44 protein-coding genes, 1 tRNA gene and 1 other RNA gene (2 of these 46 cut by a window edge) are annotated in these 57,671 nt (G+C 33.8%); 19 read left to right on the forward strand and 27 right to left on the reverse strand.

Translation table 11 applies throughout. The features are described from left to right. From asnB to uvrA, 5 genes are all read right to left on the reverse strand, one after another. Window positions 1-882 carry the 5' portion of an asparagine synthase B gene (asnB, locus tag RLT85_RS10840; RefSeq protein WP_311402064.1) on the reverse strand. The gene continues 783 nt to the left of window position 1, outside the view, so only the first 882 of its 1,665 coding nucleotides appear in the window; the start codon lies at window positions 880-882; its stop codon lies beyond the left edge, outside the window. Window positions 883-1,097: 215 nt separating this feature from the next. Further along, window positions 1,098-3,512 carry an alpha-ketoacid dehydrogenase subunit alpha/beta gene (locus RLT85_RS10845; protein WP_311402065.1) on the reverse strand — a complete coding sequence of 805 codons (2,415 nt, stop codon included), beginning with the start codon at window positions 3,510-3,512 and terminating at the stop codon, window positions 1,098-1,100. 167 nt (window positions 3,513-3,679) lie between these two features. Further along, window positions 3,680-6,496 (reverse strand): gluzincin family metallopeptidase, encoded by a 2,817-nt coding sequence (locus RLT85_RS10850; RefSeq protein ID WP_311402066.1) that lies wholly within the window; start codon window positions 6,494-6,496, stop codon window positions 3,680-3,682. A 94-nt stretch (window positions 6,497-6,590) separates the two neighbouring features. Next, a complete protein-coding gene (locus RLT85_RS10855) occupies window positions 6,591-7,280 on the reverse strand; it encodes an LOG family protein (RefSeq protein ID WP_311402145.1) in 690 nt (229 codons plus the stop codon). Between the two features lie 31 nt (window positions 7,281-7,311). Then, window positions 7,312-10,143, reverse strand: a complete 2,832-nt coding sequence (uvrA, locus tag RLT85_RS10860; protein WP_311402067.1) for an excinuclease ABC subunit UvrA — start codon at window positions 10,141-10,143, stop codon at window positions 7,312-7,314. A gap of 227 nt (window positions 10,144-10,370) precedes the next feature. Here uvrA and RLT85_RS10865 point away from each other — a divergent pair, with 227 nt between their 5' ends. Continuing rightward, complete coding sequence (locus tag RLT85_RS10865; protein ID WP_311402068.1) at window positions 10,371-10,904, forward strand: Riean_0653 family protein; 534 nt, start codon at window positions 10,371-10,373, stop codon at window positions 10,902-10,904. A gap of 134 nt (window positions 10,905-11,038) precedes the next feature. Here RLT85_RS10865 and RLT85_RS10870 read toward each other — a convergent pair whose 3' ends face one another. Then, on the reverse strand, window positions 11,039-11,644 hold the full coding sequence (locus RLT85_RS10870; protein WP_311402069.1) for an acyl carrier protein phosphodiesterase: 606 nt from the start codon (window positions 11,642-11,644) through the stop codon (window positions 11,039-11,041). Window positions 11,645-11,737: 93 nt separating this feature from the next. Here RLT85_RS10870 and glmM point away from each other — a divergent pair, with 93 nt between their 5' ends. Beyond that, the gene (gene glmM, locus RLT85_RS10875; RefSeq protein WP_311402070.1) at window positions 11,738-13,126 is read left to right on the forward strand and encodes a phosphoglucosamine mutase; all 1,389 of its coding nucleotides are present in this window, start codon (window positions 11,738-11,740) and stop codon (window positions 13,124-13,126) included. 81 nt (window positions 13,127-13,207) lie between these two features. Here the strand turns inward: glmM and RLT85_RS10880 are convergent, their stop codons facing one another. Then, window positions 13,208-14,089, reverse strand: a complete 882-nt coding sequence (locus RLT85_RS10880; RefSeq protein WP_311402071.1) for a lysophospholipid acyltransferase family protein — start codon at window positions 14,087-14,089, stop codon at window positions 13,208-13,210. Between the two features lie 57 nt (window positions 14,090-14,146). Further along, window positions 14,147-15,076 (reverse strand): lysophospholipid acyltransferase family protein, encoded by a 930-nt coding sequence (locus RLT85_RS10885; RefSeq protein ID WP_311402072.1) that lies wholly within the window; start codon window positions 15,074-15,076, stop codon window positions 14,147-14,149. Between the two features lie 5 nt (window positions 15,077-15,081). Between RLT85_RS10885 and RLT85_RS10890 the strand changes: the two genes are divergently transcribed. Further along, window positions 15,082-15,729 carry a rhomboid family intramembrane serine protease gene (locus RLT85_RS10890; protein ID WP_311402073.1) on the forward strand — a complete coding sequence of 216 codons (648 nt, stop codon included), beginning with the start codon at window positions 15,082-15,084 and terminating at the stop codon, window positions 15,727-15,729. Window positions 15,730-15,781: 52 nt separating this feature from the next. Next, entirely contained in the window at window positions 15,782-16,477 is a 696-nt protein-coding gene (locus RLT85_RS10895; RefSeq protein WP_311402074.1) for an SIMPL domain-containing protein, read from the forward strand. A gap of 68 nt (window positions 16,478-16,545) precedes the next feature. On the opposite strand, the gene RLT85_RS10900 is transcribed toward RLT85_RS10895, so the two are convergent. After that, window positions 16,546-17,664, reverse strand: a complete 1,119-nt coding sequence (locus tag RLT85_RS10900) for a redoxin domain-containing protein (RefSeq protein WP_311402075.1) — start codon at window positions 17,662-17,664, stop codon at window positions 16,546-16,548. A 144-nt stretch (window positions 17,665-17,808) separates the two neighbouring features. Here RLT85_RS10900 and RLT85_RS10905 point away from each other — a divergent pair, with 144 nt between their 5' ends. After that, window positions 17,809-20,175: a GAF domain-containing protein gene (locus tag RLT85_RS10905; protein WP_311402076.1), complete on the forward strand. Its 2,367-nt coding sequence runs from the start codon at window positions 17,809-17,811 to the stop codon at window positions 20,173-20,175. A gap of 38 nt (window positions 20,176-20,213) precedes the next feature. Here RLT85_RS10905 and RLT85_RS10910 read toward each other — a convergent pair whose 3' ends face one another. Continuing rightward, window positions 20,214-21,398, reverse strand: coding sequence for a Pycsar system effector family protein (locus tag RLT85_RS10910; RefSeq protein ID WP_311402077.1), 1,185 nt, complete (start codon window positions 21,396-21,398; stop codon window positions 20,214-20,216). 56 nt (window positions 21,399-21,454) lie between these two features. On the opposite strand from RLT85_RS10910, the gene RLT85_RS10915 reads away from it, so the two are divergent. Then, entirely contained in the window at window positions 21,455-25,186 is a 3,732-nt protein-coding gene (locus tag RLT85_RS10915; RefSeq protein ID WP_311402078.1) for a metallophosphoesterase, read from the forward strand. 92 nt (window positions 25,187-25,278) lie between these two features. Here RLT85_RS10915 and RLT85_RS10920 read toward each other — a convergent pair whose 3' ends face one another. The 4 genes from RLT85_RS10920 to dnaN all read right to left on the reverse strand — a co-directional run bounded on the left by RLT85_RS10920 (window position 25,279) and on the right by dnaN (window position 28,425). After that, window positions 25,279-26,235 (reverse strand): mechanosensitive ion channel family protein, encoded by a 957-nt coding sequence (locus RLT85_RS10920; RefSeq protein WP_311402079.1) that lies wholly within the window; start codon window positions 26,233-26,235, stop codon window positions 25,279-25,281. Next, complete coding sequence (locus RLT85_RS10925; protein WP_311402080.1) at window positions 26,236-26,727, reverse strand: Dps family protein; 492 nt, start codon at window positions 26,725-26,727, stop codon at window positions 26,236-26,238. 105 nt (window positions 26,728-26,832) lie between these two features. Beyond that, window positions 26,833-27,135: a phosphoribosylpyrophosphate synthetase gene (locus RLT85_RS10930; RefSeq protein ID WP_311402081.1), complete on the reverse strand. Its 303-nt coding sequence runs from the start codon at window positions 27,133-27,135 to the stop codon at window positions 26,833-26,835. A gap of 171 nt (window positions 27,136-27,306) precedes the next feature. Continuing rightward, complete coding sequence (dnaN, locus tag RLT85_RS10935; RefSeq protein WP_311402082.1) at window positions 27,307-28,425, reverse strand: DNA polymerase III subunit beta; 1,119 nt, start codon at window positions 28,423-28,425, stop codon at window positions 27,307-27,309. A 201-nt stretch (window positions 28,426-28,626) separates the two neighbouring features. Here dnaN and pyrR point away from each other — a divergent pair, with 201 nt between their 5' ends. From pyrR to RLT85_RS10975, 8 genes are all read left to right on the forward strand, one after another. Beyond that, the gene (gene pyrR, locus RLT85_RS10940; protein WP_311402083.1) at window positions 28,627-29,166 is read left to right on the forward strand and encodes a bifunctional pyr operon transcriptional regulator/uracil phosphoribosyltransferase PyrR; all 540 of its coding nucleotides are present in this window, start codon (window positions 28,627-28,629) and stop codon (window positions 29,164-29,166) included. A gap of 7 nt (window positions 29,167-29,173) precedes the next feature. After that, the gene (locus RLT85_RS10945; RefSeq protein WP_311402084.1) at window positions 29,174-30,100 is read left to right on the forward strand and encodes an aspartate carbamoyltransferase catalytic subunit; all 927 of its coding nucleotides are present in this window, start codon (window positions 29,174-29,176) and stop codon (window positions 30,098-30,100) included. A 2-nt stretch (window positions 30,101-30,102) separates the two neighbouring features. Further along, on the forward strand, window positions 30,103-30,441 hold the full coding sequence (locus RLT85_RS10950) for a ribonuclease Z (protein ID WP_311402085.1): 339 nt from the start codon (window positions 30,103-30,105) through the stop codon (window positions 30,439-30,441). Between the two features lie 19 nt (window positions 30,442-30,460). Next, a complete protein-coding gene (locus RLT85_RS10955; protein ID WP_311402146.1) occupies window positions 30,461-31,369 on the forward strand; it encodes a ribonuclease Z in 909 nt (302 codons plus the stop codon). A 222-nt stretch (window positions 31,370-31,591) separates the two neighbouring features. Next, window positions 31,592-32,236: a pyridoxamine 5'-phosphate oxidase gene (pdxH, locus tag RLT85_RS10960; RefSeq protein WP_311402086.1), complete on the forward strand. Its 645-nt coding sequence runs from the start codon at window positions 31,592-31,594 to the stop codon at window positions 32,234-32,236. Between the two features lie 11 nt (window positions 32,237-32,247). Next, on the forward strand, window positions 32,248-32,733 hold the full coding sequence (locus RLT85_RS10965; RefSeq protein ID WP_311402087.1) for a SixA phosphatase family protein: 486 nt from the start codon (window positions 32,248-32,250) through the stop codon (window positions 32,731-32,733). Beyond that, the gene (ppk1, locus tag RLT85_RS10970) at window positions 32,733-34,805 is read left to right on the forward strand and encodes a polyphosphate kinase 1 (RefSeq protein WP_311402088.1); all 2,073 of its coding nucleotides are present in this window, start codon (window positions 32,733-32,735) and stop codon (window positions 34,803-34,805) included. The genes RLT85_RS10965 and ppk1 overlap by 1 nt, the downstream gene beginning before the upstream one ends. A gap of 14 nt (window positions 34,806-34,819) precedes the next feature. After that, on the forward strand, window positions 34,820-35,725 hold the full coding sequence (locus RLT85_RS10975; protein ID WP_311402089.1) for a Ppx/GppA phosphatase family protein: 906 nt from the start codon (window positions 34,820-34,822) through the stop codon (window positions 35,723-35,725). Here the strand turns inward: RLT85_RS10975 and RLT85_RS10980 are convergent. Further along, on the reverse strand, window positions 35,722-36,303 hold the full coding sequence (locus tag RLT85_RS10980; RefSeq protein ID WP_311402090.1) for a MiaE family protein: 582 nt from the start codon (window positions 36,301-36,303) through the stop codon (window positions 35,722-35,724). The genes RLT85_RS10975 and RLT85_RS10980 overlap by 4 nt on opposite strands. Then, window positions 36,303-38,045 (reverse strand): DNA polymerase III subunit gamma/tau, encoded by a 1,743-nt coding sequence (locus RLT85_RS10985; RefSeq protein WP_311402091.1) that lies wholly within the window; start codon window positions 38,043-38,045, stop codon window positions 36,303-36,305. The genes RLT85_RS10980 and RLT85_RS10985 overlap by 1 nt, the downstream gene beginning before the upstream one ends. A 105-nt stretch (window positions 38,046-38,150) precedes the next feature. Between RLT85_RS10985 and rnpB the strand changes: the two genes are divergently transcribed. Next, window positions 38,151-38,466: RNase P RNA component class A (gene rnpB / locus RLT85_RS10990), an RNA gene on the forward strand. Between the two features lie 198 nt (window positions 38,467-38,664). Here rnpB and RLT85_RS10995 read toward each other — a convergent pair. Genes RLT85_RS10995 through RLT85_RS11005 form a run of 3 tightly spaced genes read right to left on the reverse strand, consistent with a single transcriptional unit; the run spans window position 38,665 to window position 40,653 of the window. Further along, a complete protein-coding gene (locus tag RLT85_RS10995; RefSeq protein WP_311402092.1) occupies window positions 38,665-39,204 on the reverse strand; it encodes an RsmD family RNA methyltransferase in 540 nt (179 codons plus the stop codon). Next, window positions 39,204-40,040, reverse strand: a complete 837-nt coding sequence (locus RLT85_RS11000) for a DUF3822 family protein (protein WP_311402093.1) — start codon at window positions 40,038-40,040, stop codon at window positions 39,204-39,206. The genes RLT85_RS10995 and RLT85_RS11000 overlap by 1 nt, the downstream gene beginning before the upstream one ends. Further along, window positions 40,000-40,653, reverse strand: coding sequence for a hypothetical protein (locus tag RLT85_RS11005; RefSeq protein ID WP_311402094.1), 654 nt, complete (start codon window positions 40,651-40,653; stop codon window positions 40,000-40,002). Before RLT85_RS11005 ends, RLT85_RS11000 begins: the two co-directional genes overlap by 41 nt. 112 nt (window positions 40,654-40,765) lie before the next feature. On the opposite strand from RLT85_RS11005, the gene RLT85_RS11010 reads away from it, so the two are divergent. Together RLT85_RS11010 and kdsB are read left to right on the forward strand one after the other, a co-directional pair. Further along, the gene (locus RLT85_RS11010; RefSeq protein WP_311402095.1) at window positions 40,766-42,205 is read left to right on the forward strand and encodes an ATP-dependent DNA helicase; all 1,440 of its coding nucleotides are present in this window, start codon (window positions 40,766-40,768) and stop codon (window positions 42,203-42,205) included. A gap of 323 nt (window positions 42,206-42,528) precedes the next feature. Further along, a complete protein-coding gene (gene kdsB, locus RLT85_RS11015) occupies window positions 42,529-43,254 on the forward strand; it encodes a 3-deoxy-manno-octulosonate cytidylyltransferase (RefSeq protein WP_311402148.1) in 726 nt (241 codons plus the stop codon). Window positions 43,255-43,259: 5 nt separating this feature from the next. On the opposite strand, the gene RLT85_RS11020 is transcribed toward kdsB, so the two are convergent. From RLT85_RS11020 to RLT85_RS11030, 3 genes are read right to left on the reverse strand one after another with little or no spacing between them, the layout of a single operon-like run. Beyond that, window positions 43,260-44,570, reverse strand: coding sequence for a cryptochrome/photolyase family protein (locus RLT85_RS11020; protein ID WP_311402096.1), 1,311 nt, complete (start codon window positions 44,568-44,570; stop codon window positions 43,260-43,262). Window positions 44,571-44,572: 2 nt separating this feature from the next. Beyond that, window positions 44,573-45,265, reverse strand: a complete 693-nt coding sequence (locus tag RLT85_RS11025; protein ID WP_311402097.1) for an SDR family NAD(P)-dependent oxidoreductase — start codon at window positions 45,263-45,265, stop codon at window positions 44,573-44,575. A gap of 10 nt (window positions 45,266-45,275) precedes the next feature. Continuing rightward, a complete protein-coding gene (locus RLT85_RS11030) occupies window positions 45,276-45,737 on the reverse strand; it encodes an SRPBCC family protein (RefSeq protein ID WP_311402098.1) in 462 nt (153 codons plus the stop codon). A 133-nt stretch (window positions 45,738-45,870) separates the two neighbouring features. Here RLT85_RS11030 and RLT85_RS11035 point away from each other — a divergent pair, with 133 nt between their 5' ends. Further along, a complete protein-coding gene (locus RLT85_RS11035) occupies window positions 45,871-46,428 on the forward strand; it encodes a hypothetical protein (RefSeq protein ID WP_311402099.1) in 558 nt (185 codons plus the stop codon). Window positions 46,429-46,720: 292 nt separating this feature from the next. Here RLT85_RS11035 and RLT85_RS11040 read toward each other — a convergent pair whose 3' ends face one another. Then, a complete protein-coding gene (locus RLT85_RS11040; protein WP_311402100.1) occupies window positions 46,721-47,722 on the reverse strand; it encodes a M28 family metallopeptidase in 1,002 nt (333 codons plus the stop codon). 155 nt (window positions 47,723-47,877) lie between these two features. Between RLT85_RS11040 and RLT85_RS11045 the strand changes: the two genes are divergently transcribed. After that, window positions 47,878-47,962: transfer RNA gene (locus RLT85_RS11045), tRNA-Ser, on the forward strand. A 157-nt stretch (window positions 47,963-48,119) separates the two neighbouring features. Here the strand turns inward: RLT85_RS11045 and RLT85_RS11050 are convergent. The 4 genes from RLT85_RS11050 to RLT85_RS11065 all read right to left on the reverse strand — a co-directional run. Further along, window positions 48,120-54,203, reverse strand: coding sequence for an NACHT domain-containing protein (locus RLT85_RS11050; protein WP_311402101.1), 6,084 nt, complete (start codon window positions 54,201-54,203; stop codon window positions 48,120-48,122). A 330-nt stretch (window positions 54,204-54,533) separates the two neighbouring features. Further along, window positions 54,534-55,532, reverse strand: a complete 999-nt coding sequence (locus tag RLT85_RS11055) for a hypothetical protein (protein WP_311402102.1) — start codon at window positions 55,530-55,532, stop codon at window positions 54,534-54,536. 196 nt (window positions 55,533-55,728) lie between these two features. Further along, window positions 55,729-57,126: an HNH endonuclease family protein gene (locus tag RLT85_RS11060; RefSeq protein ID WP_311402103.1), complete on the reverse strand. Its 1,398-nt coding sequence runs from the start codon at window positions 57,124-57,126 to the stop codon at window positions 55,729-55,731. Window positions 57,127-57,261: 135 nt separating this feature from the next. Next, window positions 57,262-57,671, reverse strand: the end of a protein-coding gene (locus tag RLT85_RS11065) for an NB-ARC domain-containing protein (RefSeq protein WP_311402104.1). It continues 2,191 nt past the right edge of the window; only the last 410 of its 2,601 coding nucleotides appear in the window; the start codon falls outside the window, past its right edge — the gene reads right to left on this strand; its stop codon occupies window positions 57,262-57,264.

Here is a 57,671-nt window from a genome sequence, read left to right on the forward strand (position 1 = left end):
TACTGTATCTAAGTGCTGAGCCACAACTTTTGCTGCTGCCAAATCTGGACTGCCTTCTAAACCTACAGCGAAAGAGTGCAAGCGCGGGTACCAAGCATTCTCTTTGTCGCCAGTTTCTATACGTTTGTTAGCATATTTTTTCGCTAACGCGGAAGTAATGGAAGAATCTAAACCTCCGGAAAGTAAAACTCCGTAAGGAACATCGCTCATCAATTGGCGTTTTACGGCGGCATCTAAAGCATCCCGAATTTCTTTGATAGAAGTTTCATTGTCTTTTACGGCGTCATAATCCATCCAATCTCTCGTGTACCAAGATTTGAGCCCTCCTTCTTCACTAGATAAATAATGCCCTGGAGGAAATAATTCTATTTTCGTGCAAATACGCTCTAATGCTTTTAATTCTGAAGCCACATAAAAAGTTCCGTTTCTGTCCCAACCCATATACAATGGAATAATTCCCATATGGTCTCGCGCAATAAAATAACTGTCTTTTTCTACATCATAAAGTGCAAAAGCGAATATTCCGTTAAGTTCATCTAAGAAATCGGGTCCTTTTTCTCGATATAAGGCCAGAATAATCTCACAATCAGATTGGGTTTGAAATTCATAATCTTGCTTTAGCTGCTTTCGCAACTCCAAATGATTATAAATCTCGCCATTGGCAGCAAGAACTAGGTTTTTATCTTTGCTATAGAAGGGTTGTTTTCCCGAGATCGGATCTACTATAGCTAAACGTTCGTGAGCCATAATAGCTTTAGTATTATTAAAAATACCACTCCAATCGGGTCCGCGATGGCGTATCTTTTTTGACATCTTTAACACTTGAGGTCTTAAACTCTCTACCGATTCTTTTAGCTCAAAGGCACATACAATTCCACACATAATCTTTCTATTTTTAATTAAACTTCAATTTTTGACATAAAAAAACCCGTCAAGTTAAAAAACCTGACGGGCTATATATTCGCGACAAGTTTTTGTTACGGGAACTGATTATTATTATTATTTAAGTTCATTGTTAACATAATGCTTGTCTTTTATTCTTTAATTTTTATAAATATACTATAAAAATATAAAACTTGAATGTTATTTTAATAAAATTATTTTAATGAAGGGAACTGATTAGGATCTACTTCGTTGAAAATCTCATATACCTTATCAAAAATATCTTCTGCAGAAGGTTTAGAGAAATAATCTCCATCGGTTCCATACGCAGGTCGGTGCGCTTTAGCCGTCAAGGTTTGAGGCTTGCTGTCTAAATGCTTGTAGGCGTTTTGATTTTCTACAATTTCTTGTAAAATATAAGCTGAAGCTCCTCCAGGAACATCCTCATCAATTACCAATAACCGGTTGGTTTTGGCCACACTTTTTACCATATCCTGATTAAGATCTAAAGGAAGTAAGGACTGCACATCTATAATTTCTGCATTAATTCCCACTTCTAATAAATCTTTTGCAGCTTGCTCAATAATTCTAAGTGTAGAACCGTAAGAAACCAAAGTGATATCTTCACCTTCTCTTATGGTTTCTACCACACCTAAAGGCGTTCTAAATTCTCCTAAATTATTAGGCATTTTCTCTTTGAGTCGATATCCATTAAGGCATTCTACAATAAGACCAGGTTCATCACTTTCTAATAAAGTATTGTAGAAACCAGCGGCAACGGTCATATTACGAGGTACCAAAATATGAATTCCTCTTAGTAAATGTACCAATCCTCCCATAGGAGAACCACTATGCCAAATCCCTTCTAAACGGTGACCTCTAGTTCTTACTATAAGCGGTGCTTTTTGCTTTCCTTTAGTTCTATAATGTAAGGTAGCCAAGTCATCACTCATAATTTGTAAAGCGTACAAAATATAATCTAGGTATTGAATTTCGGCAATAGGGCGTAGGCCTCTCATCGCCATTCCAATTCCTTGTCCTAAAATAGTAGCTTCGCGTATTCCAGTATCAGCAACTCTTAATTCGCCATACTTTTCTTGCATCCCTTCTAGACCTTGGTTTACATCCCCAATGTTTCCAGTATCTTCTCCAAAAATTAAGGTTTCTGGCTTATTGGCGAAGATTTTATCAAAGTTTTCGCGAAGTATCAATCTTGCATCTACTTCTTCCGCATCAGCGTCATAAGTAGGTGCTATCGCATCAATATTTAATGCAGAAAATTCACTTTCACTATGCAAGTGACTGCTATAATCGGGCTGCGTTATTTTGATATAATTATCAATCCAGTTAATCAATTCACTTTTCGCGGAAGTATTTTCTTCTCTTACATAACGTAAAGCTTTTCTTCCTGCTCTAAGAATTTGATGTTTTTCTGGATTATCGAGATTTTCTATTTCTTGTTTTAAAGGCTGAATGAAGTTAGCATTAGAAGTGCTTTGCGCTACACTATCTAACAAGCCTATCATTTCTTTTTGAGCGGCTTTAGGACCTTGTGTTACTTCGTTCCAAGCTGCTTTTTTACCTTCTCTAACTATTTTCTTAGCTTCTTTTTCTAAAGCTTTTAATTCTTCTTCGGTTGCTAGATCGCTTTCTAGCATCCATTTGCGCATTTGTACGTTACAGTCATATTCGCGCTCCCAACCCAAACGATCTTCACTTTTATAGCGTTCGTGAGATCCAGAAGTAGAATGTCCTTGAGGTTGAGTTAATTCGTAAACATGAATTAAAACAGGTACGTGTTCTTCTCTAGAAATCTTACTTGCTTTTTGGTAAGCTTCCATTAATTCTGGATAGTTCCAACCCTTTACTTTAATGATTTCATAGCCATCGCCATGTTCATCTCTTTGGAAACCTTTTAAGATCTCTGAGATATTTTCTTTGGTGGTTTGGTATTTAGCAGGTACAGAAATACCGTATTCATCATCCCAAACGCTAATTACCATAGGTACTTGCATCACTCCGGCAGCATTGATGGTTTCCCAAAAAAGGCCTTCACTTGTACTAGCGTTACCAATCGTACCCCAAGCGACTTCGTTTCCATTGTCAGAAAATTGGGGAGCAATATCTATACCTTCTACGTTTCTATATATTTTTGAAGCTTGAGCAAGTCCTAATAATCGAGGCATTTGTCCTGCGGTAGGAGAAATATCTGCACTCGAGTTTTTTTGTTCCGCAAGATTTTTCCAAGTTCCATCTTCTTGAAGACTGTGGGTTCCAAAGTGTCCACCCATTTGTCTTCCTGCAGCCATAGGTTCTTTTTCTAGGTTGGTGTTTCCGTAAAGTCCAGCAAAAAATTCTTCTACAGAGAAAAGATTTAAAGCCATCATAAAGGTTTGATCACGGTAGTACCCCGATCTAAAGTCACCATTTTTAAAAGCTTTGGCCATGGCTAATTGAGGGACTTCTTTGCCGTCGCCAAAAATTCCGAATTTAGCTTTTCCTGTTAATACTTCACGACGTCCTAATAGACTACATTCTCTACTAATTACCGCAGTTTTATAATCTTGAATCACCTCCTTTTTAAAATCTTCAAAGGAAAGGTCTGTTTTTTCTATAGTTTTCTCTTGCATGGAGTTCAATTTTAATAATTTGGAACCTTGCGAAGGTAAGAAAAATGATTGTAACTTTCAATGAAAAAAATGGGTGCTAGATTGATGAATATGCAGTAATTTTTATTTTAGATAAGATATGTTTAATAAAACCAATAAAATGTGAGTATTATTGCGAATAGTATAATTTAATACCATCTTCTTTTGAATAGCTTAATTAAAGTATTAAAATCTAGGGATACGATAAATCTTATTTTTTGATCATAATCTGGTTGTGCAACTTCCCAGCCCAGATTGGAATATACAGGAAAGAAAAGCTCGAAATAATCTTGCACTAAACTTACTCTAATTCCAGTATCGTATAAAAACTCTGCTTTACTACCTTTATTCTTTACAAAACCAACATCTCCATAAGCGTGAATCCAATTCCATAGCGTAAAGCTTCCGTTGAGCGAAGTAAGCCATTGGTTAGCAAAAGCAGGCTGCAATTGTGATTTAAAACCCCCTTCGGCTTCAATGTATTGCTGACTAAAAAGTCCTTGATCTTCACTTCTTCCGTAGTAATTATAATCAAAGAGATAATCTGTGGGGCGGTCTAGCGCAAAACTAAAATAATCTGAATCTTTGGCATCATTAAATAAGAATGCGCCTGCAAAAAAGCGAAGTTCAATTTGTCTATTGTTTAAAAATAATTTTCGCCATTTAGAAGTTACTGACACCTTACTAAATTTCTTGGCTACTTGATAGTCAAACGTTCCCGTAAAATAGTCGGCAAAATTGCGATCACTAAAATGATACCTTGCATTTAAAACGCTATAATCTGGCTCATCTATAGTATTTGACACATCACGATCTCTAAACACATTAATACTACGTATGCTAATGGATTGCTTTTCATTGCTGCGTAAATCTTTATTTCTAAAACCAATGCTAAGATAGGGGGAAACTTTGTGGTAGTATAAATCATTCGCATAAGAGAATCGCGTTCCACTTAGGCCAAACCGAACTCCGTATAATTCTTGATTTTGATATTGCTTGGAATACGATATGGAAGCCGAGCCCAAAACAGCACCACTTTTAAAACCGTATTTTGGCGCAATTTTATAATTAAGGTTTCGTGCTAAAACAGTTTTGTTATATAATTTTGGACCAATGGTAAAGCCATCGTAGAGGTTGTAATCAAACTCTGGGATAAGAAATAGTTGTTGGTAATAAGGGTCTTCAATATCTAAAAGCAGCCTAAGTTGTATGGGTTTATCTAACCAAGTGGTTACTTTTTTATAATTGTCTCTTTGATTAAATTCAGGAATAACAGCTTCATAATTTAAAGCCAAACGTTCTATATTTTTTGCAGAAATAGTCACTGTCTTTTCTTCTACAAATTGATCTACCCAAGTTTTGGAAACAATGTCTTTATCTTTAATTCCGTAAAGGGAAATAGGAATCTTTTTACCTGTTTTATTCTTAATGGTGACCCGCAAAGAATCCCCTTCTTTTTTTACCTTAGATATTTTAAAATCTATATGGATGTTGTTGCCTACATATTCCTCAAAAAACCAATCGGTGTCTTTGTTTGTTTTGTTAGAAATAATTTTCTTAAAATTAGCAGTAGTTGTTGGCTTTAAACGATTTTGTGCGTAAAAATCTTTAATTGATTTGTTAATGACTTCATCGTCTTGTAGGTAATCTTTTAAATAATTAAGCCCGACTCCAGCTTTGTAAGGGTTGGCAATATTTTTATTGAATTTAATGAGGTTATCATTTTCCTCATTTAATGGCTGATTTAAGTTTACGCGCGCCATATTGAGATACAACAAAGGATAGCGGTCATTAAATTCTAAATCTGCCGCGTGAAACCATCTTATTCCCACAATCTCACTAAAAGAGCCTAATAATTTGGTGTTTTTATAAAACTGCTCCACATAATCCATTAAAAGATACGTGATGATACCTTCATTGAGCCAACTTTCTTTTCTAGGATTGAGAATAAGCGTATTTTCTAAATAACTACGGGTGATGGTTTTTAGCAGCTTGATGTCGTATTGAAAACCATCTGGAAAAGGCCTTATAAAACTAGGCAGTTGATTTAGTCCATAAACTGGATTTGACAGATAATCCTCTTCAGAAATCATCAAATTATCGTGCGGAAATTCTCCTAAACGATGATCTAAATAATGCGTAATTCTATCTATAATAAGCGCCTTCATTTCTGGTCTTAATCCGTCGTCCTCTACATTGGTAATGATATTAAGCTTATCGGTCTCAATGGTTTTAAAATTAGTGGTATTTATAATGTGAAGCTTGGTATCTACCTGATTATTTTCGCTAAAGCGGAATTGATTCGTGTGGGCTAGAATGTTTTCTCCTACTTTAGTAAAATCTGAAACCACGAGATATCCTTTCGGAATTTCTAAATTGAGATCAATATCATATGGATGTACATACAGGTCGTTAAGATCTTTATTGCTATAAAACTGCCATTCGCCATCTTGAAAAACCGAAGGTAGTATCAACCAATATCTTAGTTTAAGTCCGTTTTTGGCAGAACCGTATCGAGTAAACTTGTCTTTAGGTACTTTTATGCGGTATCGAAGTTTAATACTAACCTCTTCCTTAGGAAACAAAGGCTTATTTAATTCAATTTTTATAATGTCTGGATGCTGATCTGGCCGAGACCAATTCAGAATATCCTGATTATGTTTTGTGATAGAAAAAACTTGTGTATTACCTCTTTCATCGCCTTTTGCATAATGAAAATTACGTTGAAATTCTTCTTCGAAACGTTGTGCTAATGGAGTTTGTTTATCTCTAAAACTATTGGCCCAATCTGTTAAATAGATCTCTTGTAAAATCTGCTTACTGGTATTTTTGTAGGTGATTTCTTGGCTAATCTGTATGATTCTATTTTCTATATCAACCTTGGCGTCTACGCGCATGGAAGATTGACCCGCGACAAGGAGACAAGAAATTACGAGTATAAAAAAGAGAGGAATGCGGTATTTCAACCTTTATTGAATTTAATAGATTTACAAATTAAAAAAAAATGCTACTTAAAAGTATACTTCTAAGTAGCATAAATTATACCTAATTTTAAAATTTTTAGAAATTGGGGCTTAAATTAAACTGTTCGTAGAATTTATCTAAAATATCAATCACTTCCTCTTCGGTATCTACCATCTGAACCAAGTCCATATCTTCTGCACTAATATTTTTAAAAGAATCTAATAACGTAGTTTGTACCCACTCAAATAAACCTCCCCAAAACTCGGTTCCTACTAAGATAATAGGAAACTTATCAATCTTATGCGTTTGGATTAAAGTAATTGCTTCAAATAACTCATCTAAAGTTCCAAAACCCCCTGGCATTACTACAAAACCTTGAGAATACTTTACAAACATTACTTTTCTAACAAAAAAGTAATCAAAGTCGAAGCTTTTATTTTTGTCAATATAAGGATTATCGTGTTGCTCAAAAGGCAGGTCTATGTTTAAACCTACTGAAACTCCGCCAGCATTATGAGCTCCTTTATTTCCGGCTTCCATAATTCCAGGACCACCTCCAGTAATCACTCCGTACCCGTGTTCTACAATCTTTTCAGCAATATTAGTAGCCAGTTTATAATATTTATGTTCTTTATCTGTTCTAGCAGAACCAAAAATGGAAACACAAGGTCCAATTTCGCTCATACGTTCGTAGCCTTGTACAAACTCTGCCATAATTTTAAATAGTGCCCAACTGTCGTTGGTTTTAATCTCATTCCAGCTTTTGTTTCGCTGTTCAGTTCTCATAGTACTCATAGTTCAAAAATTTACAAGACGGCTAATGTAGTTCTTTTCTTAAGAATTTTGCCGTATAACTTTTTTTATGCTTTATAATTTCTTCAGGAGTTCCTTGGGTTATTATTTTTCCTCCATTTTTTCCGCCTTCATAACCAATATCTATAATATGGTCTGCGAGTTTAATCACATCCATATTGTGTTCAATAATAAGAACTGTATTTCCTTTATTGGCAAGCTTATTTAACACTTCCATCAAGACGCGAATATCTTCAAAATGTAAACCTGTGGTAGGTTCATCTAAGATATAAAAAGTGTTCCCGGTATCGCGCTTAGATAATTCTGTAGCTAACTTTATACGCTGTGCTTCTCCGCCAGAAAGCGTTGTACTTTGCTGTCCCAGTGTAATATATCCCAAACCTACATCCTGAATGGTTTTTAGTTTGCGGTATATTTTAGGAATTTGATCAAAGAAACCTGTAGCCTCATCAATCGTCATTTCTAACACATCACTAATCGATTTTCCTTTATATCTAATCTCTAGAGTTTCTCTGTTAAAACGTTTTCCTTGACAAGTTTCACATTCTACATAAACATCTGGTAAGAAACTCATTTCAATTACGCGTAAACCACCGCCGCGGCAGGTCTCGCATCTTCCACCTTTTACATTAAAACTAAAACGACCGGGTTTATAACCTCTAATCATCGCCTCTGGGGTCTTGGCAAATAAAGATCTAATTTCTGTAAAAACGCCAGTATATGTGGCAGGATTAGAACGCGGAGTTCTACCAATTGGCGATTGATTGATGTCTATTACCTTATCAATATGATCTAAACCTTTAATGCTTTTGTAAGGTTCTGGGACTTTTACACCATTAAAATAGTGTGCGTTCATAATGGGGTAGAGGGTGCTATTAATTAAAGTAGATTTTCCACTTCCCGAAACACCAGTTACCACGATCATTTTTCCTAAAGGAAGCTTTACAGAAACGTTTTTTAAATTATTCCCTGTAGCTCCTTTTAATTCTATAAACTTTCCGTTTCCTTCTCTTCGTTTCTTCGGAACTTCAATTTCTTTGCTTCCGTTAAGGTAAGAAGCAGTAATAGTGTTGTGTTTTAAAATCTCTTTAGGCGTTCCTTCACTAATGATTTCTCCACCAAGTTTTCCAGCAAACGGGCCAATATCTATCACATAATCTGCGCGCTCAATCATATCTTTATCGTGCTCTACCACAATTACCGAATTTCCTACATCGCGCAAGGCTTCTAAAGAGTTGATGAGTTTTTCATTATCACGCTGGTGCAAACCAATACTGGGCTCATCTAAAATGTAAAGTACTCCCACTAACTGAGATCCAATTTGTGTTGCCAAGCGAATTCGTTGCGCTTCTCCGCCAGAAAGGGATTTAGAACCTCTATTTAAAGAAAGATACGTAAGACCTACATCTACCAAAAATTGCAATCTCGTCTTGATTTCTTTAACAATCTCTTCGGCGATTTTCCATTGATTTTTAGTTAAATGCTTCGGAAGTTCTTCAAACCATTCGGCTAATTCTAGAATGTCTTTTTGCGCTAATTCAGCAATATTATTTTCGTTTACTTTAAAGTAAAGCGATTCTTTTCTAAGACGTGTGCCTTCACATTGAGAGCAACTCACCTTATCCATATAGGCTTTAGCCCAACGCTTTAGAGAAGCAGAATCATTGTGATTAAATGTACTTTCTATAAACTTAGCAACGCCTTCAAAATCTATTTTGTACGATCTACCAACGCCTAACTGTTTTGAATTTACTTCAAATTTCTCTTTTCCTCCGTAAAGAATCATTTCTAAAGCTTCTTTAGGAATGTCTTTTATAGGATCTGAAAGTTTGAAATCAAAACGCTGCGCAATCAATTCTAACTGCTTAAAAGCCCAGTTCTTTTTTTGAGGTCCGTGCGGATCTAAACCACCCGCTTTAATAGACTTTTTATCGTCTGGAATAATCTTTTTGATATTCACCTCGTACAAAGACCCAATGCCGTTACACTTGGGGCAAGCGCCTTTTGGGGAGTTAAAAGAAAAATTATTGGGTTCTGGATTAGGGTAAGAAATTCCTGAAGTAGGACACATAAGCGTTCTACTAAAATACCTTCCTTCTTCTTTCCCGTGCTCTAAAACCATCAAGACATCGTCTCCTTGGCTCATAGCCGTGTTAATACTTTCCGCTAATCGCTTATCTGTATTTTCTCCTTCTTCTATTTTAATGCGATCAATCACCACCTCCACATCGTGGGTTTTGTAACGATCTAGTTTCATTCCTTTTTCAATATCCCTAATCTTCCCATCGGTTCTTACTTTTACAAAACCTTGTTTGGCTACTTGCTCAAATAATTCTCTATAATGTCCTTTTCTAGACCGAACTACGGGTGCTAAAATATTGATACGCTTTCCTTCAAACTCTTCTTTAATCAGCGATTTGATTTGCTCATCGCTATAGCTTACCATTTTCTCTCCTGTTTTATAACTATAAGCATCGCTGGCACGCGCGTATAACAAACGCAAGAAATCATAAATTTCTGTAATGGTTCCTACGGTACTCCGGGGACTTTTACTGGTTGTCTTTTGCTCAATAGCAATCACAGGAGAAAGTCCATCGATTTTATCTACATCGGGACGTTCTAAACCGCCTAAAAATTGACGCGCATAGGCAGAAAAAGTTTCGATATACCTGCGTTGACCTTCGGCATAAATGGTATCAAATGCTAAAGAAGATTTTCCTGAGCCAGAAAGACCTGTAATCACCACCAATTGATTTCTTGGGATGTTAACATCGATGTTTTTTAGGTTGTGGACTCTTGCGCCTAAAACCTCTATATATTCTTCGAATTTTGGCATAATTTTTTACAAGGCACAAATTTACTCAAACTATTGAAATTGAGAAAGCACAGTTCACAAAGCTTTAATAAAATTTAGTTGTTTTTCACTTAGATTTTAGATCGCTAGCGCTTTTAGATTATAGAATTTAGGTTTTAGAATTTGTTTCGGAAGTAATTTTTTTAGCTATTTGCAAACATTTTGACGCATCCTTTTGAATAAAATCTCATCTTTTAAAAAACATAACAATGAAAAAAAGCCTAATTTTTTTAGCTTCTATTATAATCTTGTTAGCGTGTGATACGGCATCAATTGATTTAGACGATGAAAACTATATGTTTGATGGAAGAGGCGGAGTTAAATGTGAAGTAAATGGGGATTTGTTAAAACCATCTGTGGTCACTAGTCCAGGTGCACGATCGGTTTGGTTTAGTTTGGCTGACTATAATGATTTAAATCGTATGTCTCTTTCGTTTAGAAACAGAGGTAAATCACCAGATTTCATATCTCAATTTATAACAATAGAAGTCACTGGTATTAGTACGGTTTCTTCAATGGTTGGTAATACTTATAATCTTAGTAATGAACCAAATCAAGGGGAATATAGTATTGATTCGGCTAGTTCTATCTACGAAACAAATAATCTTCATTTTGGAACCCTAGAAATTGTATATCATGACATTGATAATTTTATATTAGGAGGCACTTTTGAGTTTGATGCAGTAAATGAGAATGGAGAAATTGTAGAAATAAGAGAAGGGGAATTTGACTTAAAGTATTAAAAAACGATTTGCAAACACCATGCAGAACTAATTTACTGGTTCTAGGCTACTTAAGGAAATTCTTGCGGATTTTTATTCGGGTTTTATTTGCTAAATTATGTGCTTAACCTCGCAAATAATTATAAATAAAACTGTCATGATTTTTGATATAATTCATCAATCAGCGTTAATTCTTTCTTACTATACGCGATCAATTCCGTAAAGAAAAGGCTAAACTCGTGCTCTAATTCTTCGTAAAAAGTACGCAGTTCTACGATGGACTCATGTAGAGGAATATTATGTATAATGCGACGATTCATTTGGGTAAGAACCGTTTCAATTCCTTCTATAGACGCATAGCTCACCAACCAGTTTTGCGCTACCATATATGGGTAAAATCTTTGAACTGATTTGGGTAGAAGCTCAAAATGAATTTCTAGCAAATTATAAAAGTGATCTACATATTCGGCTAAAGGAATTTGGGAGTAAGATGTCCAATTTTTAGCGAGAAAATGATCATAGAAAACATCCATGATCACACCATTGTAATGACCATATTTTGCGAAAAGGCGATGCGCACTTTTATAAACAATCGCATGCGCATCTGTAAAAGAGTCTATTTTACGATGCAATAAAATCCCTTTTTGCATTTCTAAGGGAAGACTTTTATATTTTTTTCCTTTAATAGGATCGGCAGCAAAATTGCCTATTTGCACTAAATCTCGATCTTGAGAAAGGTAGATGTGGGCTAAAAAATTCATTTTTCTAAAGTAAGCTTAATAATAAGTTTGAGCAAGATTTTTTACAGCATCTATTTGCGCTTATATTTGTACTTTAATTAAACGAAGCAATTTATGACATTAATAAAATCAATTTCAGGAATTAGAGGAACCATTGGCGGAAACGTGGGCGATAATTTAACACCCGTAGACGCGGTAAAATTTGCTGCTGCTTATGGTTTTTGGATCAAACAGCAAACCAATAAGGAAGAATATAGAGTAGTGGTTGGTAGAGACGCTAGAATCTCTGGAGAAATGATTCAGCAACTTGTGATGAATACTTTGGTAGGATTAGGAATACACGTTATAGATGTAGGACTTTCTACCACGCCAACCGTAGAAATGGCCGTGCCTATGGAGCATGCAGACGGCGGAATTATTTTAACCGCAAGTCATAATCCAAAAGAATGGAACGCACTAAAACTCTTAGATCATAAAGGAGAATTTCTTAACGGAAAAGAAGGTGCAAAAATTCTTGAAATTGCTGAAGGGAATGATATCGCTTTCGCGGAAGTAGACGATTTGGGAAGAATTAGTGTGAATGATGCCTATATTGATTTGCATATTGAAGAGATTTTAGATTTAGATTTAGTGGATGCGGAAGCCATTAAAAAAGCGAAACTTAAAGTAGTAGTGGATGGCGTAAACTCTTCAGGAGGAATTGCGATTCCTAGAATTTTGGAAGAATTAGGTGTTGAGGTAGTGAAGCTTTATTGTGAACCTACGGGAGAATTTCCGCATAACCCAGAACCTTTAAAGGAGCATTTGGGAGATATTTGCGAATTAGTCGTAAAAGAAAATGCAGACTTAGGCGTAGTGGTAGATCCAGATGTAGACCGTTTGGCTTTTATCGATGAAAAAGGAAATATGTTTGGCGAGGAATATACCCTAGTAGCTGTCGCAGATTATGTTTTAGGAAAAAAGGGTGGAAATACAGTAAGTAACCTTTCTTCGTCTAGAGCCTTAAGAGATATAACCGAAAAGCATGGAGGTTCTTACCAAGCCAGTGCCGTAGGAGAAGTGAATGTGGTGCAATTAATGAAAGATACCGATGCTATTATTGGCGGAGAAGGAAATGGCGGAATCATTTTTCCAGAGTTGCATTACGGGCGTGATAGTTTGGTAGGAGTCGCTTTGTTTCTTACCTATTTAGCAGAGAGAGAAATAAAAGTTTCTGAATTAAGAGCTACTTACCCTGCCTATTTTATGAGTAAAAATAAACTACAATTAACTCCGGAATTAGATGTGGACAATATCTTAGAAAAGATGGCAGAGAAATATGCCAGCGAAGAGGTTTCTACGATTGACGGTGTTAAAATCGATTTTCCTGAAAATTGGGTTCACCTAAGAAAATCGAATACAGAACCGATCATAAGAATTTATACCGAAGCAAAATCACAAGAAGAAGCTACACAACTAGCCGATAAGATTATTGCAGAAATAAAAGAGATTGCAGGATTGTAAAATCTTGGATACCCTTAAATGCTAAGCCCATCTTTCCTTCCGGAAGATGGGCTTTTTTTATAGTTGAAACACTAGACTGTTTTAAAAATCCTTCCTATTAAACTTCCAACGTTTATGCGTCCAGAGGTAATATTCGGGTTGGTTTTTAATTTGTTTCTCTAGTTCTGTAAAAAAGATTTCGGTAATTTTAAAATCTTCATATTCTTTAGGATTTTCCGCTAAGGGAGAAAAAGTAGCTTCATAAAAGCCGCGTTTCACTTTCTCTACTTTTAAGTACATCACCGCAAAACCAAGTTTTTTAGCCATTGCTTCAGAACCTGTAAAAACCGGAGTTTCTACACCCATAAAGTTGCTCCAAACCTTTATTTTACTCTTTTTTGGGGACTGGTCTGAAATCATATAATAACTTCCTTTTTGACCGTCTCTTTTATTACGAAGCATAGTTGGGATTGCCTCTCTACTATTAATAAGGGTGGTTCCTAAATTGGCACGAATATCTTTAATTAATTTGTCAAAATATTCATTCTTTAGCTTCTTATAAATAGCATATCCTTTGTTATTTGTATCGTAATAATTAATGGCGGTTGCCCATTCGTAGCTGGCATAATGACCGCACATAACGATAACTCCAGGAGAACTTTTTTCCAATCGTCGAAATTCATCTACATTTTTATAGACAAATCTCTTTTTAAGTTGTTTTTCAGAAATGCTTAAGGTTTTAATCATCTCTAAAAAGATATCGCACATATGATGATAAAAAGCTTTTTCTATATTTTTTAGTTCTTTATTTGTCTTGTTAGGAAAGCATAATTTTAGATTGCTTTTTACTACATCTTTGCGGTAACCAATAAGATAATACGCTAGAAAATAAAGAATGTCTGAAAGCAAATAAAACAAGGGAAATGGCAAAATAGAAATAAGCCATAACAAAGGATAAAGAATATAATAGATAAACTTGCCCATGAAGTTGAATATGCGCAAATATAAAATTAAAATCCAATTCCACGTTTTTTGCTAAAATTATTTATCTAAACGATGTTTCCAGCGTTTATGCGTCCACAAGTAATAAGCTGGTTTTTTTACGATTTGATCTTCTAAAAGCTTGAAGTAAAGATCGGTAATTTGATAGCTTTCTACCTTTTGAGGTTCATCAGAAAGCGGTACAAACTCAGCTTCATAATAACCGCGTTTTACTTTTTCTACGTGTAAATACGTCATACTTAAATTAAGACGTTCTGCAATATATTCGGCGCCAACGAAAGCGGGAACTTCGTGGTTTAAGAATTTTACATAATGCTTTGCCCCTTTGCGTTTAGGAGATTGATCTGCAATCATAGCATAGCTTGCTAATATTCCTTCTTGTTGTTGTCTAAGCATTTTTTTAGGAACGCTTTTGCTCGCTAACATTTCTGTATCGTATTTAGATCGTATGCTTTTAATTAGATGATCAAAATACTTGTTTTTTATAGGTTTATAAACGCCATGGGCTTTAAAGGTAAGTCCGTAAAAATGCAATGCGTTTACCCATTCATAACTTGCGTAGTGCGCCATTAAAATGACGTAGCTTTTTTTTAGAGACTCTAACCTTTCCAGTTCTTCGGGATTTTTAATGACAAAGCGTTTTTTTAATTCGGTATCAGAAATACTTAAACTTTTAAAAGTTTCTAAAAATAAATCCGTAAAGTGTTTATAAAACTCTTTTTCAATAGTTTTAATCTCCATTTTGTCCTTCTTGGGAAAAGCTAAACTAAGATTTTGGGCAACTGCTTCTCTTCTATACCTTACGATATGATATATAAAAAATGTCAAAAAATCTGAAAAAGCGTATAGAAGTCGAAAAGGTAATATTGAAATTAACCAGAGGATTGGGTAAACCATCCCATATGCTAATCTTTGCATTAGAAATAGAATTTTTACAAAGATAACGTATCTTTGAATACTAACAAACATTACACATGGGAGATATAGAAATCATTACTTTGGTCATCATCGCTATTAACGCGATAGCTTCTTTTAAAGGCTTTAATGATGATGAATTTTTTGAAAAATATAAATTTAATATAGGTAGAATTCGGGCAGGAGAAAAGATTCGATTTTTGACTTCTGGATTTTTACATGTAGATATGTCTCATCTATTTGTAAATATGCTCACCTTATATTTCTTCGCTAATGTGGTTATTTTCAATATGGGCGCGGCTCAGTTTCTGCTTATTTATTTAGGAAGTTTACTTTTGGGTAATCTCTTCGCATATTTTTTTCATAAAGAGGAGCCATTTTATACGGCGGTAGGAGCCAGTGGTGCGGTAATGGGTGTCTTGTATTCGGCTATTTTATTACAACCAGATATGATGTTAGGTTTGTTCTTTATTATTCCTATTCCAGCGTATGTTTTTGGAATTGGATATTTACTTTATACGCTTTACGGAATGCGAAGTAAGCAAGACAATATAGGCCATGATGCGCATTTTGGTGGCGCTATGGGAGGTTATATTCTTACCTTAGCACTTTCTCCTTGGGTTTTTACCGAACATCTACTGATGGTTTTTTTATTACTGATTCCTATTTTACTCCTCCTTGTTTTGAAAAAAACCAACCGAATTTAAAATTTGGTATCTTTATTGGAATAGATTGGAATAGACTTTAAAAACAATACAGATGAAAAAACTAATTTTTAGTATTTTAATGCTGGTAGCTATCAGCAGCTTTGCACAATCAGAACCTTTTGGAGTGCAAGTGATGGGAGAAGGAAGCATTATGGCAACTCCAGATGAGGTAAATCTAAGTATACGAGTAGAGCACGAAGGTAATACTGCTCAAGAAGTGAAAAATGCTGTAGATAAAGATGTAAAAAGTGTTTTTCAATTTTTATCTAAAACGGGGGTTAAAGATAAATACGTTCGTACAGAATATTTAAACGTGAATAAAAACTACCAATACCAAACTAAAACCTATAATTATGTAGCCAACCAAGCAATTTCTATCAAGCTAAAAGATTTGGCTAAATATGAAGAAGTAATTTCTGGTTTATTGGCTACTGGTATTAATAGAATAGACGGAATCCAGTTTGGTTCTTCTAATATGGACGAGTTAAAGTCTCAAGCTAGAAAGAAAGCTATTCAAAATGCTAAAGCTAAAGCAGAAGAGTATATTGAAGAGTTAGGACATCAATTAGGAACGGTAAAATATATCGCTGAGGTAAGTTCTTCTCAGCCTTATCCTGTTGCTTATAAGAATGCAGCGATGTTGCAAAGCGAAAGCAGTGGAGATGAAAATTCCCCAAGTATTTCTCTTGGAGAAATGGAAGTAACGGCAAAAATACATGTTCGTTTTTCTATTATTGAAAAGAATTAATCAAAGAAGTTGAAAGCAAAAAAATCCCCGTGAAAACGGGGATTTTTTTGTGTTCAAGCTAGGGAGGATTAGTCTAATAACTCTGCGATTTTGTCTTCCAGTCGTTTACCTCTTAAGTTTTTAGCAATGATGTTACCATCTTCATCTAGAATAAAAGTTGCTGGGATAGATCTTACATTATAAAGCTTAGCAATAGGCTCATTCCAATATTCTAAATTAGAAACGTGTTGCCAAGCTAATTTATCATCTTCTATCGCCTTTAGCCATTTATCCTTTTGGGTTTTCTTATCTAAAGAAACTCCTATAATATTTAAACCTTTCTCGTGGTACTTATTGTAAAGCTTTACCACGTTAGGGTTCTCAATTCTACAAGGCTTACACCAAGAAGCCCAAAAATCTATAATGGTAATTTTACCTAAAGATTCTTCTAAGGACAATTCATTCCCTTCTGGTGTTTTTGCACTAAAGCTAGGTGCTTTACTTCCTATATTAATATCTTGATTAGCTGCCAAGTACTTCTCAATCTTTTTTCCTGAAGGAGAATTTTTGGCTTCTTCTGATAACGAATCAAATAAGGCTTTTTTATCTGCATTTGGGTTCATATTCATTCCAATCATATCAGAAAGAACTAAAATGGAAACCAAAGAATTAGGATTATTTTTAATAAGATCTTCTCTAAACTCATTTTCATCTTTAGTTAGTACCGCTCTTCTATCTCTCAAAGATTTAAGCATTTCTGGATCGTTTTTTACCTTAGGATCCCTAGATTGCATACCTAATTCATTCACTTTTTTCCCTTGCTCACCAATGAAGGTTAAATACTTATACAGCAATTCTTGATTTTCTCCTCCTTTTAAGTGCGATTTTTGGAGGCTATCTTTATAGATTGTTCCTTCAACCTTTTTATTTTCATTGATGAATAGTACATTACCTCTTGCGTTTCCATCTAAAGTTAAAATGCTTAAAGTTTGGTAGTTTACTTCGGGAAGTTCTAAGCTAATTTCTCCATTTTTAACTACTACGGTATCTATAGCTTTGGGGCTCCCTTGATCACTCATAGCCGAATAATAAACTGTAGTTCCATCTTCAGCATCAATTTTTGCTGTTAAACCAGATTCTTTTTTAGAGTCATTTTCACAAGCTACCAATGCGGTTAAAGCTAAAAATAAGACAAAAAATTTCTTCATTTTGATATGTAATTTGATTTCCCGCAAAAATAAGTAACTTGCTTTAGATACGTAACGCTTTAAGCTAAAATATTGTTAATTATAGAAGAATCGTTTTGCATTAAAACTCAGTAAGCTTACTTTGATTAATTAATTAGTTTTTGAATGAAAAATAAATCAGCAGAATTACCTTTTAAGCTTAAAATTAGTTTTCAAAAAGTTTTGGAAGCCTATAAAAAGCGGTACAAGAAAGAGGATAGGAAATTAGTTAAAAAATATTTAGCTGATCTTTTAGAATATATTAAAGAATTTCCTGAATTAGAGGATGGTGTAAGTAACCTGAAGGATATAAAAAAGTATGAAGAGCCTATAAAAATTTTATTAGATGATTTATTTCCTAATATTTTAACTAATAATGAAATTAAGGCTGCAACGATTCCAGATTACTCGATAATTTTGGATCAAACCAATCGCTTTAAGGAAATAATGACCAATGCGGGGGAAGACTTTGAATTCAAGGTTAGAAATTACGATAAAGACTATGAATATGTACGAGGCTGTTTGTTGATCTTAAAAACTTACTACGGATATGCTTTTGATTTCTCAAGACCTCTTTATTACGATATTCCACAAAAAGATGGAATAATTAAAAACTATAGGCTAGGGGTAAATGCAGATTTTGTTACTATTGAAAAAACCGATAAAGCCGTTGATGTTTCAGAAGAAGATGTAGATATTTTAATTCAAAATACGGATGATATCGAATTATGGAAAGAAAAATTCCCGCCCAATAGCTGGATTTTTAAAGGTTTTATACTTCTTAATTTAACAGATGTAACCGTAGACGATGGAATTTCTGATCTTAAAACCGAACTCTTAAGCAATAATATTCCCGATGGTAAAAATCTAGCGGGTATGTTGGAAATTTTTAGATCTATTTATAGAATTCCCAATTTAGAGTTAGGGTTTACTATGTATGATGAAAACGCGCAGAAGTTTTATAACCTGGAAAAAGGAAATGTAAAAAGTCATGTTTTAAATGAGAAAGAAGTTTTTGATTGTAAAGAAATCTTATGTAAGACGGCCTATGAAAATTTGATTGAAGAACAAAACTATTTTGTCATTGCTAATGTAGAAAAGTATGCAAAAAAGAATCCAGATTCTCTTCTTGCAAAAAACTTGCTGTCTAATAAAATTAGTAGTTGTATTTTGGCTCCCATTATTAAAAACAATAAACTACTTGGTGTTTTAGAGTTGGTTGCTTTTAGAAAAAATGAGCTAAATACTATAAATGCAATCAAATTAGAAGATATATTACCATACATTGCTACCGCTCTAGAGCGAAATAAAACAGATTTTGAGAATAGAGTAAAAGCTGTAATTCAAAGTGAATGTACTTCTATTCACCCTAGTGTGGTTTGGGTTTTTGAAGAAGAAGCCCAACGTTTTATAGAAGATTTAGATCTCGACGGTATTTCATCTTTTAGAGATATCGCTTTTAAAGATATTTATCCTTTATATGGACAAATAGATATTGTAGGTTCTTCCGAAGAACGTAATAATGCAATTCAGAAGGATTTATTGAACCAATTAAATGCTATTTCAGAAATTATAGATGAAGCTTACGCAATTGAACCTATTCCTATTTATGAACAGGTGAAATTCAGAATAAATGAATTTAGTAGCGATTTAAAAGAAAATTTGAATGCTTCTAGTGAGCAAAAAATCATCAATTTTATATACAAAGAATTAAATCCGCTTATTGAGCATTTAGAAGTAAAAACGCCAAGTCTTAAAGAGAATGTGGATAATTACAAGAAAAATTTAGATTCTAAAACGGGCGTGGTGTATAACCATAGAAAAAATTATGACGATACCGTACAGCGAATTAATAGAACACTTTCCCGTTTTTTAGATCGAAAACAAGAAGATGCTCAAAAAATATATCCGCATTATTTTGAGCGTTACAAGACAGATGGAGTAGAGCACAATATGTATATTGGTAGCGATATGGTAAAAGACAGGCCATTTAATAAGGTGTATTTATATAATTTGCGTCTTTGGCAATTGCAGGTGATGTGCGAAATGGAAAACAAGTTCTATAACGTACAAGAAAATATGCCGTTAAAATTAGATGCGGCTTCGTTGATCCTCGTTTTTAGTTCTACCTTATCTATACGTTATAGAATGGATGAGAAAAAGTTTGATGTGGACGGAACCTATAATGCGCGTTATGAAATAATTAAAAAGAGAATTGATAAGGCGTACATAAGAAATACAGAAGAGAGAGTTACGCAAAAAGGAAAAATAGCAATTGTATACTCTCAAAAAGCAGATGAAAGAGAATACATTAGATATATTAAATATTTACAGAAGAAGAACTATCTAGGAGACGAAATAGAGCAATTGGAGTTGGAAGATGTTCAAGGAGTTGTTGGTTTACGAGCTCTAAGAGTAAATGTTCTTTACCAATCTGAAGAAAACACAGACCATGTCTCTTATGAGAACCTGATGAAAGAATTACATCATTAAAAAAAAGCTCTTCAAAAGAAGAGCTTTTTTTTATGAGTTTATACAGACCAAAATGCTATTACGAAACTAATTACTGAAATAATGATACCAGTCATAAATATAGTGTAGGTCCATCGCAGCAATCTATATTTTCGATTTAAAACAATACCTAACAGGTATAAATCTTTAGTCAAAGCCTCGTAGATATAATCTTTATCTTTCAAGATTTCATTAATTCCCCACATGTATTCTTCAAATTTCATTTTATGAAAATTTCCAAAAAATAAAATATTTATTTCCCGTTTTTTTATTTGTTCTCTAGTAAATTCTCCACTAGTAACATTGGGACGCGTAGACATAATAGAAAGTATAATAGACGCCACACTAAAGCATACTAGTACAAGTGTTGGCATCATTAAATGCCGATTAGAAGCTGCATCTAATTTTGGAATAATATTAGCCAATGCTAGCGAAATTATAATTGCATTTACAGAGAGTAAAATATTCGCTTTGGTATCTGCAATATCACTTAATTTGATGTGGTTTCTAAGCGTAGTTCTATAAAGGGTTTGTACTCCTCTTTCTGGATTGTCGTTTTTATATTTTGCTTTTAATTTTGCTTTGGTTTTTTCTTTATCATACTTTTCTCCTAATTTTTTCTGATTTTCTAATATAGATAAAAGATTCTTATCCTTTTTAGGCTTCCAATGCTCTACGGCATAAGGAGAATAATACCGATGCTTTTCAGTAAAAAGTTTTATGTTTTCTGCATTCCATTCATTAGAAGAAAAATTACGAATATTTTGCACCCTAAGTTCTTGTCTTAAAAATTCGGTCATTTCTTCAAAATAATCTTTTGCCAAATGGGAAGAATCGGCATCTTTGATTATTTTCTCGGGTAGTGTTTTAGGAATGGCAGATAATCTTGTGCTACCAATATATTTTTTTACCTTTTCAATAATATCTTGGTCTACATTTTCTTTGTTTAGAAAGTCTTCAGCAATCCGAATGCTTTCTGCCTCATGTCCCTTTGATTTTACGGTGTAGCCTGTATCGTGGAGCCAAGCTGCAAGCACAAGCGCTTGTTCTTCTTTAACATTTATTTCGGAATTTTCAATTAATTCTTTAGTACTTTTAACCACTCGCTGTGTGTGGTTATAATTGTGATAAATAAAAGTATTGGGAAGCTTTTCAGTGAATAAATTGAGAACAAATTTGTCCACTTTTTCTAAAATATCGGCCATAATTTCAAAATTGAATATCCCGCAAATTACAAAAAATCGAAGTTGATTTAATATTTATGAGAAAAAATAACATAGTTCTAACAATCATAGCTATTCTAGTGATGTTTAGTTGCGCATCTTTTGATCCAAAATACAAAGATAAAGAGGCACAAAAATCAATCGTTTACCCTAGTCAGAAAGAATTAGAACATCGTTTCTTCTTGTTGGGTGATGCTGGTTACTCACAAGTAGGAGGAACTTCTTTAGGTATTTTAGCATTTAAATCGATGCTAGACTCTATTCAGTCAAAAAACTCAACCACTATATTTCTAGGAGATAATATTTATCCTGCAGGAATGCCTCCGAAGGGTGCACCGCTTAGAACACAATCTGAATATAGAATTGACGCACAATTAGATGCTTTAGAGACTTATGAGGGAAATATTATTTTTATTCCTGGAAATCACGATTGGTATGATGAAGGAATTCATGGGCTCAACGAGCAAAGAGATTATATAGAAAATCGATTAAAAAAAAACAATGTTTGGGCGCCCAATACGGGTTGCGGCTTTGAGGTTAGAGAACTTTCAGAAGAGCTTACGCTAATTATTATAGACTCCCAGTGGTTTCTAGAAAATTGGGATAACAATCCCACAATTAATGACAATTGTTCAGAAATTAAAACTCGGGAAGCGATGTTGCTAGAGTTGGATAGTGAATTAAAAAAGAACGAAAATAAGAATGTTGTAGTGGCTTTACACCATCCGCTAATTACTAACGGGATACATGGAGGAAATTATCATTTTAATAAACACTTGTATCCTTCACAAAATAAAATTCCCTTACCTATTTTGGGGTCGTTAGCAACCTTAATTAGGACTACAGGAGGGGTTTCTATTCAAGATGCACAAAATGAACGGTATAAAAATATGGTAGACCGTATATCTACGGCAGCTTCGGGTTACGAAAATGTAATGTTTGTATCTGGTCATGAGCACAATTTGCAATACAATGTAGAAGATAACATACATCAAATTGTATCTGGTTCTGGTTCTAAAGAGTCCTACGCTAGTCTAAGAAACAATGGTGTTTTTGCTTTTCCAGGGCAAGGTTTTGCTATTTACGATGTTTTTAAAGATGGTTCTACCTGGGTGAAATTCTATAGAAGTATAGATAACGAACCTGTTTTAATGTTTCAGCAAGAAGTGTTTGAGGCTAAGAAAAAATTTGACTTTATTCCTTTAATTTCTGAAAAAGTAGAGTCCCCATTCATTCAAACTTCTATCTACGAGCAAGAAGAAGCAGAAAAAGGGGTTGTATATAAAAGCATTTTTGGAAATCAATATAGAAATCTTTACGGAAAAAAAATAAAAGCTCCTGTAGCTTATTTAGACACTTTATATGGTGGGATGAAAGTAATACGTGCAGGAGGAGGTCATCAAACAAGGTCACTTCGACTAAAAGATAAACAAGGCAGAGATTACAATTTGAGAGCGCTTAGAAAAAGTGCTTTGAAATTATTACAAACGGTAGCATTTAAAGATAAACATGTAAGTGAAGATTTTGAAAATACTTTAGCTGAAAAAGCTATTCAAGATTTTTATACGGCGGCACATCCTTATGCTTTTATGGTTGTACCAGATTTATCTGAAGCGATTGATATTTACCACACCAATCCCAAAATTTTCTACGTTCCAAAGCAAGAAGCGCTTAAGGAGTATAATGAAAATTACGGAGATGAATTATATATGCTCGTAGAAAGACCCGAAGGAGGTTGGATGGATTCAGATAAATTTGGAAGACCAAATGAAGATATTGAAAGCACCTCTGGTTTATTTGAACGTTTACGCAGAGATGAAGAATATCATTTGGATGAGGCGACTTACATTAGAGCAAGAATATTTGATATGTTAATTGGAGATTGGGATAGACACCAAGATCAATGGCGTTGGTCTGAGTTTAGAGACGAAGAAGGAAACAAAACTTTTAAGCCAATTCCGCGAGATAGAGATCAAGTTTTTTCCAATTTTGACGGTGCTTTTTTTGCCACGCTTAGAGGATTAACTGGTTTTGGGAATCAATTTAGTACCTACGGAGAAAATATTTCAGATATCGCTTGGTTCAATTCATCTGTAGTAGGATTGGATAGAGCATTACTTCAAAATTTGGGAAAAGAAGAATGGTTGAATCAAGCAAAGTATATTCAAGATCGTATCACAGATGACGTCATAGAAACTGCATTTTCTAAACTTCCTCAAGAAATTCAAACTGAAGAAACCACAGAGAAATTAAAGAAAGAATTAAAGGGTAGAAGGGGAAATATAGTAGACATTGCAGAGGAATATTATAATTATTTTGCAAAATTAGCGATTGTGACTGCAACAGATAAAGATGATTTTATTGATATTACTCGATTGGAAGACGGAAGTACAAATATCTCTATTTATAGAAATATTCAAGGTGATCGTAAATATGTGGTAAGTTATAAAACATACTTAAAGGAGGAAACAAACGATATCTGGATTTATGGTTTAGATGATGATGATGTTTTTAGTGTAGTGGGGGAATCGAATCATTATATCCCTATCAAAATTATTGGAGGACAAAATAACGATATTTTCAAAATTGAAAACGGTAAGGGAATTACCGTTTACGATCATAAGTCTAAACCAAATACCTTAGATGAGATAGGAAATGCCAAATTAAGACTTACTGATAAGTATTCAGTAAATATTTATAATAAGGATAAAAGAATCTATAGTTCTACTGCCTTACAGCCTGGACTTGCTTACAATCCAGATGATGGATTTCAAATTGGTGCAAACGCCGTTCTCACAAATAATCGTTTTAAACGAAACCCTTTTACTTCACAACACGAAATTGAAGCGACATATTATACCGCTTACAATGGATTTAAAATAAATTATGATGCTCAGTTTGCGAACGTTTTAGGTGATTTTAACTTTGCTATTGGAGCTCACTATACCAATAATAAGTATTCTACTAACTTTTTTGGTTTTGGTAATGAAACCACCAATTTTGCTGAAAATGGTTTTTCTCATGATTATAATCGCGTAGAAATAAATAGAATGGGAGTTGAAGCAGGGTTAAAACAAGCAACGCCTTTTGGTAGTTATTTTGAATATATGCTTTCTTTTGAAACTGTAAAGTTAGGAGATGTGGAAAATAGGTATATCTCTAATTGGGGCACTGCGGACGGAAATGAATTTTTTGAAAGAAAATATTACGTAGGCGCTCATGCTACCTATAAATATGAAAGTTACGATGATGAGATAAATCCTACACGAGGTATGGATTTTGAGCTTACATTTGGCGGAAACCTTAATACGACAGAGTTAGGGAATTCTTATGCTTACTTAAAACCGCATTTAGAATTTTACAATTCTATATCTAGAAATAGAAAATGGGTAATTAATTCTCACGTAGATTCTCAAATCAATATTGGTAATGGTTATGAGTTTTATCAAGCAGCTCAATTAGGTGGAGAAACTGGGTTGAGAGGTTACCGCAATGAAAGATTTTCTGGACAAAGATCGTTTTCTACTGGAGCAGATTTACGCTATAGTTTTAATCAATTTAGAACCCGATTTCTTCCTATTCAAATTGGTCTTTTTGCAGGAGGAGACTTGGGTAGAATTTGGCAATCAGAAGATGGAAGTGACAAATGGCATAGCGATTATGGAGGAGGTATTTTCATTAATAGTGCGCAATCTATCAATGGAAAATTCAGTATGTTTAATGGCGAAGATGGGTGGCGTTTTAGCTTCGGTTTAGGGTTTACATTTTAAAGTGTAATTAGATAGTAAGATAAAAAAATCCGCTTTTAAAAAAGCGGATTTTTTTATCTCAAATCTCAAATCTCAAATCTCAAATCTCAAATCTAATTTTCATTAGATGAAGAATTTTCTGAATTAGAATTAATCTGAATGGTTTCAGATCTAAACTTATTTTTTCCAAAGTCAAGTGTTCTAATTGGGAAAGGAATATTAATATCGTGTTCTTTAAAAGCTTTCCAAATCGCTAAAATGGCTTTATGTTTAGCAAATAGAACATCTCTTTGTTTGCTTACATCTGTCCAAAATCGTACTACAAAATTTATAGAACTTCCACCAAATTCGGTGTAAGCAAATTCTACTTTTTCGCCTTCGCTTTGTTCAAAAGCATCTTGTATCACTTTAACAGCAATTTCTTCAACTTCGTTTAAATCGCATTCATACCCCACTCCACACCCTAGCATGACTCGGGATCGAGCCGTATTAGAGAAGTTTTTAAATGGACTATCTACAATCTTGACATTGGGAATGACGACTAGGTTATTATCAGATTGTTTAATAACAACATTGCGTAGATTTACTTCTTGTACTTCTCCGGCAAAATCGTTGCTCTCTATCCAATCACCTACTTCTAGCTCTGGTCTAAAACTCAAAATTACCCCAGAGAAAGTGTTATGAAGCGTACCTTGTAAAGCTAGACCTAGGGCAAGACCTATAACCCCAGCACCTGCTAAAACAGACGTCAAAACTTTATTTAAATCTAAAACACCCAGCGCTATAAAGAAACCAATAGCGATGATGATAATTTTCACAAAACTACCTGTAATATTTAGAATAGAGGCACTAACATTTCGCTTCCTCATAAGTTTGTTAACAAACTTCACTACGAGTTTGGCAATGAATACAAAAAGTATCATCACCACAATGGCTAAAATAAAATTAGGCAGATTGAGTATAATTTTATTTACCCAACCTGCCATTTTATCCCAAATCCCAGATACGGAATCGGTAATATTGAAGACTTCTTCTTTTTTATCCTGAATAAAACTTAAAAATCTAATCATCTATATTTTTGAGTGGGTTTCCTTAGTCTTCATTAACCAAGCATCTAGCATCCAGCTTGTCTTCTCTAACTCTCTAATGTAAGCACCAATTAAATCGATGGTACCTTCATCACCACCTTCATCAGCTACTTCTACAACCTTACTCATTTGAGAAAGTAATTTTCCGTGGTCTTCTAAAAGCTCTTTCACCATCTGCTTATCAGATTTTTCTGAAGGTGACTCTTGCAAGTTAGACAGTTTTAAATACTCAGAATAATTGCTGTTAGGTTGGTATCTTAAAGTTAAAATACGTTCTGCGATCTCATCAATTTTAAGCATTGCATCATCGTACATCTCTTCAAATTTTTCGTGCAAATAGAAAAAACTCTCTCCTACAATATTCCAGTGGTAATTTCTTAATTTCTGATAATATAAATGATAATCTGCCAACAGTACGTTGAGTTGCTCTACCGTTTTAATCGTCGATTTTTTATCTAAATTTAAATACTTCATAGCTTTAATTTATAATTTTTTGTTTTGTGATTCGAAAATACAATAGTTAAAAGATTTAAAAGTCAAATAAACTGGCTTTAATAAAATTTTAACCTGAATTAAACTCTACTTAATTTTTAATTTTTTTAGAATCTCTTTAGATATTTGGCTAGCTTCTGCGCCATAGACATCAGTAAGTAAACCTTTTTTATTGTTAGAGGTGGTAATGGCATATAAAATAGAATTATCTCCTGGATTACTCATTCCTTCAAAACGAAGTACTTTATCAACTTCAAATTCTTTTGCCGTATATTTTTCTTTATCTTTTTTATTTTCTAAATGCTCATCTACAAGGTTAAAATCGATGGTATATCCTTCCTCTAATTTTAATTTATTAATAGCTTGAGATAATGTCCCGTAATCTTTCATAATTTAAAGTTTAATTTATTTGTTAATTTAGTAGTAAACCACCTCAAAATCAACTTTTACTTTGGGTTTAATATAAATTTAACGCCTTAAAAAATTGAAATAAAGAAACCCGACAAAATTTGCCGGGTTTAGAGTGGTTAACGGTTATAATTGGTTAGTTAGTTGCTGTTTTTAGCTGTTAAGCATCACAGGCATGACAAGCATAGTGACTTTTTCACCTTCATCGAGGCCGTCTTTTGGCGTTAAAATACCTGCTCTATTAGGAAGACTCATTTCTAGTTGAACTTCGTTTGCATTTAGGTTATTTAGCATTTCAGTTAAGAAACGCGAGTTGAAACCAATTTGCATATCGTCTCCTTGATAGTCACAAGTTAAACGCTCTTCTGCTTTATTGTTGTAATCAATATCTTCCGCAGAAATATTTAATTCCGCGCCAGCGATCTTTAATTTTACTTGGTGAGTTGTTTTATTAGAGAAAATAGAAACCCTTCTCACTGAACTTAAAAACTGACTTCTATCTATCGTTAATTTATTAGGATTCTCCTTAGGGATTACCGCTTCGTAATTAGGATATTTACCATCAATCAATCGACAAACCAATTGGGTTTCATCAAAAGAAAATTTGGCGTTAGAGTCGTTGTATTCAATCAAAACATCACTATCGCTTCCAGATAAAATCGCCTTTAATAAAGTTAAAGGTTTTTTAGGCATAATATATTCTGCCGTTTGGGTAGCGGTAACATCTTCTCTGGTATATTTTACCAGTTTGTGCGCATCTGTAGCAACAAAAGTTAAGCCTTCTGTAGAGAATTGAAAAAATACTCCGCTCATCACAGGTCTTAAATCATCGTTTCCAGAAGCAAAAATGGTTTTGCTAATCGCTGTAGATAAAACTTCTGCAGGAATAATGGTTTGACTAGGATCTTCCAATTCTACCGCATTAGGAAATTCTTCCCCATCGGCGTATGCTAAAGCGTATTTACCGTGACTAGAACTTAATTCTAAAGTTCCGTTTTCTTCGATAATAAAGGTAAGAGGCTGCTCTGGAAATGTTTTTAGAGTGTCTAGAAGTAATTTCGCAGGAACAGCTATTTTTCCATTAGAGTCGGAATCTACTTCCAATACGGCAGACATAGTCGTTTCTAAGTCTGAAGCAGATACTTTAAGTTGGTTCTCATTTAATTCAAACAAAAAGTTATCTAAAATTGGTAACGTATTGCTGTTATTGATAACTCCTCCTAAAATCTGAAGTTGTTTTAGTAAATATGAACTTGATACTATAAATTTCATGTGAATGCAATTGAAAATTTAATATCTACAAATATATTTTAATAACTGAACAAATGCCATAATGCTTCCTATTTTTATTAACATAGATACCCACAATTGTTGTATAACTTTTAGAATTGTAAAATTGCCACTATATATTGAGCATATAGAACAATATTTTTAGTTACTTTTGTTAATCAAAATACCGAATTTCTTTCTTACATGAGTCAAAAACTTTTACTTAACGCCAAAGAGATAGAAATTATCTTACATCGACTGTCTTGTCAGTTGTTAGAAAAACATTCAGATTTTTCTGAAACCGTTTTAGTGGGAATTCAACCCAGAGGAACTTTTTTGGCTAACAGAATTCAAAAAATTTTAAAGGAAGATTACGCTTTGCCAGAAGTGAAAACAGGAAAACTGGACATTACATTTTATAGAGACGATTTTAGAAGACTAGGTAAAACTTTAGAAGCTAACAAAACAAAAATAGATTTTTTGGTTGAAGATAAGAATGTTGTGTTTATAGATGACGTTCTCTTTACAGGGCGTAGCATACGTGCCGCTTTAACCGCTATACAATCCTTTGGGAGACCTAAAGAGATAGAACTGTTAACGCTTATAGATAGAAGGTTTAGCAGGCATTTGCCTATACAGCCCGATTATAATGGGAGGCGAGTAGATGCCATTAACGATGAGAAAGTGTTGGTAAATTGGGTAGAAAACGCAAATGAAGACAGTGTTTATCTTGTAAAAAAATAACGCATTTATGAGTGAATTAAGTGTAGACCACTTATTGGGAATTAAATATCTTAAAGCAGAAGATATAGAACTTATTTTTAAGACTGCAGATCATTTTAAAGAAGTGATCAACCGTCCCATAAAAAAGGTTCCTTCGCTTAGGGACATAACTATTGCCAATCTCTTTTTTGAAAACAGTACCCGCACCAGACTTTCATTTGAGTTGGCAGAAAAGCGTCTTAGTGCTGATATTGTGAACTTCTCTGCCGCTTCTTCTTCCGTAAAGAAAGGAGAAACGCTTATTGATACGGTGAACAATATCTTGTCTATGAAAGTGGATATGGTAGTGATGAGACACCCCAATCCCGGTGCTGCGGTATTTTTATCTCAACATGTAGATGCAAAAATTATTAATGCGGGAGATGGCGCGCACGAGCATCCCACGCAAGCTTTGTTAGATTCTTATTCTATCAAGGAAAAGTTGGGAAATGTTAAAGGAAAAAAGGTGGTGATTGTTGGTGATATTTTACACAGTAGAGTAGCTTTAAGTAATATTTTTGCCCTACAAATGCAAGGCGCGAAAGTAAAAGTATGCGGTCCAAAAACTTTAATTCCCAAACATATTGAAGAATTAGGAGTAGAGGTAGAGACCAATCTTATAAAAGCTTTAGAATGGTGCGATGTAGCCAATATGTTACGGGTACAAAACGAGCGTATGGATATGACTTACTTCCCCAGCACACGAGAATATACGCAGCAATATGGAGTCAATAAAAAAATATTAGATCAATTAGGAAAAGAAATTGTGATTATGCATCCTGGTCCTATTAATAGAGGAGTAGAAATAACCAGTGATGTGGCAGATTCTAAACACGCCATTATATTAGATCAAGTTCAAAATGGAGTCGCCGTAAGAATGGCCGTAATTTATCTCTTGGCTTCAAAAATTAAATAAGCATGAAAATAGTAGAAAAAGACTTTTATACCGTTGTAGAAGATGAAAAAGATGATATTAAAAAGTTTGCTTCTTATTTAAAAGGAGCAGGAAATAAAGATATTGCAGATAAAAATTTGGTGGTTGATATTTTAAAATATAAACAATTAGATTTATCAGATTTATTAGCCTTTTTACCGATCTCTAACCAACATCGTTCGCAAAAAAAATCTTTTGTTTTGGTAAGTGAAACTTTAATGATAGATGATGTTCCGCCAGAGTTGATGGTGGTGCCTACCCTGCTAGAAGCAAAAGATGTTATTCAAATGGAAGAGATAGAGCGCGATTTAGATGCGTTTTAAGTTTTAAAACCTATTGATGATGCAATTAACGATTCTCGGCTGCTACGCTGCTACTCCGCGTACCTATAACCACACAACTTCGCAGGTATTAAACATCGCTAATCATATGTTTTTAATAGATTGCGGAGAGGGAACACAAATGCAGTTGAGAAGACAAAAAGTAAAGTTTTCTCGCATCAAACATGTGTTTATTTCTCATCTTCACGGGGATCATTTTTTTGGCCTTATCGGACTTGTTTCTACGTTCAATTTATTGGGAAGAGAAACCGATTTGCACATTTATGGTCCTAAAGGAATTAAAGAAATCATCACCTTACAACTGAAGATGTCGAAATCGTGGACTGGTTACGGCTTGTATTTTCACGAATTAAGCAGTAATTCTCCAGAACTTATTTTTGAAAACGACAAAGTAACGGTAGAAACCATTCCTTTAGATCATCGCGTGTATACCAACGGTTATTTATTTAAAGAGAAAGAAGGAGACCGCAAATTGCTGATGAATGAAGTGCTTAATTATGATATTGACAAAGCCTATTACAGAAGTATTAAAAAAGGAAAAGATGTTACTTTAGAAGATGGAACGCTAGTTAAAAACGAATTACTAACCAGTGCGCCACCACCTATAAAAAGTTATGCTTTTTGTAGTGATACCGCTTATTTACCTTCAATTACCAATCAAATAAAGGGAGTTACGGCTTTATACCATGAGTCGACATTTTTAGAATCGCACGAACATTTATGTAAGCCTACCAAGCATTCTACCGCTAAACAAGCAGCGCTAATCGCCAAAGAAGCGGAAGCCAAACAACTCATTTTAGGACATTATTCTACCCGTTACGATGATCTTCAATTGTTTAAAGAAGAAGCAGAAACTTATTTTATAAATGTAACTTTGGCAGAAGACGGAAAAAGATTTTCTTTTGATTAATAGGATTGACTAGAAAAACCTTCTGATTTTTTGCTGAAATTGATTTTACACAGAGTGATTAGACATAGTTTAAATTTAAACACTTCTGTTTATCAGCTAGTTAAAAACAAGTCTTGTTTCTTGGTTCCAGCAGTATTGGGTCTGTTTACGTCTCAACCTTATAAATTGATTAAACTTTATACATTCATTTTTTCCCTAAGCTAGATTCTTGTAAATTGCAATATGGAAAAAGACTTGCAAAATTATCGTAAATCTTACGAGAAATCAGAATTAAACTCAGGTCAGCTTCAAGCTGATCCTCTTATTCTTTTTAAAGAGTGGTTTACAGAAGTAGAGAAAGCACAATTGGTAGAAGAGGTAAATGCTATGAGTTTAAGTACGGTTGGGGAAGATGGTTTCCCTAAAACGCGTATTGTACTGCTTAAGAAATTCTCTGAAGATGGATTTATTTTTTACACCAACTACAAAAGTGAAAAAGGCTTAGCTATAGAAAAGCATCCCAAAGTATGCTTATCCTTCTTTTGGCCAGCAGCAGAGCGGCAAGTCATCATTAAAGGAACGGTAGGGAAAGTTTCTAGTGAAGAGTCTGATGCTTATTTTTCTTCTCGACCAAGAGGAAGTCAGATGGGGGCAATGGTCTCGCCGCAAAGTAATCCCATTCCAGATCGCGAATTTTTGGAAAAGAAATTAGAAGAACTTCAACAAGAAGATGGCGATTTTAAACGCCCAGAAACTTGGGGAGGATACCTTGTGAAACCTCAGGAAATGGAGTTTTGGCAGGGAAGAGCTAATAGATTACACGACAGGTTTGTTTATCAGCGAGAAGATTCAAACCAAGATTGGAAGATTCTTCGTTTAGCACCATAATCTTATAATATATGAAAACACTTATTTTAGTAAGACACGGAAAATCCTCCTGGAAAGAGGATTTACCAGATCACGAACGTCCTCTTAAAAAAAGAGCGTTTAATGATGCAGATTTGGTAATTAAGGCCTTTAAGCTTCAGAATAATTATGAACCTTGCGTATTTTCTAGTAGCGCCGTAAGAGCACTTACCACAGCCAAATTATTTAAAGAAGCTTTAAAAATTGAAGACGATAAATTTTCAGTAAAAAAAGAATTGTACACTTTTGAGGAAGGTGAGCTATTAAATTTTGTAAGAAATGCAGATGATTCAATTCAAAATTTAATGCTTTTCGGGCATAATCCTGCGATGACGAATCTTACAAATCAGTTAGGGGATGATATGATTAATAATTTGCCTACCACAGGTTTAGTGGTTTTGCAATTTGAAATAGATTCTTGGAAAGATATAAATAGCGGAAAAACATTAGTAAAACTTTTCCCGAAGATGTTTAGGTAATGCTAGAGAAAAATAGGTATAACAATAGAGAAATCAGCTGGTTGCAATTTAATGCACGCGTATTGCAAGAAGCATCAGATGAAACGGTGCCATTAATTGAGCGCTTGCGATTTCTCGGAATATTTTCTAACAATTTAGATGAATTTTTTAAAGTGCGTTATGCTACCGTAAAACGAATTGCCCAAGCAGGAAAAGGAGCAAAAAAAGCCCTTGGCGGAATTACAGCCAGCAAGCTCTTAAAACAAATTACCCAAATTGTTATCGATCAGCAATCGCAGAGTTTAGATATTTTGAGTAATATTCAGAATGAATTGCGAGAGCATGATATTTTTATTATCCGTGAAAACGAAGTAACAGAGCATCAAGCTCAATTTTTAAAAGATTATTTTCATAAAAAAGTAAGTCCGGCCTTAGTGACTTACTTATTGAATGATTTAGAAGAAATTCCGCGATTAAAAGATAGTTCTGCGTATTTAGCTATAAAAATGATTTTAAATACGCCGCACAATGCTAAGGTAGATGAAAAACAATATATTCTTATAGAAATACCAAGAGGTATAGATCGATTTGTGGAAGTCCCTTCAGACGATGGGAAAGATTATATCATTATTCTAGACGACCTTATTCGGTATAATTTACAGAGCATCTTCAATATTTTTGATTATAAAAGTATTTCTGCGCATATGATTAAAATCACTAGAGATGCTGAGTTGGATATGGCAGGTGATTTAAGTAAAAGTTACATAGAAAAACTCTTATCTAGTGTAAAAGACCGTATTGAAGGCCAACCTGTAAGATTTGTCTACGACAAAAATATAGAACACGATACCTTACATTTTTTACTTTCAAAAATGGGTATTGATGATTCTGACAGTATTATTCCTGGTGGGCGTTATCATAATCGTAGAGATTATATGAAATTTCCAAGTTTGGGAGCTAAAAATTTACTGTATAAAAAGTACAGCGCACTTCCAGTAAAAGGCTTGAGTATGCAAGGGAGTTTACTCCAAAAAATTAACGAAAAAGATTATTTACAATATACGCCGTACCATACCTTTTCTTATACCATTAGATTTTTAAGGGAGTCAGCTTTAGATCCTAAAGTTCAAACGATTAAAATTACAATTTATCGTCTAGCGGAAATATCACATATCGCTAGTTCATTAATCAATGCGGTTAAAAATGGGAAGAGCGTTACCGTTTCTATAGAGTTAAGAGCGCGTTTTGATGAAGCCAATAATATTCGTTATGCAGAGCAAATGCAGCAAGAAGGTGTAAAACTCATTTTTGGAGTTCCTGGTTTAAAAGTACATTGCAAAGCTTGTGTGATTGAGCGATTGGAAGATAAAAAACTCAAAAAATACGGTTTCATCAGTACAGGTAACTTTAATGAAAATACAGCCAAAGTATATACAGATTATACTTTATTTACCGCAAATGCTTCCATTTTAAAGGAAGTAAATAAAGTGTTTGAATTCTTTGAGACGAATTATAAAGTCAACAAATATAAACACCTCATAGTTTCACCTCATTATTCTAGATCCAGTTTTGAAAGTTTAATCAATACTGAAATCAAGAACGCAAAACAAAATTTACCTAGCGGAATTCAACTAAAATTAAACAGCCTTTCCGATTATAAATTGATAGATAAACTTTACCAAGCCAGCAGAGCAGGAGTAAAGATAAAATTAATAGTAAGAGGAATTTGTTGCTTGATCCCAGGAGTAGAGGGAATGAGTGAAAATATTGAAGCCATTAGCATCATCGATAAATACTTAGAGCATCCTAGACTTTTTATTTTTGAAAATGCGGGAGATCGAAAAATTTATATTTCTTCGGCAGATTGGATGACGAGAAATGTGGACTATAGAGTAGAAATCTCTTGTCCAATTTATCAGCAAGATATACAAGAAGAATTGGTAAAAACCTTTGAGATTTGTTGGGATGATAACGTAAAAGCAAGATATTTTTCTCACGAATCAGAAAATACATACGTAAAAAACAATCTACCCAAATTGAGAAGTCAATTTGCTACCTATGATTATTATTTAGAAAATTTAGCCAAACAATAAAAGCCAAAATATACGTGTTAATTATAAAAAAATACGCCGCTATAGATATCGGTTCTAATGCCGTTAGATTGTTAATCTCTACCATTACAGAACCCGAAGGTAAAGAGCCTACGTTTAAAAAAACCTCTTTGGTGCGTGTGCCTGTGCGTTTGGGAAAAGATGTTTTTGTAGAAGGCAAAATATCTTCGTATAATATGCAGCGCATGCGAGATACGATGCAGGCCTTTAATTTATTAATGAAATCTCACCAAATAGAGCGTTATAAAGCTTGCGCTACTTCGGCAATGCGAGATGCGAGCAACGGTGAAGAGTTGGCAGAGTTGGTAAAAAAAGAGTCTAAAATTGATATTGAAATTATTGACGGTGAACACGAAGCGGCTATTATTGCTGCAACAGATTTGCATGCGTTAACACAAGGTGACAAGACCTATCTTTATGTAGATGTTGGAGGAGGTAGCACAGAGTTTACGCTTTACGCGGAAGGAAAAATTATTAGTTCTAAATCATTTAGATTAGGAACGGTGAGAATTCTTAATGATATCGTTGAGCCTAAATTATGGAAAGAAGTGGAAGATTGGGTAAAAACAGTCACTAAAAGTTATTCAAAGATTTCTCTAATTGGTTCTGGTGGAAACATCAATAATATTTTTAAAAGTAGCGGCCAAAAAATGGGCAAACCTTTGTCTTATTTTTATTTAAGCTCATATTATCAATTGCTTAATTCATTGACCTATGAAGATAGAATATCTCAGCTCAACTTAAATACAGATAGAGCCGATGTAATTATCCCCGCCACCAAGATTTATCTTTCTGCGATGAAGTGGAGTAGATCAAGAAAAGTATATGTTCCTAAAATCGGACTTTCAGACGGGATTATTAAATCGCTTTACAAAGAAGAGAAAAATAAAGAAAAGCTTTAGCCGTGAATAGATTCTTTTTTGCTGAGGTCTTTCATGATTTCGGCTTCAAAATCTAATAAAGACTGCCATTTTTTATCTACCTCTTCACGATTGCCGTATTGGCGTGCAAAATTGAGAAACATAGTGTAATGATTGGCTTCACTTATCATGAGCTTTTTATAAAAAACGCGAAGGCCTTTATCTTCTAACTCTTCAGAAAGAAGTTTAAAGCGCTCACAGCTTCTGGCTTCAATTAGAGCGGCATACAATAGCCTGTGAACCATTTGGTCTATCCTACTTCCACCTTTAGGAAAAAAATTGATGAGCTGTAAAACATATTCATCTTTACGATCTCTACCCATTTCAAAGCCACGTTTTAAAAGCTCATCATGAACCATCTTAAAGTGACTCATTTCTTCTTGAACCAAATCTACCATAGCTTGTGTAAGTGCTGTAAATTCTGGAAAGCTCACAATTAATGAAATGGCAGTAGAAGCTGCCTTTTGTTCGCAATAGGCGTGATCTATAAGAATTTCTTTAAGATTTTTTTCTGCAATATTGACCCAACGAGGATCTGTAGGAAGTTTTAAACCAAGCATTATTTTATATCTAAATCAAAGGTGGTACGTAATTTTTCTAGCATCGGGTTTTTTTCTAGCATTTTATCAAACTTATCTCTTCCCGTAAAAACATATTTTTTTGCCATAGTTTCATTTACTTCAATCTCAATGTCTACGTAAGAATTGTTTAATCGCTTTCTTAAAAAATTAATGACAGGTCCTTTTGCTCTTTCCAGTTCTACTTTCATAGTAGCATTAGGCAAGCTAATTTTAAGGATTTTATCATGTAAAGTTGGCTTGTCTGTGGCTAAAATTGAAGCTAATATTTTTTGTCCTCTTTTCTGAAGTCTCGCAGTGTATTCATTCCAAGCGGCTAAAGCTTGATTTTCTGAAAACTTGTTGTCTAGCTTTACTTCTTCTTTATCGGTTTTATTCTTCTTTAGCGCTTCTATTTCTTTCTTACGCTGAATACTTTTTATAGAAAGACCTGAGGTTTTTTTCTTTGCGATTTTTTCTTCCGCGGAAGCGTTAAGAACAGAAGCTTGTTTTTCTTGTACGTGATGATGCTTAGGTTGATTTCCCGCTGCAAACTCAGCGGGTTTTTCGTTATTGGTGGCATTTTTAGGATGCTCATTGGTTTCTATTACTTCTTTGGAGGCCGAAGTTATAGAAACAAAATTTTTGGCAGGAATTATAAAGTGCTTAGACTTTTTTTTTTCTCCATCAAAAGTGATGGAAGCCAATTGCATTAAGCAAAGTTCTACGAGAAGTCGCTGATTTTTACTAGCGCGATATTTTAAATCGCACGCATTGGCGAGCTCAATCGCATGCAATAGAAATTCTTGGGAAGCTTTTTGTGATTGCTCAAAATACTTGGTTTTGGTTTCTTCGCCTACCTCTAATAAAGCAATAGTGGCTTGATCTTTACAAACCAATAAATCTCTAAAATGGGACGCTAAACCGGCGATATAATGGTTGCCATCAAATCCTTTGGATAAAATTTCATTGAACTGCACCAAAAGCTCAGGAATTTTATTGTCTAAAATTGACTGGGTAGACGTAAAATACACCTCATAATCCAATACATTTAGATTTTCTGTAACGGCTTCTCTTGTAAGTTTATTACCAGAAAAACTAACGACTCTATCGTAAATGGAAAGTGCATCACGCATCGCACCATCTGCCTTTTGAGCAATAATGTGCAAGGCGTCATCTTCGGCTTCAACGCCTTCACTTTTTGCAATCTTAGCCAAATATTCTTTGGCATCGGTCACGGTAATTCTCTTAAAGTCAAAAATTTGACATCTAGAAAGAATAGTGGGGATAATTTTATGCTTTTCTGTTGTGGCTAAAATAAAAATAGCGTGTTTTGGAGGCTCTTCTAACGTCTTTAAAAACGCATTAAAAGCTGCGGAAGAAAGCATATGAACCTCATCAATAATATATACTTTGTAAGAACCAACCTGCGGCGGAATCCTTACTTGATCTATTAAATTACGAATATCATCTACCGAGTTGTTGGAAGCGGCATCGAGCTCAAAAATATTAAAAGCGAAATCTTCTTCTTGCTGATTTTCTGTGGCTTGTTGGTTTATTCTTTTGGCTAAGATTCTAGCACAAGTTGTTTTTCCAACTCCGCGAGGTCCTGTAAAAAGAAGTGCTTGAGCAAGATGATTGTTTTTTATAGCATTCTCTAGCGTGTTGGTAATGGCTTTTTGGCCAACCACATCATCAAAAGTTTCGGGTCTATATTTTCGTGCAGATACTATAAAATGTTCCATCGTTCACAAAGATAGAAATAGGTGTCTTATTTTGCTTTATAGAAAGCTAATTTTTTATCATAGTTATTCACAATCGGTATCTTTGAAAAAACTATATTTGCGTTGAAAGCAGACCGCCTTATCGCTCTAATTTTTTTTGGAGAGGAAAGTCCGGACACCACAGAGAAGCATAGCGGCTAACAGCCGCCAATACCAAACTTGTTTTGGGATTAGGACAAGTGCAGCAGAAAGAATGTACAGGTAATGCTGTAGTGAAACCAGGTAAACTCTATGCGGTGCAATGTCATGTAAACCAATGTTTGAGGGTTCTCGCCCGATGTTGGAGGGTAGGCAGCTAGAGGTTTTTGGCAACAAAAACCCCAGATAAATGATAAGGGCCTTTTTTTAGGTACAGAATCCGGCTTATAGGTCTGCTTTTTTTCTTTTTAAATTCTTTCGATACAGTTGGTCTCTGGTTTTCTTTTCTTTTTTGAGTTGGAAGATAGAACTAGAGCATAGAAAATAGATTCTAGAACCTAGACTTCATTATCAAATTATGACATTTTCAAATTAACAAATTAACAGTGTAGGGCTTCGATACAATTTTCTCTTGAAAATCACTCCGCTAGCCGGATGGTTTTTATTTAGAAAAGAAAGAAAATACAGAACCTCCATAACGTCTATCTTCCGTAAAGTTAGGATGGTCTTTTAAATTACCCGTATGTTTAGAATGTTCTACAATTAAAACGCCATCTTCTTCTAGAAAATCATTGTTAATAACGAGATCTACAATTTTTGCAAATTGCTCATCCGAGAAATCGTAAGGAGGGTCAGCGAAAATAAGATCAAACTTAAGGTTGACTTTTTCTAAATATTTAAACACTTCACTTTTAATGACAGCGATAGAAGCTTCTAATTCTTCGGAAGTTTCTTTGATAAATTTTACACATCCGTAGTGTTGGTCTACTACCGTAATATTTTTGGTTCCTCTAGAGATAAACTCGTAAGTGATGTTTCCGGAGCCGGAGAATAAATCGAGTACAGAAATATCGCTAAAATGAATCCTATTGTTTAAAATATTAAACAGACCTTCTTTGGCGATGTCTGTGGTAGGACGAATAGGTAGCTTTTTGGGAGCCATTATTCTTTTACTCTTATATTTTCCGGAGATGATGCGCATTAAAATTGACTTAAAATGAGGTGGTGAAGTTGAGTATTTGCTGTAATATTTTCAGATAAGTAAATAGAAGTCGTATCTATTTTAAGCAAATCTAGATATTTAATATAAGTAGATAACATGTGATAGTTGCTGTCTTCTTTTTCGATATGTCCAAAAACCAAGATAGGAATTTCAAGAGGATCTAATTCCAATTGTTCTAGCACAAACAACACATAATAAATAAAATCTTCTTTGGTTTGGTAGTTAAAGCTATTGGCTAATTGTAATTCGCCTTCTTTAAAGAATATCATATGAAAATGAGTGGGATGCACGTGTAGTAAAACTCGAGTCTTAAGATCTCGTTTTTTTACAAACTCAATGAGACTAGAAGTAATGTGTTTAAAAGAAAACTCCCCAAATTTTTCGAATAAGTAATTATTGATATTCGTGTAAGGAATGTAGACGTTTTTGGCTTTTATGGCTTCCACATCATCAAAGGTGACGTAATCTGTAGCTAATATTTTAATGTTGAATTTTAAATAATCTGTGAGGTTTTCTTCCGTAAAGAATGCATCAGGAACGAGGGTATTTAAAGTATTAGAATATATTACTTCCAATTCATCTACAGCTTCCTCCTTGCTAAAAGCCTGTTCTATCCCAAGCTTTATTTCTTTAAGAAGGTTCTCTGGAGTTTGTTGAGATAAGAAAGTTTTATGCTTTAAATCTTCCACTTTATGGCTCTCCTTGTTACCTGTACAAAAAGAAAATCCATCCTGAGCAATCAGGATGGATAACTTATTTTTAGTAGGTTCTATATTATTGGTCGTTAGCTCCATAAACTTGTGGCCAGTTACCATTGGTATTGATCTCTGTCATGGAACCAATTTTAATATATTTTCCATTTACACCATCAACAGAAATCACTTGCTTCTCTTGCATGATTAAATCTTTATCTAAATCTTGTAAAATTGCATCTTTAGAAACCTTTACTTCAAATACAGGAATCTCTGTATTGTTCTTAGTGATCTTACCGTTCTCAATCTCAAACTTCGCTTTTTTATTGGTTGTAGGAACGTACATCATATCTTTATAACGCTTAGAGTTTTTAAAGATAGAATCTTTTACAGCTACTGTACCAATAGTATCAATGATGGTTTTACTCATATATTGGTCTACATTATATGTTTTCTTGTATTCTTCATCTAAAACTGTAGTATCTCTACGTTGCGTAACGGTAAACTCTGCCGTATCTACAAATGTAATTAGGTTATTAAAGTTTCCTGCAAAAGTTCCCGTTACTTGTTTGTGTGCAAGTTGAGCTTTTCTAATATCCTTTAGTCGATCAATTACTTTTTGGTAACGGACTTCTTTGGTCTTATTAAACTCTATGGGTTCATAAACTGCGTTAAAAGTTAAATATCCTAAAACACCAATAACAATCCAAAGTAGTAATTGAATTACAAGTTTCATAGTTTCAAATTTATGATTTATAGTATCTACGCAAATCTACAATTTTTTTTTGTTCGTAAAAGTTTCCAAAGATAAAAATGCGTCTTTATATTTGATTTTATATTTCTAAGCTATGACTTCACAAGAATTGTACCGTTTATTGATCAAAGAATTTTCCTATCAACCTACCGTACATCAAGATATCGCCCTCCAAAAACTCTCTATTTTCTTAACGGAAGAAGAACAAGATCATTTGTTTATTTTAAAGGGATATGCAGGTACAGGGAAAACGACAATTATTGGAACGATTGTAAAAAACCTTTGGAAAATTAAGAAAAGTCCCGTTTTGATTGCACCAACAGGTCGGGCTGCCAAAGTGATGAGCAATTATTCAGGAAATCAAGCATTTACAATTCATAAAAAAATATATTTTCCGAAGAAGAGTAGTGGAGGAGGAAGTATTGAATTTACGTTACAACCCAATAAGCATAAAAATACCATCTTTATTGTAGATGAAGCTTCCATGATTTCAGATTCTACCGCAGATAAAAAATTATTTACCGATGGTTCCCTATTAGATGATTTAATACAATATGTGTATTCTGGAAAAAATTGTAAATTGATTTTTATAGGAGATACTGCACAGTTACCGCCAGTACATCACAGTTTGAGTCCGGCGTTAGACCCAGAAAAGCTTTCGCTTAGCTACGATAAAAAAGTAGATCAAATAGAATTGACGGAAGTAATGCGACAGCAATTAGAAAGCGGAATTCTAGAAAATGCCACCTTGCTTCGGGATACCATTAAAGGAAGTTTTTATGATACATTTAAATTTAAAAACACAGGCGGAGATTTTATTCGCTTGATTGATGGCTACGAAATCATGGATGCCATTAACGATGCCTACAGTTCACAAGGACACGAAGAAACGGCGATTGTGGTGATGTCTAATAAAAGAGCCAATATTTACAACGAGCAAATTAGATCCCGTATTTTATTCCGCGAAAGCGAAATTGCAGCAGGAGATTTTTTAATGGTAGTAAAGAATAACTACTTTTGGATTAAAAGTAGCAGCGAAGCTAGTTTTATTGCTAATGGTGATATTGTAGAAATTCTCGAAATTTTTGAAATTGTAGAACTTTACGGATTTCGGTTTGCCGAAGTAAAAGTGCAAATGGTAGATTATCCCAAAATGAAACCTTTTGAAACCGTGGTTATGCTCGATACGCTAACTTCTAATACTCCATCGTTACCTTATGAAGAGTCTAATAAATTGTACCAAGAGGTGATGAAAGATTATGCTGATGAAACCTCTAAATACAAGAAATTCTTGAAGGTGAAAAGCAACAAGTATTTTAATGCGTTACAGATAAAATTTAGCTATGCGATGACTTGTCATAAATCTCAAGGGGGACAATGGAACACCGTTTTTGTAGAGCAACCGTATTTAAAAGATGGAATTACTGAAGATTATTTGCGTTGGTTATATACCGCTTGTACACGAGCCAAAGAAAAATTATATCTCATAGGGTTCAAAGATGATTTTTTTGAAGACGATAGTGAAATACTTTAGCGGAAGTAAAAAAATCTTATTTTTGAACAAAAAGGCTGTAATTTTTTGAATAAAAAAGGCTGTAATTAAGAAACACGTTGATAATTTTAAATTATATATTTTCTTTTCTATGGAAATAGCCGCCCAGTTGAAGCCTTAGAATTAGTTCGCAATAAGTTATTATATTATTCAATTCTAACGATCACAAAGGGGATTAAACTTCCTGAAGAGAAGGACTTAAAAAATGCTATTTTTAACCAAAAACGACAAACCAAAAACTAAAAACTAAAAACGAAAAACGAAAAACCAACCTAGTGAGCAAAGAAAAACTAAAAGTAATCGCTATGATTCCCGCGCGCTATGCGGCAACCCGGTTTCCTGGCAAATTAATGCAAGACCTTAACGGAAAAACAGTCATAAGAAGAACCTACGAATCTACTATAAAAACCGAACTTTTTGATGATGTTTTTGTGGTGACCGACAGTCAGATTATTTATGATGAAATCCATGCACATGGCGGAAAAGTGATTTTAAGCAAAACCAATCACGAATGTGGTAGCGATCGTATTGCTGAAGCCGTAAAGGATATGGATATTGATATTGTGGTGAATGTGCAAGGCGATGAACCTTTTACTTCTAGAACGAGTTTAGAGAAAGTATTGAAGGTTTTTTATGGCAGCGATGCGCACCACATAGACCTTGCTTCTTTGATGACGCCGCTTTACGGAAAAGAGGATGTTGAAAACCCTAACCATGTAAAGGTAATTGTGAATCAGAATAATTTTGCCTTATACTTTTCTAGATCTCCCATTCCTTACCACCGCGATAAAGACGTAGACGTTACTTATTATAAACACATTGGTATTTATGCTTTTAGAAAGCAAGCCATTTTAGATTTTCATCAATTACCAATGCTTACTTTAGAGGCTTCAGAAAAAATTGAGTGTATTCGCTATTTAGAATACGGCAAAAATATTAAAATGGTTGAAAGTGAAGCGATGGGAGTAGGGATAGATACGCCTGAAGATTTAGAAAAAGCCAGGCGCATTTTAAATGAGCAAGAAAACTGATAAACTTATTTCTTAACCGCCGCCTTATATACTTCTAAACAACGTTCTCTGGCTTCTTTATGATTCACCATACGCTCTGGATATTCATCGGTATCATATTCAGGAATCCATTTTCTGATGTATTTTTCGTCTTTATCAAACTTCTCTAATTGAGACTGCGGATTAAAAATCCTGAAGTAAGGCGATGCGTCAACGCCAGATCCAGCTACCCATTGCCAGTTTCCTACGTTAGAAGACATTTCATAATCCAATAATTTTTCAGCGAAATAAGCTTCACCCCAGCGCCAATCAATCAGTAAATGCTTGCATAAAAAGCTTCCTACCACCATACGCACGCGGTTGTGCATTAAACCTGTAGTGTTAAGTTCTCGCATCCCTGCATCTACCATAGGATAACCCGTCTTACCTTCTTTCCATAATTCAAATTCATCCTTGTTATTTCGCCATTTAATTTTATCGTATTTAGCTTTAAACGCATCTGTAACAGTTTCGGGATAATGGTAAAGAATTTGCATAAAAAACTCGCGCCAAATAAGTTCGTTCCAAAAAGTTTCGTTTTCCGCGTGAAGCGCCTTCTTTAAAACTTTTCTTACACTAACACTCCCAAAACGCAAATACGGACTTAGATGACTTGTCGCATCTTTGGCTGGTAAATTTCTGTGATCCTCGTATTCTTCAATAGTAATGGGCGTGATGTCATATTCTGGAAATGAAATAGATGATTTCTTAAACCCTATATCGCTTAAGCTAAGGTTGGGTAATCGTGTATTTTTTATGAGATTAGAAAGATAATCGTTGGTGTAATAAATTTGAAGCTCATGATCTTTAAACGCTTTTTTCCATTTTCTCATAAATGGCGTGTAAACCAAATATGGTTCGCCATCATCTTTAACCACTTCACTTTTTTCAAAAATGACTTGGTCTTTAAAAGAAAAGAATTCGATTTCTTCTTTTTCTAATAACTGCTGAATTTTTTCATCCCGTTCTTTGGCATAAGGCTCATAATCTGTATTGGTAAATAGCGCCTGAATGTCATAATCTTTTAGAAGTTGCTGAAAGATTTTTTGAGGTTGGCCGTGATAAATGGCTAAAGAGCTAGCATGATCATCTTGTAGCTCTTTTCTCATCTCTTGCAAGCGTTCAAAAATATAAGTTACACGAGCATCCTCTTTAGGTAACGCAGATAAGATTTCTTCATCAAAAATAAAAATAGGTAGCACAGGATGCTCTCCTTTTAATGCTTCCCAAAAACCTAAATTATCATCAAGTCTTAAATCTCTCCTGAACCAAAATAACGATACTTTCTCTTTTGCCATATTTATATTTTTAAGGTAGACATTCCGCCATCTAAATGAATTACTTGTCCTGTCATCCAACTGCTTTTTTCAGAGAGGAGGTAAGTAGCCGCATTGGCAATATCTGTAGCTTCTCCAACACGTTTAAGCGGATGTACCTCATTCATCATTTCCATCTTTTTATCGCTACTTAAAATATTTTTGGCCAAGTTGGTATTGGTGAGCGAGGGAGCGATAACATTTACTCTTACGGTTGGCGCATACTCTGCCGCCAATGCTTTTGCAAAACCTTCAATAGCTCCTTTTGATGCTGCCACACTGGTATGAAATGGCATTCCTACTTGTACGGCAACCGTACTAAAGTAAACGATACTCGCTTGCTCAGATTTTTTTAATAGAGGCAAAACCACTTTAGTGCAATTTACTAAACTCATAAAGTTTTTTTGTAAATCTTCCTCAAAATCTTTTTCCTTTAGCATTTTAAAAGGCTTTAGGTTAATTGTACCAGGGCAGTAAATGAATCCGTCTAATACTTCAGGCAAATCTAAATCTTCTAGATTATCTTTAAATGCATCAAATTCATAATGTGTTACCTCTAAATCACTTAAATTATCCTTAGTTCTTGAAGCCACCATCACATTTGCATCATTATGTAGTTGCTTTACGATTTCTAATCCAATTCCGTGGCTACCGCCAATGAGTAATATATTTTTCATAGTTATAATTTTATATTGTTCCAAAAAGTTGGTTCAGCTTATTCTTTCTGTAGTTAAAAATTTCTTTAAGTTTCGGCTTCACTAAAATGGGATGTCCAAGTTGACCTAAGACACCGAGAGGAAGTTTGTAATCAATAATATCTTCCATTTCTACACCACCTTCAATCTCGTTAATAAAATGCTTGTGGTGCCAAAGTGCATAAGGGCCAAATCTTTGTTCGTCTACAAAATATTCTCCTTCTTTGACGTGGGTAATTTCGGTTACCCATTTGGTTTTAATTCCTGCGATAGGGGTAACAATATATTGTATAATTTGTCCCGCATACATAGGTCGGTCTCCTCCAGTGAGAATATCAAAACTCATATAATTTGGCGTAATCTCTTTTAAGTTAGCGGGATTTGATAAAAACTCCCAGGCTCTTTGTCTTGTAATAGGGAGGCGTTGCTTTTCGTGAAGTCTGTATAATTTCATAAAAGCTAAATTAGGCTATATTTTGTTTAAACAAAAGCAAGATAAGTTAAACAAAAGTTATTGTTTTCATTTTTGTTCGAATTTAAATGCTAAAAAATTTACCTTTAACTTAAACGAACTAAAAAATTAATTTATGAAGAGCTTTTTTGCCTTAAGTTTAGTAATACTAATGTTTTCTTGTGATAGCACAAAATCGACTAGCGATGAGAAATCGTCCAATACTTTATCTCCCGATGAGAAACAAGAAATGTCAAAAAATATAAGTTCAATCACTTTAGAATCGGGTTGTCTACCTGCAGGAGATTGCAATTTGGAAGTGATGCCCAACACGAAAATGGATTTTAAAATAGACACTGCAGAAATGCTGTACCCAGAGTTTGTAGATGATTTGCATACCAATACGGTAAAATTTAGTTACAATGAAGATACCGATAAAGAGTTAATGGACGGTCATTATCGAGAAGAGGTTTACTTTGAAGTAAAAAACGGAACCAAGGAAATGAATCTTCAAGATATGGAGCTTAAAGATGTGAATTTTCTTTACGGAAGATTTTGCTATTGCAAAGGAAGTGCGGGTTACTTTAAAGTAGATAAAGGTAACTTAACGATGAAAGATGGGAAATTAACTGTCGAATTTGCTAACGGACAAGTACCGCAGAAATTAGGGAAAATTACAGCTTCTTATAAATAATAAAATAAAGAACCAAGACCACTTAGCTGTTAGAAACTAGAACCAAGATTTAATTGTAACTAATGGATAAACAGTAGTGGTTTAAATTAAAGATATTTTCTCTTTATCGATAATATTATTTTCGGAAAAACGAAGTGTCTATTTTTGATTTTTATATATTTAAAATGCTTATTTACTTTCCTTTTACATAGACAACATTAGTAAGATAAGAATTTAAATTTATTTTTATAAAAACATAAAAAAAGCAGCTCCTTGGAGCTGCTTTTTTGTTTCAATAGAAGGAAATTTAAGCTTATTCAGCTTTATCTACCACCAATCTTTCATCTCTATTAGCAACCTCCCAAGCGGTATAAAATATCAACTTGGTTCTTTTTTCTAATAAATCATATTCAATTTTATCTGCAGTATCGGTAGGTTTATGGTAATCTGCGTGAGTTCCATTAAAGTAAAATATTACTGGAATATTGTGTTTTGCAAAGTTGTAATGATCACTTCTATAGTAAAAACGATTTGGGTCATTTTCATCATTATAGGTGTAATCTAGGTCTAAGTTAACATATTTACTATTCATTTCTTCGGAAACCTTGTGTAAATCGGTACTTAACTTATCACTTCCAATTAGGTACACATAATCTGCTTTTCCTTCGTGCGCTGGATCTATTCGACCAATCATATCCGTATTTAAATTGGTTACGGTATTTTCTAGCGGAAAAATAGGATTTTCAGTATAATACTTAGAACCTAATAAACCTTTTTCCTCTCCGGTTACGTGCAAAAATAGAATAGATCTTCTCGGAGAAAAACCATCTTCTGCCGCTTTTTTGAAAGCTTCTGCCATTTCTAGCATAGAAACCGTTCCAGAACCATCATCATCTGCTCCGTTATAGATTTCACCATCGCTCATTCCAACGTGATCGTAATGCGCAGAAATAACTACAATTTCTTCAGGAAATTCACTTCCTTCAATAAAAGCCACCACATTTTCTGAAGCTTTAAATTTATCGTTAAAAAAGCTTGACGGAATGTGTTGGTAGTAACTGTCTCCCAAAGGAGAAGCAATATTTAATTTTTGATATTCTTTCTTCAAATATTCCGCAGCCATTTTTTGTCCGGGTTCTCCAGTGTCTCTTCCTTGGTATTCATCTGAAGCAAAAGTATAGAGGTGTTCTTTTAATTCGGCGGAAGTAATGGTGTTACCATAAGTTTCTACATTAGCTTCACTAAGAGATTGGTCTTTTTGTACGCTACAGGAAAACATAGTTCCAAGCGCGGCAACTAATAAAATTTTATGCATTTTTTTTAACTTAAATATGAGTGGCACAAGATATTAAATAATTCATAATTTGGAAGTCTGAAAATACTTAAAAAAAAGTCGATTTATTTTTTGGGAATTGAAAAAAGGGCTTATATTTGCAACCGCATTCAGGGAATACCTGATGAGGCGCTCAAGGAGAAATGGCAGAGCGGTCGAATGCGGCAGTCTTGAAAACTGTTGAGGGTCACACCTCCGGGGGTTCGAATCCCTCTTTCTCCGCGATGTCAACGGATATTCAGTTAGTTACGAGGTTGACACCCAAATTTACACCCAATTCCACTTGAATTGGGTGTTTTTTTATCAAATTTTCCAACAAGAAAGAAAAAAGGGATCAAGTCAAAAAGTTATGGAAAAGTTAAGTTTGAGGCGTTATAATTCATTCTTTAATTTTTATCGTATTAATTATATGATTAGTCGTAATAGCAGAATTCTCATATTTTGATCGGGTTATTTTCTTTTGAAGAAACAAATTCTTCTCAACCGATTTAATCTGCTCTAATCCATCTTTTGAAACTATAACAAACCATCCTTCTCCGACTTCTCCATCTTTACGTGGTACCATGCTAGTATTTCCATTTGACCAATAAATAGATTTTGCCATTAATTCACCTTCAGAGTTTTTCCAAGCAAATAGTTTGGTCGGTTCAGGCTCCCAGCCTAGATATCTTGCCAAAACAGGATTAATAGCAATCCATTTAGATTTTAAATCAAATTGATCAAATCTATGATCCCTGATTATAATAATAAAATGTCCACCACATCTCAAGTCATGATATTTATTGCTTAATTGATGAAATACAGAGCCAAAAATGTAATTATCCTCTTTAGCCAAATTTTCATCAACACCAATTTGATACATATATTCTTCAGTCGGCGCACCCCAGTCCAAGTTCCTTATTTGGCTGTATTCACCTATCATCTTGAAGTCATCCTGATAGTCTAAAAGTGATTCACTTAACCTTTCTGATTCTCCTATTCGATCTAACCAATCATTGCCAACTCCTCCAAAATCTCTTTCTTTAAGCGTTTGAATAAACTCGGGTTTTGCTATTTCATCGAAAAATTGAACAGTATAATCACGTGATATAAAAAGATTCTTAATTCTTCCATCATCAATTCTTCTCGAATCTATTAATTCATTTGTGACGTGCATTATGGCTCTGCGAGAGGCTATTAGTCTTGGTATATTGTTATGGTAAGGATATTCTAAGTAAATTTCTCCTAAATGATTTTTTATCTTTTTTTCATATTCTACTGTCCATTCCTCTTCTCGACCAATTTCTTTCATGATTGAGTAAGCTCTATAAATAAGATTAAATTCATCAATTCCAGACTCCTCTGATAAAATTTTGATCAAAAATTCAAATGGTCTTATCAGTTCTCGAGGGTCATTAATATCAACTTCTGGAAAATAAGGGTCAATCTCTTTTTTAAAATTTGGTTTCTCGCTTTTCGGAATATGTAAAGAATATACTTTAGGTAATTGGATGCTTTTTGGAGTTGGAATTTCTTCACCTATAGAGGAAAGTATATTTATTGCATTTTTTCTTAATTGATAATCATTTGATAGAGCTAAGTTATTGAGCTTTAATTTAAGCGAGTGAACTTTTGGAAGATCGAATGCAGATAATTTCATTACCACATCCACACATGCGTAATCATCTAAACTTCTATTTAACAATTGATTAAAAGCATAGTCATCGTCTTGATTTATATATTTTGCCAATAGCATTAAGGATTGTTCCTTTACTAGCGAGACAGGGCTATCTGATAAATACACCAAGTAATCGACTAACGTTTCCATGATTGGTCGATCTAATGAAGGAAGAATAGGTAAATTCTCAACTGGTTTGCTATTCGTCATTAGTCTTTCCAGATAACCAAATATTTCAGGCCAAACCTCTTCTTCAACATAATCTTCCTTTAGAAGAGGAATGATGTCGTCAAGGTGTTCAATATACGAACTCGGATAATTGCTACTTACTATGTCATGAGCAAATACTTCAAATGCCTTATTAGATGAGATTGTGGGATTGATTCGTTTTAGTGCATTAAACGCATTAATTCTTGTTCCTCCATCATAATATTTAACCCACCCTGATTCGCTTGATAGCTCAATACTTTTATTGGCTAAACTAGTTGCCAATTTAGTGCTTTCTAGCTCCCAGGCAGCCTCACTTAATTTAGCATAGAAATCCGATTCTCTTCTTCCAATTCTAGCTAGTTTGGCAACTTCTTCAATTTGACTTAAAGATAATAAAGGAGTTATTTTTTCAATAACCTTTGACCATTTAAAAAATGAATTTGCCTGATCTTCTTCTTGAATGATTTTCTTGAAATCATCAAAATTTGTAACACGTTCTAGCACTTCGTCTTCCTCAACCTTTTCATGATCAATCTTTAAAGTTAATGTATTTGAAGAGCTTGACGAACTATTCCTTTCATTATTTACAGGTATATTAAACGATGAATAATAGTCTTTTGTTTTTAGCCCTTTTGATTTATAGAAGTCATCAATTTCAGATAGTAAGTAATGTCTGGTTTCTTCGTAAGCCTTAATTTCTATTGCCGAAATTATGCCTTGAGCGTGCTCTATTAAAAAACCTTCTTTGAAAATTTCATATCCTTTTTCTAGGATAGACTTGAGCAGTGAAGAATCCGCAGATTCAGCAAGAAGCAGATATAGAGTACTATATAATTGAACAATATTTTTGAACTCTTCTTCACATTTTGTCCGTATAACGAAATGTTTGATAAAAAGAGTAATGGTATCTTTAAAATCAATCAAATCATTTTCTAATTGCCAGATGGTCTGTTCAAGACCATCATTCAAATTATGTGCAAACGTAACTGCCAATAATTCTTCAGAAGCTTTCCAATAAGCCCTTCCTTCCGTGGTTTCTTTAATGTGGTTTAAATGAGATAAGAACCACTTTGTTCTTTCAGAAGCTCTTGACGGGTCTTTATGGTTTATTTTTCTTAACCATTCAATCCATGTACTAAATTGATAATCTTTTTTATAACCTACTCCTATGGATTCTTGAATTGCCTGTTTGAGCCATTTTTCAGTTTCCTCTAACTCGTCTAAAATAAAAAACACTTTTGAGTGAGCCCGACATTCGTTTATGCGTCCATTAATATCATGATCATCCAACATGGAATTCTCCAAAGATCTCAACTGTATAACTGCTTTTTCGACATCAAACCCATTATTCAAGAGAGATTTAATGATTTTCCGTTGGATACTTGTACTCCAATATTTCGGAGAATTTTGAAACTCCCTAAATAAATAATCTCCTAATGATTCTAGTTTTTCAGAGTCCAATTCAGATACTGCCGATATCAAATAACCAAAATATTGTTCTTTTACCTGTTTCAGTTTATACCAATAACTATTGTGGTGAGATATTTCTTTGTAGTAAAACCGAACTATTGGATATATTCTTTTAATCGGGTTATCAACCACTGGTGTTTCAAGAATCCCTTCCGCTAGAATTTGAGTTGTAATACATAACATTCGTTCAAAATCTACTAAAACTTCTTCATCAGTGCCTTTCGTAACAGTTGGAATTGCAGATGTAATGGACACTCCTTTTCCACATAGGTTAAGTAACTTGTTAAGTTTGATTAATGGCAGGAAGGCGTCAAACGAATCACCATATCCCAACTGGTCTTTAGCCACATTAGATGGTTGTTCCACTTCCTTAATCCAACTATATGTTTCATTTATGTCACAGGTGACTTTATAAACTAAATCTGCAATGAATATTTTACCAATGGGTTTTGTCTTCTCTTTAGTGAAATGAGTTGTTAACAATGACAAATATTCATTCGCTCGACTTTTATCTTTTAAGTCAAGACATTGCTCGATAGCGTATCTTGTTAGTTGGAAAAGAGAATTCCTTCCCTTTGCAGACGTGGGATCAATTTTTTCTGTGACTTTATTAAAATCATCCCACTTATTTTGATCAACTAAACTATAACCGAGATTTGAAAGCAGCCTTAGCTGTAAATCAGATTCTTTTTCTTTAAACCTGTTTTCTCGAATACTGCCTAAGAATTGAATTTTATCAATTATTGATAAAATATTATCAGTTTCTTCAAAAAGAGGAGATGTATAAACCCATTCTTCTAAAGAGTCTCTTATTTCTTCGTATCTCTGAGAATCATCAATGAGTACCCCTGAATCTGTAATAATTTCTGGATAGGCCAAATTGTATAAGGTTTTTCCCTCAGATTTGTGTCCATATTCAATAAACAAGCGACATGCTTTGAATGCGTACGATTCGTTACAATGTAAAATATTACCAGTTCTTAGATAATCTCTAGCTAAGTCAAATTTATTTAAGAATAAGAGTTCTTCTGTTAATGACGCAGGATCAATATTGAATAACCTTCTATCAATTTCTGCCAATGAGAACAGATATCTTACCAGAGTATTGATATCCCTATTATGTCTAGCTATTTCAACACCAAATTTTGCATCTTGCTTAATCTCTTCTACTGGTCGGAAGTTAAGTAATTGTTCCGTAAAGCTATCTGGTGTAACAACTGAAACAAACCTATCATATTGCTGTGCTTGAAATAGATGATGATTCTGTTTCCAAGATTTTTCAATCTCTGACTTTACGTAATAATCAGCCAGCTGATTATGATATTTGATATTACCTGTTGAGTCATACTCTCCTGTTAAATAATTTAAGGCGGTATGATGAAGAAGGAATTGCTTAAACGAATTATGAAAGAAAGACAAAGTTTTTTCAGTTTCATTAAACAGAAACCTAGCCTTTTCACGAAACGACTTTAGTACACTAAGTTGGAAATCCCATTCCTGAATGAACTGAAGATTAATCGAACCATTAATTCTGGTAATTAAACCTAAGAATTGAATTTGGCTATCTTCTTTCTGAATAGGCTCCCATATTTTCTTGTAATAAGTATCAATACTACCATCAATAGCATCAAAAGATTCGATTGTATCGTCAATCGAATCTGCCTTATTGATTTTTCCAACTAAATAAGACAGGTATAACGGGTGTCCTTGTGATTTTTCAAATACTTGTAACTTTTGAGAACCAGTAAGTTGAAATGAAAAATCGAGATTATCAATGTACTTGTATACTTCCTTCTTTTTAAGTGAATCAATTTGAATAGTTCTATTTCCATTTTGGAATTCTGTTTTAATTTCCTGTTGGATGTCTTCAAGTTCATAGGATTGGCTACCTAAAATAATGAAGATCCCATCAGGTAGAGTAGATGGTAAGGGAAGTTCTCTTAGGAAGCTATTTGTTATTGATTTGTATTCCCTAGGAACATGATCTAGACCATCAATCAATATTATGGTCGGTTGGCCATTTGTAACAAAATCCTCTCCAATTGATCTCAATTGCTCATTGAATACATCCTTTAAAAAAAGTAAGTCTTTATACGGAAGTATGTCTCTTTTATATATCCCAGCTTCCTTCAGTTGAAAAACCAAATCGAAAAAAAGATGTGTAGCATTTCCTCTTTCATAAAAGTTCAAGTGTGAGGAAGGATTAACGAAATCAAAGGCGTAGTACCTTATTACTCGTGTTTTTAGACCTTTCGACCATTGATTCAATAAAGTAGATTTGCCGGAACCTGGGCCTCCCAGTAAAAACAGGTATCCATTTTTATGATCTTCTAACTTTGAATTTAATAAGTCAATTGTTGATTGAATCGGTTGGTATCTTTGTCTATCAACTATTAACTCGTGGTTAAAAATTGTTTTAAATCTGTCAGACCAACCTAATTCTTTAATAATTTCTTGGCGAGTAAATTCAACGACTCTTTCTGGGCTGGCAACTTTTTCAACTATAAATCGGCTGATCTGTTGAAGGTCTTCGTCTTCTATGGAATATTTAATATTTCCTACACTAAACTGTTTTTGTTTATAATCAGGTTGAAAATCAAAACAGACGATAAATTCCTCAAATTCGGAATCATTGAGATTTGAAGTCTTCTTGATTGCTTCAAGAACAGGCTTCCATTTATCGTCAATCGATTGATTTGATTTTATCTTTGTCCAGACTTCAGATACGAAATCCTTAAATGAACCGATTTTAGTACTGCCCTCCTTCAAGCTGTCATGAGAGGAAATAGGTTTGTTAGTGATTAAGTGAGGAAGTATTTTTTTGCTAGGATTAGCTGTTTTTAAACTCTTCCAACTAGAGGTGATAAGAGGTAACAACTCCGTAAAATTTGCAAATGATATATTCGCATCTGCGATAGTCCATTTTACTTGGTATGCATGAATTTCTGAATGGGTGGAATATTGTATGTCATCTAGTTTTTGAGCCTTGGGGTCTGCTATTCGTATCCATTCAAGCTTTTTATTTATTAGATTCAAATAGACAAACCAAGCGAATTCATCAAATTGAGGCAAATAGCCTCCTATTGCTGCTCTTTCTCCACTTGCTGATACTGGTTCTTTACTCATACCTATAATCTTTGTGCTAACTGTGCTGTTGGATTTTTTTATGTAAGGTTACGATATATAGCTATATAGCATTACTTTGATATATATTTCCTTTCAACAATAAACTTATTTTTGATAGTTCTTATCTAAAATAATAGACTCTAAAATTTTTACTTTGTCTTTAATCTCTTATATGCTTTCGGTCAATCAACTATTCTCTACAGCCTTGATCTCGTCCTTCCTCAACTCATACAGCTCATAAACCAACTGGTCGATTTCCTTTTATGTTTAGGTTATTTGAGTTGAGTGTATTCATTAACTCTAGGTTCATTCAAAATTTACCCCTGCCTTCTATATTCTCTCTTCATAAAGACTTTTAATTTTTAAATCTTCACTCCAGATAGCGTGTATTTTTAAGTGGTAAATGATGTCCTTGCCTCTATTTTCTTTTAGTAGTTTGTAAACCATATTGTAGGTTACAGCATAATCATTGTTTAATGGATTAACGTTAAAAGTGTCCCATTGAATTTCGACCTTAGTTGCTGGATGACGTTTCACGTAAGCTTTTGTATCTTTTTTAATATCGGCAAAACTCATATTAGATTTGCTATACCACTTAACTACATTAGGCTCTATATAGTTTTCTAAAGCATTAATATTTCCAGATTCAATTGTGTTGTAATACTCAGTTGTTTTTTGTTTTAAGGTATCCTCTGTAGAAGTTATGAAAGTATTAAAAAATAAGAATACCATCAATAACAAACCAATACCAGATGCAAGTAGCACTTTCTTATTTTTAAAATTAAACAACGAACCTTTGTTAAAACCCGTTACCTTTTCTTTAATCTGGTCGTCTTCTAAAGAAGTTTTAGATTCTTCCTTGTGTTGCTTTTTCGGAAGATTTAATAGATTACTTTTAACAAGCCCCTTATCGATTTTAAAACGTCTTAAGAATGAAACATATAGCTCTAAATAGCTTAAATCATCTAATGGTATTAGGCTTAGAGATTCAGGATTATTAGGAATGCCACCATAACCAATCACAATATAAATAGGTATTTTCTCTTTCTTTTGAAAAGTTTTAAAACGTTCTATTTGATTGTAGCTTATTGCTTCAATCATTTCTTTAGAATTAAAGCCTGAACGAAATTTCGCTTCCACATAAAATTCTTGTTGCGTTGTTTTACATCGGAATTTAAAATCTGGTTTTAACGTGTTTTCTGCATATCTCGATTCATTCTGATTGAAGCTATTGGTTCTATGTATTAAGTCATATTCACTAGCTTTAAATAATTTATCGACTACAAAATTTTCAAATAATTCTCCTTTTTCAAATGAAGAGTACTGCATTTCTTTAATAAATTAACTGTTAATGTGTAAAATAAGAACTTAAGAAGCTTCCACTATAGCGATATCCTCTTCCGTTAACCCATAAAGCTCATAAACCGTTTAATCAATTTCCTATTTTCTTTGGCTTATTTGCGCTTTAAAGTTTTGAGTTATTTCTTTAGAGGAAAAAAAGTTGTTCAGGTATCCCTGTTAGGGTTTAACTCATTTTAGCTCCTTTAGATTGGTTATGATGTGAACATAATAATTCTCCATTATCTAAAGTTGTTTTACCACCTTTAGAATGAGGAATAACGTGATCTGCTTGATATTTTGACCAGCTAACTCTTGCTTCTTTTTCTGGTTTTCCTTCTCGTAAACATTGCTGACACAAGCCTTTATCGCTACGATAAATTATAATCCTTTGTAACTCAGAAAACGCTCTTTTTTCATCCTTTTCTTTCAACTGAAAGTTATTATCTCTCAAATATTCAAAAAAGAGTTGACGTATTATTCTGTCCCTAACCTCTAAATCATGCTCTCCTTGTTGTCTTCGATTGCTAAAGGTTAACATATCAGTATCTTCTGAATCTTCATATGTTTTCCATCGTTTATGAAAGACATATATAAAATTTTTAATGTTTATTTCTGTAGAATCATCTAGTACATAATGCATTCTTAAGTGGCGAATTAGCATATACACTGAAATGATAAAATATTCTACCGACAACTCTTTAATTCCGTTTGATTCATCCAGCATAGGGTCTCCTTTGAAAATACCGTAAAATATTTTAAGATTTTTTCTAACTTCTATTGCCTCTAAATTATTTTCATAGGTATAGTTTCCAATACCATCAGCTATTTTTTCACTTTCAATAAACTCGGTTATTTTTTTATCGCTCAATTCGGCATATCCTCTGTTTTTTTCAATGAGTAAAAACCTAGCCATAAACTGTAAGTGCTTCATTCTATGATTATCTACATTCAATAAATTAAAGAACGGCATTTTATCAGGATTGCTGTCAATCGGCTCATAATTATCATAATCAAAAGTTAGGTCATCGGCATATTTTACTATAAAATTTCTACTCAAACTGGAAAGTTGAGCGTGAGCAACTTCCATATAATTTAAAGTTTCTCCTTGCTGCAAACGCCAAAATATTTCAGTAGCAATAATCTGATGTTCAACATTTTGTGGTTCATCAATATCCTTTATTACATCAGCTTGATATTTTAATGATTTATCGATAAACTTCCTAACATCGGTGCTTAGATCATCATAAAATTTATTTGCTAAATCATCGCTTAAATCTGATAAACTTTTAGGTAACTTATATTTATTATCAAAAAAATCTTGTACTGACGTAATACGTTGTTGACCATCGACAATTTCATATACTGTATTATTTTCATCTAATCTTACTTCACGAATTACCAGTTTAGGTATATAATATCGACGAAATAAGCTATCCATTAAAGCTTGCTTTTTTTTGCGATTCCAAACAACTTTACGTTGATAAGGTGGGCGCGTGACGTAATCTTCCTTATAATCAAAAAAATCTTTGATACTAATATCTTTCGACGTGATTATGTATTCTGATTTTGGATTAAATGCCATAATTTACTATTTCCTAACATTAATTGTTGATTTCAATATTAATACACTCTGTATTAAATTCTTCTAAAGACCTTTTTTAATATTCGCTTTTTTAATAATTTGTAAAAACAATTTATTATATTCAATTAAAGCTAACTATTCAATAAATTTTAAATCAAGCTTTGCCATTATCTTTTCGGCCTCGTGATGATCAGGTATATCCCTTAATATATCTCTTGCTATTGAAGCTGCATATTCTTTTTGATTATTATGTAGATATATCCAACCTAAATTACTTTTATCATCATAATTAATTGCCTCAAAATTTGAGGTCTTAGTTGCCAGTTCTATAATAGCATCCGATAGGGTTTTTCGATGTTCATTAATTCGAAGAACTTTTAATCTAAGAAGATGAGAATATCTTTTAAGTAAATTACTTAACTCAATAATTGATGATTGTTGTACATTACAAAGATTTATCATCGAATTGATTTCTGCTACAAAGTCCTCTTTATGCTTATATAACTTGATTAATCTTTTCCAAGCAATTATCGACTGACTATCTT

Source organism: Mesonia ostreae (assembly GCF_031845265.1).
Lineage (GTDB): Bacteria > Bacteroidota > Bacteroidia > Flavobacteriales > Flavobacteriaceae > Mesonia > Mesonia ostreae.

Excerpts from the sequence above, each read along its gene's own strand:
- RLT85_RS10845 (WP_311402065.1), bottom strand. The coding sequence starts at position 3,512 with ATGCAAGAGAAAACTATAGAAAAAACAGACCTTTCCTTTGAAGATTTT.
- RLT85_RS10855 (WP_311402145.1), bottom strand. The coding sequence starts at position 7,280 with ATGAGAACTGAACAGCGAAACAAAAGCTGGAATGAGATTAAAACCAAC.
- uvrA (WP_311402067.1), bottom strand. The coding sequence starts at position 10,143 with ATGCCAAAATTCGAAGAATATATAGAGGTTTTAGGCGCAAGAGTCCAC.
- RLT85_RS10865 (WP_311402068.1), top strand. The coding sequence starts at position 10,371 with ATGAAAAAAAGCCTAATTTTTTTAGCTTCTATTATAATCTTGTTAGCG.
- RLT85_RS10870 (WP_311402069.1), bottom strand. The coding sequence starts at position 11,644 with ATGAATTTTTTAGCCCACATCTACCTTTCTCAAGATCGAGATTTAGTG.
- glmM (WP_311402070.1), top strand. The coding sequence starts at position 11,738 with ATGACATTAATAAAATCAATTTCAGGAATTAGAGGAACCATTGGCGGA.
- RLT85_RS10880 (WP_311402071.1), bottom strand. The coding sequence starts at position 14,089 with ATGGGCAAGTTTATCTATTATATTCTTTATCCTTTGTTATGGCTTATT.
- RLT85_RS10885 (WP_311402072.1), bottom strand. The coding sequence starts at position 15,076 with ATGTTTGTTAGTATTCAAAGATACGTTATCTTTGTAAAAATTCTATTT.
- RLT85_RS10890 (WP_311402073.1), top strand. The coding sequence starts at position 15,082 with ATGGGAGATATAGAAATCATTACTTTGGTCATCATCGCTATTAACGCG.
- RLT85_RS10895 (WP_311402074.1), top strand. The coding sequence starts at position 15,782 with ATGAAAAAACTAATTTTTAGTATTTTAATGCTGGTAGCTATCAGCAGC.
- RLT85_RS10900 (WP_311402075.1), bottom strand. The coding sequence starts at position 17,664 with ATGAAGAAATTTTTTGTCTTATTTTTAGCTTTAACCGCATTGGTAGCT.
- RLT85_RS10905 (WP_311402076.1), top strand. The coding sequence starts at position 17,809 with ATGAAAAATAAATCAGCAGAATTACCTTTTAAGCTTAAAATTAGTTTT.
- RLT85_RS10910 (WP_311402077.1), bottom strand. The coding sequence starts at position 21,398 with ATGGCCGATATTTTAGAAAAAGTGGACAAATTTGTTCTCAATTTATTC.
- RLT85_RS10915 (WP_311402078.1), top strand. The coding sequence starts at position 21,455 with ATGAGAAAAAATAACATAGTTCTAACAATCATAGCTATTCTAGTGATG.
- RLT85_RS10920 (WP_311402079.1), bottom strand. The coding sequence starts at position 26,235 with ATGATTAGATTTTTAAGTTTTATTCAGGATAAAAAAGAAGAAGTCTTC.
- RLT85_RS10925 (WP_311402080.1), bottom strand. The coding sequence starts at position 26,727 with ATGAAGTATTTAAATTTAGATAAAAAATCGACGATTAAAACGGTAGAG.
- RLT85_RS10930 (WP_311402081.1), bottom strand. The coding sequence starts at position 27,135 with ATGAAAGATTACGGGACATTATCTCAAGCTATTAATAAATTAAAATTA.
- dnaN (WP_311402082.1), bottom strand. The coding sequence starts at position 28,425 with ATGAAATTTATAGTATCAAGTTCATATTTACTAAAACAACTTCAGATT.
- pyrR (WP_311402083.1), top strand. The coding sequence starts at position 28,627 with ATGAGTCAAAAACTTTTACTTAACGCCAAAGAGATAGAAATTATCTTA.
- RLT85_RS10945 (WP_311402084.1), top strand. The coding sequence starts at position 29,174 with ATGAGTGAATTAAGTGTAGACCACTTATTGGGAATTAAATATCTTAAA.
- RLT85_RS10950 (WP_311402085.1), top strand. The coding sequence starts at position 30,103 with ATGAAAATAGTAGAAAAAGACTTTTATACCGTTGTAGAAGATGAAAAA.
- RLT85_RS10955 (WP_311402146.1), top strand. The coding sequence starts at position 30,461 with ATGCAATTAACGATTCTCGGCTGCTACGCTGCTACTCCGCGTACCTAT.
- pdxH (WP_311402086.1), top strand. The coding sequence starts at position 31,592 with ATGGAAAAAGACTTGCAAAATTATCGTAAATCTTACGAGAAATCAGAA.
- RLT85_RS10965 (WP_311402087.1), top strand. The coding sequence starts at position 32,248 with ATGAAAACACTTATTTTAGTAAGACACGGAAAATCCTCCTGGAAAGAG.
- ppk1 (WP_311402088.1), top strand. The coding sequence starts at position 32,733 with ATGCTAGAGAAAAATAGGTATAACAATAGAGAAATCAGCTGGTTGCAA.
- RLT85_RS10980 (WP_311402090.1), bottom strand. The coding sequence starts at position 36,303 with ATGCTTGGTTTAAAACTTCCTACAGATCCTCGTTGGGTCAATATTGCA.
- RLT85_RS10985 (WP_311402091.1), bottom strand. The coding sequence starts at position 38,045 with ATGGAACATTTTATAGTATCTGCACGAAAATATAGACCCGAAACTTTT.
- RLT85_RS10995 (WP_311402092.1), bottom strand. The coding sequence starts at position 39,204 with ATGCGCATCATCTCCGGAAAATATAAGAGTAAAAGAATAATGGCTCCC.
- RLT85_RS11000 (WP_311402093.1), bottom strand. The coding sequence starts at position 40,040 with ATGGTAACTGGCCACAAGTTTATGGAGCTAACGACCAATAATATAGAA.
- RLT85_RS11005 (WP_311402094.1), bottom strand. The coding sequence starts at position 40,653 with ATGAAACTTGTAATTCAATTACTACTTTGGATTGTTATTGGTGTTTTA.
- RLT85_RS11010 (WP_311402095.1), top strand. The coding sequence starts at position 40,766 with ATGACTTCACAAGAATTGTACCGTTTATTGATCAAAGAATTTTCCTAT.
- kdsB (WP_311402148.1), top strand. The coding sequence starts at position 42,529 with ATGATTCCCGCGCGCTATGCGGCAACCCGGTTTCCTGGCAAATTAATG.
- RLT85_RS11020 (WP_311402096.1), bottom strand. The coding sequence starts at position 44,570 with ATGGCAAAAGAGAAAGTATCGTTATTTTGGTTCAGGAGAGATTTAAGA.
- RLT85_RS11025 (WP_311402097.1), bottom strand. The coding sequence starts at position 45,265 with ATGAAAAATATATTACTCATTGGCGGTAGCCACGGAATTGGATTAGAA.
- RLT85_RS11030 (WP_311402098.1), bottom strand. The coding sequence starts at position 45,737 with ATGAAATTATACAGACTTCACGAAAAGCAACGCCTCCCTATTACAAGA.
- RLT85_RS11035 (WP_311402099.1), top strand. The coding sequence starts at position 45,871 with ATGAAGAGCTTTTTTGCCTTAAGTTTAGTAATACTAATGTTTTCTTGT.
- RLT85_RS11040 (WP_311402100.1), bottom strand. The coding sequence starts at position 47,722 with ATGCATAAAATTTTATTAGTTGCCGCGCTTGGAACTATGTTTTCCTGT.
- RLT85_RS11050 (WP_311402101.1), bottom strand. The coding sequence starts at position 54,203 with ATGAGTAAAGAACCAGTATCAGCAAGTGGAGAAAGAGCAGCAATAGGA.
- RLT85_RS11055 (WP_311402102.1), bottom strand. The coding sequence starts at position 55,532 with ATGCAGTACTCTTCATTTGAAAAAGGAGAATTATTTGAAAATTTTGTA.
- RLT85_RS11060 (WP_311402103.1), bottom strand. The coding sequence starts at position 57,126 with ATGGCATTTAATCCAAAATCAGAATACATAATCACGTCGAAAGATATT.